The following is a 57,671-nucleotide window of genomic DNA, read 5'->3' on the forward strand; positions in this document are numbered from 1 at the left end:
TACTTTGCTCAGGGCTTGCTCTTTAAATTCTTCACTATAACGGGTTTGCATTTTTACCTCTATAAAATTTTAGAGGCGACAACTAGCCTGACACAGGGGGTTGTCACTTAACACCCTCGGATATCTCACACCTAACGCTAGGTGATCCGCGTAGGGTACGCTGTGCGTACCATGGTAACCCCGCGATGTTCATGTGCCAACCGAACCGTCAGGGCACGACTTTGGTACGCGCAGCGTACCCTACAACTTGGGAAAGAGCGGGATGCGAGTTGGTCGTTTTTTCCTCGTTCCCATCGCTCCAGCGTGGGAATGCATACCGATCTTGCCTTGGCAGCTAAGGTATGGGTTTCCACGGATGAACGCGGAAATCAAAAAACTTTGTGGGAGCGATTCCCAAATCGCCCCTCACCCTATTCAATATTTTGCCTGTTGAAACATGCCGCGCGGTGCGTTGTCGAACAGCGCATTGCATTCGGCTTCCAACAGCCCGCCGACGACACGGCTTTTTCGAAACGGTGTTTTTGCGGCGACTTCTTCGGCGCGGATTTCGATCTGCCACCACCCCCGGCTTTGCAAATACGGAATCGACGTGCCGTAATAAACGGTACCAATTCCCGCCCATTCGATTGCGCTTTGGCACATCGGACACGGCTCGGCCGTCGTGTAAAGATCGAATTCGCTCCAGTCGCCCGCAGGATACGCCTCGGCACAGCGGTTAATCGCATCGATTTCGCCATGCCAAGTCGGATTCAGCGCCGACCGGTTATGGCCTTCGGCGAGAATCTCGCCGGTCGCACGCCGAACAATCACCGCCCCGAAAGGAAACTCGGGAACCAGCAAAGCCAGTTCGATCGCTCGGCGCATATAATCTTCATGAGTCATTTACATACCTCGTACACTTGCTATTCGTAGCGGTAAGCAACGCCTCCGGAACGTTTCGACCAGATTTCAAGTCAAGCTAAACATGCGGGACGGGTAGTATGTGTCACTATTCACTACTTCCTGCTTACTGTTCACCGTTCACTATTCTCCTCCCGATGCCCTGAATCCAACGGCGATTCCAGCTTGACGATATCTCTTTTCCATAGCCCGTTCGACGAGAAACAAGTCCAGCCCCATTTCAGCCAGTTCAATAATGCAACTGCAAGCCAGAGCGACCAGGCCAACATCAGCAGGCGGTAGACCATCAGCGGAACCGATACGACGGTTGCGGTCGGCAATAACTCGTCGCTTCTGTCCTGGTACCAATTCAGACGGTAGGCGCTCGATTGGTTACCGGTAATCTGCATGTCCGGCGAGCCTAGGAGCCCTTGTTCGACGGCCCAGAATAACAACATCAACGACAACAACGTCAAAAGCCCGAGACCGACTTGCGCGGCGTTGAAGGTCTTGGTCGATTGCGCGGGCCGTTCTTTGCGAAGCCCCAATGCGATCAGCCAGAGCACAACGATCAGTGCCGATAACACCGGTATTTGACTCAAGCCGATCAACAGCAACAGCCAGTGCCGGGTTTTCAGCGGCGTCAGCGTGACCTTGCCCAAGCCGAACGAGACGATCACGATCACGACCAGCACGCCCCAGATCAACACCGCCGGCCCGAAACGCGGCCCCATCGTCATCAGAACCCAACGGTCCTCACCTAATGTGAGATGTAGATTACTGTTGACGCTCGGCAAGGCCAGATCGACTTGCGGCGACTCGAGTACGCTCGACATCGGCACCGACTCCTGCCAGTTCAAGACGACTTGCTGTTTGCCCGGGTCGATCGGCAACACGACTTCGCGGTCTTTTTGACGAATCGGACGAGATTGACCGTTGATCGTGACTGCCTCCAATACGGCCTGTTCGGGGAGTCGGATCGTGTGCTGCACGGCGAGCGAGCTATCCAAAGCAAGCTCCAATTGCGCATTACGGCTGCGGCTTCCCGGAGTCAAATTCAAGCGGCTGCTCTCAATCGTCAGTGTTTGGCCTGGTGCAGGTTCGGGTCGGCTTACCGTCAACACGACCTGCTCACCGGGCCAAGGCCGCCATTCGGGCAACCAGTAGCCGCGCTTGTCTTGATGCATCATCGCGATGCCTGACGTTTCGATATGCCAAACCGGACTGACATCGGCGCGCCAGATTTCGATCCATTGATCGGTTGACGAGGCGGTCAATTCGATACGATCCGATTTTTTAAGCACCGACTCCCAGTGCATGACGTTTTGCGTTGCGCTCATATTGACCAAGGCGCTGCCCTTTTCGACACGCACTCCGCCGGTAATCACCGATTCTCCGTCAAGCAGCGGCACGGACAAGACGATTGAAGAGCCGGATGGCGAGACTCTGACGATACGGGTTTCGACTCGCCAATCCAAGCCCAATTGTAAAGTCCGTTCAATTCTGACGAACGGCGGCAAGATGCCCGGATCGAATGCGGCTTTTTCCGTTACGACTTCGGTTTGCGCTATTCGGGAAAACTGGAGTTGATCGTCGGTCAAGCCGTTTTCATGAACGCCAAAAACATGCCAATCGCTGACCGACAATTCGGCGCGCTTCGGTTTTAATGGTAACGGCACGGTAAATTTTGCTAGTGTCGGCGCCGCGCCTTTCATCACGACCCGGTGCAAGCCGGGGTCCAGTGCAAGCCATAAGCCGTTATTAAAGCTGTACAGCGCTTTTGCCGCTTCGCCGTCTATGCTGACCGTGTTCGGATACCAATGCTCGAAGTGTCCAGGCAACGGCACCGCGACGCTGTCCTGTGCGTGTACTTCCAAATCGATCGTCAATTCCTTGTCGGAAATCGTGAGTTGCATCAACGAAATGCCGGCGCAATTCGGTACGCAATCAGGCGCTTTCTGCAGTCGGTTTTTCAATTCGTCGAGCAAGACAGGGTCGGGGAACGCCGCTTGTACCGGTGAACTTGGCATTATTAAAAACGGCAGACCCAGTATGATCAACAAACTTGCTGTAGAACGATTGAATTTGAAGCGTTTCGGCAAGCGTTCGAGCATCGCGATCGCCAAGAGCGCAATCAAGCCGACTCTCAGAAAATTCAGCAGCATTGTCACGAACGGCGACAGATACCATAAGCTGATTTGCTGGTCAGGGGCTACCGAACCGTTCCAGCTCAAATTGATTTTTTGCCATTGCCATTGCGGCAAACCGGGGCCGGTTTGGATTTTTGCATTCGGATCGGTGCGTTCGGACAGCCGCTTTTGCTGTGCGGCCGAAGGCACGGCTTGCGCGACGATGCCGGCGGCACTTCGTGCCTTTTTACGCACCGCATCCAGCGACGGCGCTTCCATCATCATCAATTCATCCGCCGTTTCGGGCATTGCGCCGGCAACGGGACGCTCGTAACGAGGGCCTTGAATCGGTTGCCACGGCTTTTCCAATTGCGGATAGAGTCCGATGCGGACCTGATCGACCATGAACGGTATCGCAATCAACACCAATACGGCCCAGGCAGCATTGCGGTAAGCGCCGACTACGCTTCGGAACTTGCCTTCCGGCAAGACTTTCAATAAGGCCGCCGTCGCCAGGATATTGAGCCATACCCATTGCGGCGCTCCGGGTTCATGCCAGATCAATACCAAGGTCAGCAAAGTCAGCCCGCCATGATAGACATTCCAAAGCCGTAGTGCTGCGAGTGAGGCGATCAGCACTAAAAACAAATCGAGTAAAGTCCAATGCGACAACCATGAATCCGGCACATTATCGACACCGCCGGCGGCAAGTAAGCGCCAGCCGGGCGGCAGATTCAATTCTGCACGAACTTGATGAAAGGATTGCGCCCAGCCGACTGCGTTCAAGCTTCCTCGCGAGCCGGAGATTCGGCTATCGGCATCCAATCGAATCGCGCCTTTTCTGACTTCGACGCCTCGGCTTTGTCCGTCGGGCGCGCGCGTGATCAATTGATTCGTGCCGTCCAGGCTAACGCGCCCGAGTTCGATGCCGGGCAGTGCGTCGAGTCGCCATCCTTGCGATAGGGTTCCGGTGATTTTATCGTTAACGGTATATCCTTTGCCGTCGAAATCGAGCCATAGAGTTCGGGTCAAATTCAGGTTGTTCGGTTCGCCGTCCGGGTCTCCCCGGCGAATCGTTTTCAAAACCAGACTCTCACCTGGTTGAATCGCGTATGCAGGAAAGCGTTTCCAGTTTTCGGGTAAATTGGTTTGTGTCGGGTCGATCGCGGCGGGGCGTTCAACTTCGACGACACGTAACGACGGCCGCGCATCGAAGACCCAGAGTTCGGATTTCGGCCAGTCTTTCGACTGATCGGATAGCGGTTCGGAAAAAGGTATCGTGTTGAGAGCCTCGGTGCTGCGAGCCATGATTTCAAGCCGCCAACGTCCGGGTCGGACTTGTACCAATAACTGCCCGTCCGGTTCCAATCGGGCAGGCAGAGGACTATCGATGCGTAGCGGCAGAAAGCCTTCCAGCATCGGATAAGCCAGCTTCACTTCGCGCTGTTCGCCCGACACATTCAAATCCAATCTTGTCAGGACTTGCATCGGTATCTCGTCGATCAGTTGCCGGAATACCTGAAGCTCCAAGCTATTGCGTTTATCAGGTTTTACAGGGCGGTCGTCGGTTCGGGTAAGCCACAATTGGCCTTGTTTCAGGTTGGGTCGGTCGATGATTTGGCCGTTGATGCTTAGGGTGATGAGACCTGTGTCCTGCGGGACAGTCAAGTTTTCGGGCAATTTATCCCAAGCAAAAGCGCCTTCGATCGTGTAAGTGCCGGGTTCGAGAAAAACGCTTGGACGTCCCTTTTTTTCCGTAACCAATAGCGGCTTACCGTTAGCCGTTACATTGAGCGGCCATTGCTTGTCATGGCCGGGCAAATTGACCCAACTTTCCCGGTATGCTTGCCAAACTATCGTAAAGCGGCCCTCGGTGCGGCTTAGCGCTAAGTTTAATCGCGACGGCCAAGCGCAACGCTTTTGTTCGAAGCTGTTGAAGAGAAACGGACAGCCTCGCTCGGTATCGTCGTGTAGGACCCAGTCGACCCAGGGCTTGAGTGGTTCGGGAATGTGTACCGGTTTGAGCGGCTCGGCCCAACAGGGGAAGGCAAGCCATAATATAGGCAATAGTAAACACCGAACTCTGAGCATGATATGAACTCCTGTCGATAAGGGGCGAAGAAAGCAATTGCTAAAGTATGCGTTTTGTCTCGTAAGGTACGCACTCAATGCCATTAAGTTAAGGGAAACCCGTCATTCCGCCATGGACTGGCGGAATCCAGTGCCATGGATGGCAAGCTTTTGAGGCACAGTAGAGCCTGAAGCCAGCACTACCCATTCTGTGACGACTTAACTTAATGGTGGTGAGGATACGCACTGCGTAGCTTTTGCAAAGCTTTGATATTCGGAGCCGCAAAAAAGGTGCGCGTTGCGCTCCCTATCTCAACTCTTGCTGTAAGCGCGTATAAATGCCGCCGAAACTGCCGTTGCTCATCAATACGAAGTGTCCGCCGTAACGGGCTTCCAATTTGAGCTTGGCGATGATGTCGTCGAGAGTTTTACAGATTTCGATATTGCCGGCGTAATTTTTTAGACCGCTTAAGTCCCAGCCTAGGTTTTCAGGCTGGAATAGAATGGCTTGATCGGCTTCAACCAGCGATTTAGCTAGCGAATCGGTATGAATGCCCATGCGCATCGTATTCGAGCGAGGCTCGACGATCGCGATGATGCGTTCGGAACCGACTTGTTTGCGCAATCCTTCCAGGGTCGTCTTGATCGCGGTCGGATGATGGGCAAAGTCATCGTAAATCGTTATGCCGTCGATTTTGGCCAAGACTTCCATGCGTCGCTTGACATTCTTGAACCCGCCTAATGCCGCGATCGCATCCTTAGGGGTAATGCCGATATGACGTGCCGCCGCGATGGCTGAAAGCGCATTGCCGACATTGTGGTTGCCGGTCAGATTCCAAAGCACCTCGCCTTGCTCCGTTCCATCATAACTAACCTTAAATCGAGTACCGTCTGGATTGATCAATTCGGCATTCCAGGCCGACCGGCCTTCGATCGAAGTCTTTTCGACCGGCGTCCAACAACCCATCTCTAACACATCAGCTATATTCTCATCGGCTTTGGGGGCGATCACGAGGCCTTCGCCAGGCACGGTTCTGAGCAAATGGTGAAATTGTTTTTTGATCGCATTGAGGTCCGGAAAAATGTCGGCGTGATCGTATTCGAGATTGTTCAGGATCGCGGTTCTCGGCCGATAATGCACGAATTTCGAGCGCTTGTCGAAAAATGCGCAGTCGTATTCGTCGGCTTCGATCACGAAGAACGACGATTCGCCAAGCCGGGCCGATATGCCGAAGTTAAGAGGAATGCCGCCGATCAGAAAGCCCGGTTTGAAGCCTTGATATTCCAGTATCCAGCTCAACATACTGGTTGTCGTCGTTTTGCCGTGCGTGCCGGCGACGCCGAGCACCCAGCGCTCGGCCAAGACGTGTTCGGCGAGCCATTGCGGGCCGGAAACGTATTTCAAACCGCGATTCAAGACTGCTTCGACTTCCGGATTACCGCGAGACAGCGCATTGCCGATCACGACCAGGTCGGGTTTGCAATCGAGATTTTCCGGCCGGTAACCACTCATTAATTCGATGCCTTGCTGTTCGAGCTGAGTACTCATCGGCGGATAGACATTCTGATCGGAACCTGTGACTTTATAGCCCATCTCGCGCGCGATCAGCGCCAGTCCACCCATGAAGGTTCCGCAAATGCCCAGTATGTGTATATGCAAAGTCTTATCCTTTTACGAAAACAATATAATGTCCGGTACAATCATAGCCGTAGCGATTCTTTTTGCAAAACTCAATTTTCCGATTCAATGGGATCACTGGAGCGTTGACTTCACCCAGAATTCTCGTAACACTTCAAGAGCAGAAAAAATGACTTCCGAAGATATTTTATTTACCCCCGTAAAAATAGGCAGATATACGCTGAGAAACCGCATCATTATGGCGCCGCTGACCCGAAGCCGCGCGCAGCAACCCGGAGATATTCCCTGGCAGTTGAATGCGGACTATTACCGGCAGCGTGCCGGCGCCGGATTGATTATCTCGGAAGCCACGCATATTTCGCCCCAAGGTAAGGGCTATGCCTTCACTCCGGGTATTTATAGCCCCGCGCAGATCGACGGCTGGCGCAAAATAACCGATGCGGTGCATGACGAAGGCGGGTTGATTTTTTTGCAACTTTGGCATGTCGGCCGCGTTTCGCATCCCGACCTGCAGCCGGGCCATGCTTTGCCGGTCGCCCCTTCGGCTATCGGTATCGAAGGCATGGCATTTACCGAGACAGGTTTAAAACCCTTTGTGACGCCTAGAGCGTTGGAGTTGTCGGAAATACCGGGCATTATCGACCAATACCGCATCGCGGCCGAGAATGCGTTGATTGCCGGTTTCGACGGCGTTGAGATCCATGCCGCGAACGGTTATTTGCTGGATCAATTTCTGAGGGACGGTTCCAATCATCGAACCGATGCTTACGGCGGTAATATCGACAATAGAATGCGCCTATTGCTTGAAGTTACCGCAGTGGTCATCGATGCCGTCGGCGCCGATCGTACCGGTTTGCGTTTGTCGCCGACTAATGCCTTCAACAGCATGAGCGACAGCGATCCGCAAAAACACTTCAATTATGCGGCCGAGCAATTGAACCGCTTCGATTTGGCCTATTTGCATATCGTCGAACGCATGGTTCCGATCGAGGAAGATACCACCGAATTCGATTTTGCCGCTTTGCGACAGCATTTCAACGGGCCTTATATCGCGAACGGCGGCTATGACGCGGAAAGTTCACGAAACAGTATTGCCCGAAATTTATGCGACACGGTTGCTTTCGGCAAGCTTTACATCGCCAATCCTGACTTGACCGAACGTTTTCGCCTGAATGCGCCGCTCAATACGCCCGATCCCGATACCTTTTACGGCGGCGATGGAAAAGGCTACACTGACTACCCTGCCTTAGCTTCAGTCGACTAAGGCGACTTCATGCTCATCCAGTTCCGAGTAAGACCAAGATGATTTTTCGCTCTTATCCTCCTCGGAACCGTTTTTCTCACCGGATAAGGTGCTCAAATACTCCGAGCTCAAGTCCGGATAAAAACTTATGCATACTTCATCTAATTCTTTACCCAAAAATTGCGATATGCCGGTCGACTCGTTAACTATCATGTTTTTTGCTCTCATCTCAATTCAGCCCACATGATAAGTGCGGAGTTTTACATTTATGTGACAACGTTGAAACAAATAATCGGGTTTAGATGTATTTATGAAATAATATTACGACTTTTGTCATGAAAACGGACAGGGCTCCAAGTTTATTTGGATCATGCATTGATAGCCGAAGAAGCCTTATACCTCGCAACGGCCTCGTTATAATCGTAGATTAAAATTCGGCACCGGGGACCCGTTAAAGGCCGCTGTGGATACATCCATGCTGGCATAGAGCCTTTGCCGAGCACTCCGGAGCCTCCTTAGGCACTGCCGAAATTTGAAGTGAGAAAGGTATAGCTGAACATGGCAAATACACCGAGTTAATTCGCTTATTCTCAGCGAATCCCGTGATCCCCAATATGGTCGAACCATGAGAAAAAACCTTCCCGTTACACAAAACGAAATCATCTATCCCAGTACCGCTACGATTACTTCGGCAACCGATCCTAAAGGAAAGATCACTTATATTAACCAGGATTTCTTAAAAATAAGCGGTTTCAATGAGCAAGAATTGCTTGGACAGCCTCATAACATCGTTCGCCATCCGGAAATGCCGGAAGCCGCGTTTGCAGACTTATGGAATAGTATTCAGAAAGGCAAGCCGTGGATGGGTATCGTCAAGAATCGCTGTAAAAATGGCGATTATTATTGGGTCGACGCCTTTGTAACGCCTCGCTTCGACAAGGGAAAAGTCATCGGATTCGAATCGGTTCGGGTAAAGCCCGAGCCCGATACAGTTGAACAGGCAAAGAAAACTTACCCGAAACTAGCCTCGGGGAAAAGTATCAACAACTTGCTTAACCGCATGAAATTGGGATCTAAATTATTGATCGGATTCTCGTTGCTACAAACGCTAATTTTTGCCGGCCTATTTATCTTTGGTATTATCGAATTTACCCCTGCCACGACCACCTTGGTGATATCCCTGTTATTTTCGTTCGGCTTGATATCGGCGCTGTTACGCCCGCTAAACGATGCCGCATTAGAAGCGCGATCGGTTATCGATAATCCGGTCATGCAGCACATTTACACCAACGACGGCGCCGAACCCGGACAGCTGTTACTCGCTATTAAACTTCTTAAAGCTAAATCGAGGACTATCGTACGCCGTTTGATACAAGCGACCGAGACGCTTACGCAACAAGCCCAAGCCACCGAACGGGAAATCGAACAAGTCAGCGAAGCCATGAAACACCAATTGCAAGAAACCGAGCAAGTGGCGACGGCAATGCATCAAATGACCGCGACGATCAATGAAGTTGCGCAAAGCGCTAGCAATGCTGCCAAGGCTGCAACCGACGCCGACCAAATATCTCAGCAAACGATGCAACGGGTCGGAGAGACGGTCAAATTAATCGGCGCCTTGTCTTCCGAGGTCGACAGCGCCGAATCGGTCATTTTAAATCTTGCTCAATACAGTAAAGATATCGGCGGCGTATTAGAGGTCATTCAAGGCATCGCCGAACAAACCAACTTGCTGGCGCTCAATGCCGCAATCGAGGCCGCCCGAGCCGGAGATCAAGGCCGCGGTTTCGCTGTCGTTGCCGATGAAGTCAGAACTTTGGCCGGACGCACGCAAAAGTCGACAGAAGAAATCAATAAAATGATTGAGGTTTTACAACAAGGCGCAAAAAATGCCGTCGATGAAATGACCAAGGTACGAATCAAAGCAGCCGATGGCGTCGAACACGGAGAAAATTCGGCCAGATTATTGACCGAAACCACGCAATCGGTCAGCACGATTAGCGATATGATTTTACAAATCGCCAGTGCAGCCGAGGAGCAACACATCGTTTCAGAAGAAATCGCTCGAAACATCGAAGCCATCGATCGCTTGTCGAAAGAGACATCCGATCACGCAACGATAGCCAGTCAAGCCGGGCGCAATCTTTCGAAACTCAGTAAGGATCTCGATCTAATGGTCGAGCAGTTCGATGACAGTCAACGCTGAAAAAGAGGGGGAAGAAAAGAGCTCGTCGAATACAAATAAAAATTTGCAAACCTGAAATCAGAGGTGCCGATATCTAAGCCGTCACTTTTCTAATTATACCCAACGTAGATCAAAATTCGACACCGGGGCGCCTGTCAAAGGCCCAGCACCTAAATTATCCAAGACAATTAACCTGGCCAATGGGCTATGGAATTTAGGAGCTGGGAGAATACATCCACGCAGGCTCTATGCTGGTCCCTCACCTAGTGTTAGGAGAGGGATCGAGCATCCCGATGCCTCCTTAGCCGCTGTCGAAATTTGAAGTACGAAAGGTATATTTCATTCACCGAAAGCGCATTAGGATTTCTTTTTTTTTAGTCAGGTATCACACCAATTCAAACGCCAAGCCTTGCATTTGGATATTTTTCCTAAGGCGTGCCCAAGCTGTACCAATCAACCCTAGCAGAAGCAATGAAACGACTTCAGGTTCCGGAACGCTGGGCGGATCGACGATGATCGAATCGTTCGCGCACATTTGAGTCCAATGGACATTGAAGCTTTCGCCTCCCCAGCCAGCCGCTCTCAATAGATCAAGCCCAAGTGCAACTTCATAAAAATAATGTTTATCGCTTGCCCATTCGCCATAACCGGTTTTAGGCCCGCTGATTGCCATAACAGACTGGCCAAGCAATATTCCATCGATAATCGAAGTCGGGTGATCCGACTTTTTATAACCAGGCAAGGTGTCATCTTCCCATAAACCGTAAGCCCACTCGGTTACTCCATAGACGCCTCCCGCGATGCCGAAAGTATCCCATGATGGTTTGACGTTGATGCCCAACTCATAAACTCCGTTGAGGCCGAAGTCTAAAGCAAAGTCGCCGGCGCCGAAACTGTTAGCTGACGGGTTTTGAGCGGTTTCGGGATTGTGTCCGGTTGCAAGAGCAATAAAGAGGTGTGTATCGGTTAAGTGAGCGTATAGGGCCTCTGCATCGTATGCTTGTCCTCCGTAACCGGCACCAAGACGTACACCTAGGCCGCCGGTTTGGTCTTGAATCGTGTAATGCACACCAGTGTTAGGAAGCCAATCGCTGGCCTGCTCTGTTTGTTGAATTCCCCAGTCCGATAAATCGCCGTCGACAGTAATGTTGATCATGTCGGCCTGAGCATTGAATTGGCAAGATGCAAGAATAAGCAAGGCTGCTTTTGTGTTCAATTTCATAAGGATTCTCCAGATAAATTAATTCGTTAAATCCTCTGGAGCATATTTGATGCCAATTTGTAAAAAGGTTGATATTGGGGCTTAATCGGCGACACTGAAGCGCCAACACTGACAATTTTGTCATTCCGACTGCCAGGTTAGTCAACTCTTATATGGCAATCTAATGTGCTTTGATCCTTGCTTCTGCTAAAAAAGGTTGTTTTTTTCTGTGGTTACCTATCAATTCTTATCATCGCCTCGACAAAGGTATTCTCAATGACGCTTCGATCAATGCAATTGTGGTCGCGAGTGAATTTGGACGGTATTTCCGGAGAACATTTCGATTAGGTGCTGATTCCAAAAAATTGTCATTTATTTTTTACCATGAAGAGCATGGAGGACTTGAAGAGACAGCGTTTTCAATTTAAGTGAGTTACTAACCATTAACTTAAAAATAGCAGTTGAGAGTCTCAAACTACCGTTCGCCCTGAGCCAGTCGAAGGGTGAACGGTAGTTTGAGGCTTCACCAAGCCGGTGAAAGTGTTGAAGACCGTTCATGCCAACTGCTCCTTATTAGGATTAACAGCCTATGTCATCATTATTGCTGCTAGAGCGCAGGCTTTTCCTGCACTCCAGTCACGCCATCGTTTTGATATTTTTTAGTCATTATCTTCATGCCCCTCATGGTAATAAAAAAACAATCTATAAACATTGTGCTGCATCAGCACACTCTCGACTAAAGCACGGGTTCTTTTCTAATAAGTACTGGAATTTAAAGAGTGAAATGTATAATGCACGGTTTAATACTTCAGAACTAATTACTGCATCATGCCTCATTACCAACCGCTTCCGCCGGAAGCCTTGAAATTAACCATCAATCCGGAAGACCTGGATATCCCCCTGGCAACAGCAAGCGAACAAACCTCAATTTTAGGTCAAGCCCGTGCCCGAGCAGCATTGGAATTCGGCGTCGCGATGCAAAATCCCGGCTACAACATTTATGTTATGGGCGAACCGGGCACCGGGCGCCTGTCAATGATTACCCAACAGCTTGAACAATCGGCTCCAAATCAACCGACGCCGCCAAGTTATGCTTATGTCGATAATTTCGATAATTCGCGCGAACCGGTCTCGATTGAATTGCCTGCAGGATACGGGCAGAAATTCTGCGCCGATATCGATGAATTGATTGACAATTTGCTGGCTACTTTTCCTGCCGTTTTTGAAAGTCCGACCTATCAGCAAAAAAAGGCCGCGATTGAACGCGCCTTTAATCAACGCTACAACATGGCGATTAATCAAGTCGAGAAAAAAGCGGAATCCTTGAATGTCGCGCTCTACCGCGAGAGTGAAACGATCACTTTCGTGCCCGTTAAGGACGACAAGTTATTGGAAGACGAGCAATTCATACAATTGCCGCAAGCCGAGCGCGAAGCGTTTCACCGTCATACCGAGGAGCTCGAAAACTATCTAGGAGATGTCTTGCTGGAGCTGCCGCAATGGCGGCGTTCACTGGTCGAACAACTCAAGCAATTGGACGATGCGACGATTAATCAAGCCATCGAACCGCTCTTCGAGGCGTTGATCGAAGACTATCAAAACGTCGACGATGCCATCACTTATTTGGATGAAATCAAAAAAAACCTGAGCCAAACCATCGTCGACGTATTGGCTGCTAATCCGGGACTTGATAGCCGCGATCAGATCAGTAAGCGCCTATTGCTGAAAGAGCAGTACGCTCCTAACGTCTTGGTCGATTATAAAACCGAATGCGGCGCGCCGGTCGTTTACGAGCCGCATCCGATTTATCCGAATTTATTCGGGCGCATCGAATATATCAGCGATCAAGGCACCCTGGTCACCAACTACCGACGAATCTGCCCGGGCGCGCTACATCACGCAAATGGCGGTTATTTGATACTCGACGCCGAAAAATTGCTCACTTATCCTTTTGTCTGGGAAGGTTTAAAGCGCGCGCTGAAGTCCGGTCGTATCGAAATCGAGTCGCCGTATTCGGAGCTCGGCATCAATACAATGACGCTAAAGCCGGAAGTTATCCCGCTCAATATCAAAGTGGTTTTGGTCGGCTCGCGGGATATTTATTACTTATTGCATGAACTGGACGACGAATTTAACGAAATGTTCAGAGTGCTGGCCGATTTCGATCACCGCATTTTGCTGAATCCGGATTCGATGCAAAATTTTGCGCAACTGATGATGAGACATGCGCGCGACACTGGTTCCAAAACATTGACTTCGGCCGCGATTGCCCGCCTCATCGAGCATAGCTGCAGGCTTTCCGAAAACCAGCACCGTTTATCGGCGCACATTAACGATTCCCTCGAAATCATCGGCGAAGCTAACCTCTTGTGCGCGCGTAGAGCCGCAGAATACATCGACCAAGCCCATATCGAACAGGCCCTTTTCGCGCGTGAACAACGCAACGGTAGGTTGTCCGAGGAAATTCTTGAGGAAATGCTCGACGGTACGATTTTGATCGATACTGATGGCACCGCAATCGGCAAGGCAAACGGCTTGACTGTTCTGGAAATCGGCGGCAGCGGTTTCGGCGCGCCGGCGCGGATCACCGCGACGGTTTACCCCGGCTCCCGAGGCATCGTCGATATCGAACGCGAAGCCGAACTCGGTCAAGCCCTTCATTCGAAAGGCGTGATGATATTGACCGGCTATCTCGGGCATTGTTACGCACAACAATTTCCGTTTGCCATTTCCGCCAGTATCGCAGTCGAACAATCCTACGGTTATATCGATGGCGATAGCGCATCCCTGGCCGAATTATGTTGTTTGATATCGGCGCTGACACGAACGCCAATCAAGCAAGGTTTTGCCGTGACCGGATCGATAAATCAATACGGCGAAGTCCAAGCCATCGGCGGTGTCAATGAAAAAATCGAAGGCTTTTTTAGGCTATGCAAAGCGCGCGGCTTAACCGGTCAGCAAGGCGTGATTATTCCTGTGGCGAATAAACGTAATCTCATGCTGATGAAGGATGTTATCGATGCGGTTGAAGCGGGACAATTTGCCGTCTATGCGGTCTCGACCGTCGATGAAGCACTGGAACTATTAACCGGCCAAGAAGCCGGTGCCATGGATTCGGAAGGCAACTATCCGGAAAACAGTATTAACTTCAAGGCCATTTCGAGACTTAAGGAAATCTCCGATATGGCGCATGAGGAAGATAAAGAAGAGGGGCCGGAATAGTAAATTAGGAGGGTTCGATTGCACTCGTTAACCGCGCCCTCCACTCCTTCCGATAATTATACTCATCATAGATGAAAATTCGGCCTCGGGGTGCCCGTCAAAGGACGCCGTAAACCCAGCACCTAAATTCCATAGGTCTTTGGCAATGATTCAAAATCATGGCTTATTTAGGTGCTGGGTAAATACGTCCGTGTAGGCTCTATGCCAGCTCCATGCTGGAAAAGCCTTTGCGAGCGACATGGATGGCGTGAATGTCGATTCTGCAGGAGCAAAAATCGACCTAGCACCCCGAGGTCTCTTCCGGCACTGCCGAAATTTGAAGTGCGAAAGGTATAGACGCTTTTTCTATTAGACAATCGTATTCCTACGTACAACGGCAAAGCCAATTAAAGCCAAACTCATCAGAAAAATAGAAGGCGGCAAAGGAACCGGCGCGGCAACTGCCGATAGTTTAAATTGGCCGTCCCACGCAGAGGGACCGGTTAATTTCATTTCTAATGAAGAAACCTGATCGAACAGCGACGCATCGCTGAAAGAGGAAAAATCGAAAAGATATTCGCCGACGCCATCAATATTGAAAGCGGAATTCGAGGTTCCATTTACTATCATTTCGACGGTTATCATTTTGTCGTCTAGCTTCACAACATCTAATTTCAGGGCATTGGCAAATTGGTTGAAATCAACCGTACCGAAATTATCCCACAGAATCGATGCCGTACCAGCGGAGCCAAGGCTGTTTGTAATACCTAAAATACTCCCGGACCCGATGACTTGAATAACCACAAAATTAACTGCACCGACTCCGGCTTCCGCACTCAAGGTTCTCCTGATTCCGGTTAATTCGCTGGAAGTATCGGAAAGGAAAGTCGTTGAGGCTGTTATTCCCGGACTCCCTAAATCCATAACTTGTTGAGAATCGGAGAAGTTATCGATTATGGATACCGCTTGGACGGTTAATGGTAAAATCGAAAGCGTAAAAAATACCATCAAACTTGGAAAAATTAACCGCTTCGTATTCATCATTTCACCTTAATTAAGTTCAAGGGGGTTAAAATTTGGATACTACAATTCAGTTCTGTTTTTTTTTACTAAACCAAAAACAATCAATGCAAAGCTCAACAAAATAAACAAATCTGGCTCAGGCACCGTTGAAGGATTTTGTGCGCCGACTAATTTAACCTGTCCGTCCCATGCTGCAGGGCCTCTTAAATTCAAGCGTATCGATGTGACTTCATTAAAAACACTCGGAACGCTGAAATCGTTAAAGTTAACGTAATTATTACCGGGCCCGGCAAAGTTTTGAAGCGGTGAAGAAGATATCCCGTTTACCACAAAGTCGATATCTACATCATGATCGATGGCCAGAATATCTAATAGAAAAGCGTTGATACCTAGAGAAATAAAATCAACAGAATCGAACCCATCCCATAATACGGAAGCGATTCCGTCCGACGTTACACTATTGGTAATTTGTAATAGTCCGCCAACGGCTTGAACCGCCTGAAATGTATTTGAACCAGCACCCGATTGTGAAAATAGCGTTCTTTCGGCATTGCTTAAATGGGTTGATCCCGGGGTATTAAGCTGTAAAGGTCCGCTGTTTATTGAGTCACCATTAAAAGACCAAGCGTCTTGATCTTGGTTAAAATTATCAATGACAAATAAAGCGGCTTGAGTTTGGAGCGGCAAAGCTATCAAAAGTATGGCAAAGACTGAATGTTGCAAAGTTAATTTTGCGTTCATTGTTGATCCTATAATTCAAGTAAGTTTCAAATAAGTAACTGCTGTTTAGGCAAAAGCATTTTTCAAGCCAACTCTCTTAAGCCCCTATTTTTGCTTACTGCGTCAATGAATAAAACCACGCCAATGCCTTCTGAGTGCCGAACCGCCTCATACGGTAACCAACAATTCTTTTTCGATTAAATCCGAAATCCTTTTATTAATGAACGAATCAGTTAGAATGCTTTCCGGACCTGACAACAATGTCATGTTGACTGCCAGGGCTGACACGTCACTGAACCGAAATACCGACAAGTGGCGCTGAAAGTTGGTTTTCGGATATAACTTGCTGATTGGAACTATGCAAACAAACTCGTTCACGTTGAATTCGCTGCTTGAAACCCACGACCTTCCTTTTATTATTGTTAATGCAGCTCAACAAGTCGTCGCCGTTAATCGCGCTTGGGAAAATCATTTCGGGCAGGCCAGAGAAAGTATTTTGGGTAATGCATGCTGCAATAATCCGGTCGATTGTCGGCATCGACGTTTTTTTCAAACGCTTGAACCATATGCCGGTTTATTCAACGAAACCGTGGACGAACGCGAGTATTTATTGAAAGTTCGGGGCTATCCTTTGCTCGATACCGACGGCACGCTTTATCTAGGTGAGTCGGTACTTACCGCCGGCGCGTCGGAATCCTTGGATAAAAACCCGAAGATGGTTGGCACGTCTTCTGCTTTCATAAATCTGAAAACTAAATTGCAAAAGGCCGCTCAATCTAATGTACCGGTTATGTTAAACGGCGAAACCGGAACAGGCAAAGAGCTAGCCGCCGAATTTATTCATCGGAAATCGCAAAATGCCGAGGGAGAATTTGTCATCGTCGATTGCACGGTACTCGGAGAAGACTTGTTCGAAAGCGAACTGTTCGGCCATGAAAAGGGCTCCTTTACCGGGGCGGCATCCGCCAAAAAAGGATTGTTCGAGCTGGCGGACAAAGGTACTTTGTTTCTCGATGAGGTCGGCGAATTGCCGGTCTCTTTGCAACCTAAGTTATTAAGAGCATTAGAAAGCGGCCAATTTAGGCGGGTAGGCGGTACCTCATCGTTGACATCGACGGTTCGAGTCGTGACGGCCACGCACAGAAACCTTGGAGAAATGGTGAGAAACGGACTGTTCCGGGAAGATTTGTTTTACCGGTTGTCGGTTTTTCCGTTGGAAATACCTGCTTTAAGAGACCGGATAGAGGATATGCCGGCACTGGTGGGATATTTTCTTAAGTCGTTCGGGCAGCGCGACCACTGTGTTTATAGTATGACCAAAGCAGCTATGCAAAAATTAATGCAGCACAAATGGCCCGGCAATATACGCGAGCTGAAAAATTGTTTACAGCTGGCTACGTGCCTTTGCACTAACCACAATATCGATGTACTGGACATTTCCATCATGCGGCGTCAAGGCGCTACGTTAAAACCCGGTATGATAGAAAGACGCGGCCAAGGAGCGGTAATTAAGGACACCGGGGCATCAAACATAAACCCTTTGGATATGATCGAGGCCGAATTTATTCGGTCCTTAATCAAAAAATATCAAGGCAACCGTAAGCTGATTGCTTCCGAAATGAATATCAGCGAAAGAACCTTATACCGCAAATTAAATCGCCTCAATATCAATTAATATAGAGTTGACAATGGAATCATCACTGAGTAGTTGGACTATCAACACTATCGATCCAGGCTTGGATAATTTTTCGCATCCGGTCGACTTGCGTGAAGAAATCAATCGCATCAAGGTTCTTCCACCCTTGCCGGGTATAGCTCGGCAAATTATTGAATTGGCGTCGGATCCGTTAGCGGATGCAAAAAAATTGGCGGCGATCATCGAAATGGACCCGATTCTGAGTTCACAGGTGATTCGCTGGGCCGGTTCGGCCCTTTACGGCTACCGTGGCAAGATCGTATCGATACAAGAGTCGATAACGCGTGTATTAGGCTATGATTTTGTGATGAATTTGGCTCTGGGCCTTAGCGCGTTATCGCCGCTTAAAGCACCGAAAATCGGTAAGGTCGGCACTCGAATGTTGTGGATTCAAGCCATTGCCGGTTCCCGCTTGACATTGACACTCGGCGAAATGATGCCGGTCGAAGAAAGACCGGACCGTCAAACGTTGTTTTTAGCCTCGTTGCTGCACAACATCGGCTTTCCATTGCTCGGACACGAGTTTCCGGAAGAGTTTGCTTATTTATCGAGAATCATCGATGCGAATGCCACACTAAGCGTTTACAACATCGAGCGGTTTGCCTTCGGCGTCGACCATACTTTGCTAGGTACTTGGCTCATGCGCAGTTGGTCGATGCCGAAACCGATTGTCGATGTCGTTTATCATCACCATAACCCTCATTACCGCGGCGACAATTACCGGCTTAATTTATTGGTGTATTTAAGCGATTGTTTATTGGGAACCTTAGGTATCGGTGACGGGCAAAATCAAAATTACGGCGAAGAGGAATTCGCCGTATTGAATTTGAATTCGGATGCGGTTCATCAAAAACTCGCCGAACTCAGCGCTTCGCTTGACGATATTGCCGCAATGGCCGACCAATTGACTAGCTAATGAGGATGCAAAAATTTTGGCGAATACATCATTAAAAAATTTATTCACCATGAAGGACATGAAGGCAATGAAGAAAAAGACTATAAATGCAATAGACTAATTGTTCATGTCACTTCATGCGTTTCATGGTTATTTCGTAAGATTGAATACTTTCACAGTCTTTAATTCATGGGGCTGGTTTATACAACTCGCCCCGAACGTATTGCTCACTTACACTCAGGCGGCTCCGGGGCTTTCGGCGTTTCCCCGAACACGCTCCAACTCTTACTTTCTCTAACGTCGAAACGGTAAGGGGCTTCGCGGGCTTGAAGGTAAGCGGGCGTATATAAACCTTCTTGTATACTGAATTCGTCAAACACGGCTTCGCAAAGCATTGTCAGCATTAACTCGTCGGCTTGCAATTCGGTGAGTTTCGACTGCGTTTCGATTTTCGCGCAAACTATCCCGTCCGCGATAGTTTCGTTTTGGCCGGCAACCCGGTCTCGGCCGGGCTCGCCTCGGTAAATAATTCCCGACTCGGTTTCATCGAAGCTCAGTCGGCGGGTGCTGCATTCGGTCATCAAGATGACCGGACCGGCTTTTGCGGCGCCGATCAACCGGTCGGTTTTCGACCAATACAGTAGGGCTTTACGCGGATCGCCGTCGGAATTCAATGCATCCAGTTCTGCGGTATACATTGAAACCGTACAGCCGTTGAGCAGGACTAATAGATAAATCGAAGTTAACAAATTTTTCATGGTTTTGTCCCGCTTAGTTAGTGACTAAATCGAACAAGCCATCGCCGACCATCGGGTTTTCCCAATACGCCACATGTGCCATGAGCCAGGCTTTACCGGTATCGACCGGCCGATCGCGGATGACCCAGCCTAGGTCCGGCGATTCGGTACGGTATTTTTCGGCGATCTCGAATCCGTTTAAGGTTTGACCGAACAATTTTCCGGATACGACCGGATCGGTTCGATCCCAATAGTTGAGCCAGCGGAACATCTTGGTTCCCTCGCCAAGAGATTGGATTTTCTGACGCTTTTTCTTGAACATCGACAAACCTATCGGCGAACCGAGCGTGATTAAACCTTGTACCGGCCAGGTTCGGCGCGAATTTCTGTCGAAATAGTGTTTATCCTTGATCAACTCGTTGATCACATCAAAGGCATAGATCGAACCTAAACTGTGAGCGACTACATAACAAGGACAGCCTTCGGTAAAAATTTCGAGAATCTTATTCTTGAAGCCTTGCCTGATTTGCGCGGCGGTGCTGGTGTCGAGCCTCGCGGTGACGACATCGCCGATGAGATCGAGGGCACTGCCGGCCAAAACTTCGCCTATCGGATTGGCGGCAATGAGTTTGATTAATTTCTGATATTTGCTTTGCGCTTGATTGTTTAAATTTTCATAACGATAAAGATCAGTCTTGAATTGGAGCGGCATATTGCCTAGACGACTCTTTAGTAGCTGTTCGATGAGTTGATCTTGAATTAAATCGTTATCGTCGCCGGTCTGAACGCCATGAATGATCAAAACGATCCGCGGTTTTTTCGGGTCTACGGCCATGGAAGCTCTCCTTTAAAGTGTTGCGATACAGCGTTTTTCCACGGTATCGGTAAAAAATAAAAACCGATTTTTTTGTTTTAACCGGATTTCGAGTCGACCGGAATGCTTAGTTGCCTGCAACACGGACTCGGAACCGGTAACAAAGCTATCGCGAAATTGTTGTTCCACGATTAGGCTGCCGTTTTGTATTTCGACCCTGGTAAAAGTATCGGGAGCGGCATCGAAATAAATGCCGTCGCCCAATGTGCCAACTGCGGTATATTCTCCGCTAATCGTAAAATATTCCCGGCCCGGAATTGTGAAATCAATTTTTATGCGACATGTTCGACCAAATTCGGCCGGCGTATCGACATAAGTCCCATCAAAGCCCTGCGATTTCCCGTTTAATTGAAAAAAGTCACGTAAAGCAGTATAGGCCTTTTGTTTCAAGTTCTCGTTAGAATAAGCCGTCATCGTCAACACCGCTAAGACAAAAATAGACATTCGTTTGACCATTTCAACAACCTGGAAAATGAGCGATATGACATCAAGATATTAAAAAATAGTTCGCTAAAGCAATTTTCGCAAGCTTTGGGATAACGACCGCTAAGTTTTGAAAAAGCTTGTTCAGTGGTCAATAATGGTTTCAGATTGTACAATACTAATCCTTAGTATTTTAGTTGGTTATTAATTCAACACTTCTTTACCCGGAGCATTCATGGCACAAATTACCCAAGCAGACATCGAAAATCGATTGAAAACGATTATCGATCCCAATGTTGAAACCGATTTAATTTCGGCTAAATCGGTTAAATCGATCCACATTGACGGCGCTGATGTCTCGATTAAACTGGAATTAGGCTACCCGGCCAAAAAACATCTCGACGAGTTTAAGTTAGCGGTTTTGGAGCATTTGAAGACACTGGAAGGCATCGGTACTGTGACGATCGATATTGCTATCAATATTTTGTCTCATGCGGTTCAGCAAGGATTGAAGCCGCTGCCGGGCATCAAAAACATCATCGCGGTCGCCTCCGGTAAAGGCGGCGTTGGTAAATCGACAACGGCAGTTAATTTGGCCTTGGCCTTGGCGGCCGAAGGCGCAAAGGTCGGTATTTTGGATGCCGATATCTATGGTCCGAGCATTCCGATGATGCTTGGACAATCCGGCTTTCCGGAAAGCGAAGACGGCAAAACCATGCTGCCGAAGATGTCGTTCGGTTTACAAACCAATTCGATCGGCTATCTGGTCGACACCAGTCAGCCGATGATCTGGCGCGGCCCTATGGTAACCGGCGCGTTACAGCAACTGCTCAAGGAAACGCGTTGGACCGATCTCGATTATTTAATAGTGGATCTTCCGCCCGGCACAGGCGACATTCAATTGACACTATCGCAGCAAATCCCGGTCAGCGGCGCGGTCATCGTTACGACACCGCAAGATATCGCCCTACTCGATGCGCAGCGAGGCTTAGCGATGTTCGAAAAAGTCAACGTACCGGTGTTGGGCATCGTCGAAAATATGAGCATGCATATTTGCAGCCAATGCGGTCATGAAGAAGCGATTTTCGGTAGCGGTGGCGGCGCGGCGATGGCCGAAAAAAACCAAGTGCCGTTGTTGGGTGCATTACCGTTAGATAAAGACATCAGGCTAAACGCCGACTCGGGCCGCCCGACGGTCGTCGCCGACCCTGACGGTCGCTCGGCTGAGATATACCGTGAAATCGCGCGAAAAATGGCCGCAAAACTGGCCTTGAAAGCAAAAGACTTCAGCAGTAAATTTCCAAATATTGTGATTCAGAATACCTAAATTTGTGCGGACGGACTTTGTAAACGAGATATTGAAAAAGGCTAAGGGACGGGCATGAAATTAAGTTAGGCAGTTTAAACATGAAGTTCATGAAGTATTTTATTTTATAAGATTACCTAGACATTCTCGCTACCTCTTGGATGAAAGAAAATTCTATACAAACGAATGACAAGCCCAGCTTTATACATTTTTCGGTTTTTAGGTCATGGGTACTTCATTTGTTAAGGCTTGGCAAGTTATTGAATTAACTTCTTATTCTTCATGTTCTTCATGGCGAAATGCTTTTTCTAGGATAACTTATAAAATGCACGTTCCTTAAATCCTTATTGTTTTATAATGGCCTGCTTGTATGGTAATACAGCCGGATTTCAATTAATTAGGACAAAAGTTCAATGAGCATCAAATCGGATAAGTGGATACGCCGGATGGCGGAACAACAAGGCATGATCGAACCGTTCGCCGCAACGCAGGTTAGGGAGACGGAAAAAGGCCGAGTGATTTCGTATGGCACTTCGAGTTACGGATACGATGTGCGTTGCTCGGACGAATTTAAAATTTTCACGAATATTAATTCGGCAATCGTCGATCCAAAGGATTTTAGTGAAGCGAGTTTCGTTGACGTTAAATCCGATGTCTGCATCATTCCACCGAATTCGTTTGCGTTGGCGCGCACTGTCGAATTCTTTCGCATTCCGCGCGATGTGCTGACGATCTGCCTTGGCAAATCGACTTATGCGCGCTGCGGTATTATCGTCAACGTCACGCCGCTTGAGCCGGAATGGGAAGGTCATGTAACCTTGGAGTTTTCAAATACCACACCGTTGCCGGCCAAAATCTACGCAAATGAAGGTGTCGCGCAAATGCTGTTTTTAGGCGGAGACGAAGTCTGCGAAACATCTTATGCGGACCGAGGCGGTAAATATCAAGGCCAAGTCGGCGTGACATTACCGAAAGCCTAGCGGCGCTGGACATTCGGCTTAAGCATGGGCTGTCCTGATTAGCAAGATGCTTCAACTTACCGAAGCCAAGTGTCCGAGCAGGGGCCAGTCGTAGTCGCAAAAACTAAAATATGCTGTTACCCAAGCTCCAGCTTGGGTAACCTGTTCAGGAAGCTCTAGCTTCCCGAAAATCAAGAAAGATTGAACGAGCGAGTCGGGGTTGATTGAGAATGTGCGGTGGTTGTGTCGGTCCCAGGAAGCTCTTGCCCTGAGCCCTTCGGCTGCGCTCAGGAGAGCCTTGTCGAAGGGGGAGCTTCCGAGGTGTCTTTCCCTAGCTGGAGCTCTCATCGTTATACACAAGTATCGGTAAACTTGCTAAACAGAGGTTATCGTATACTTGGAAACGGTGCTGCTTGATAAATCTGCGGATTTTGAACATCAGTGGCTTTCCCTCACCTAACGCTAGGTGAGGGAAAGTAGAGAACGTTGGGCGACAAAAAATGGTATCGAGGGCTCATTAGCTAAGATTGCAAAACGGTAATTTTTGACTTATGTATAACGATGAGGGCTGGAGCTTGGGAAAAAGCGTGATGTGGGTTGGCCGTTTTTAGCTTGACGCGCATGGCTTGTTAACCCCGTCCTGCTAGGGATATGCTGATCTTTGGGCTTTAGCTGAACAAACTTGCTAATCAGGTGGGGTGTTGGGTAAGCCGTCTAAAAAACTATTTTAGCTAATTTTTGTGTTCATGCTTTTTAATCTCAAAATATCTTAGAAACTGTTGGTGGCCATAGGCTAGAAAACGCCAGGTGTAGGGTGAGCATCGCGCACCTGGGTAGGGAGGAGCTGTCGTCGGGTTAGGTAATGTGCGGTATAAAAGGAGTAGACAAAGCACATTCCGAAGGTATGCTCTTAAAATGCATATTCAACCCAGGAGGAACTTATGGGACCTTACTATCGCAGCTCATCGCAAGGTGTAGGCGCTTTTTTTGATTTGTTTTATCAGCATCCCATTTTGATGCTGGCTTTAACCGCCGGCATAGTTGGCGTGGGCATTTTTATTTATCGCAAAAGAAATCGAGATAAGATGACTCGCTTGTGAATTGTTGCTCTTTATCCGCAACTCATCCGCGTCTCCTCTCCCGCCAGTCAGCCTATCTGTATTCATTCGGCATTTTGTAACAGATGCGGAATTATCAGCGGGCGATCCGTTTGCTTCGGGTGAACGGCTATCGTTACCGGGTAGCCGAAAATTTCCATGATCAAATCGGCATCTAAAACTCGATCCGGACTATCGAACGCCATCAAGCGGCCCGAATGCAGAACCGCAATACGGTCGGCATAGAGTGCAGCCAAATTCAAATCGTGCAGGATCGTCAGAACGCCTGCCTCAAAACGGTCGGCGAATCGTCTGGCGATCGCTAACACGCTATGCTGATGCGCAAGATCGAGTGCCGAGGTCGGCTCGTCGAGCAATAAATAGCGTGGCAGATCACCGACCGGTTCCCATATCTGCGTCAAAACTCTCGCCAATTGTACGCGCTGACGCTCGCCGCCCGATAACGTAGTATAAATTCTATCGACGAACCCTTCGGTATCGGTCAATGCCATTGCTTGCCGAACGATAGCATCGTCGTGCGCAGGATCGCCATTACGCCGATGCGGGCAGCGCCCCATCGCTACGACCTCGAGTACCGTGAACGGAAACGATAGCGTCGAGTTTTGCGGCAGCACGCCGCGCACGCGGGCCAATTCGGCTATAGGCCAGTCGTCGAGTTCTGTACCGTTCATCGTAATGAAACCGTGCTGCGGTATCAAATCGCCGCACATTGTGTTCAGCAATGTCGACTTGCCTGCGCCGTTCGGCCCGACAACCGCGAGTACTTCGCCGGGCTTAACGCACAATGTAATATCGTCCAACAAACGCTTGCCGCCGATGTCGACAACTATCTTACGCGCCTCCAGCATTCAACCTCCTAGCATCCGTTGCCGATACAGTAACCACAAAAAGAACGGACTGCCCAAAACACCGGTGACGATTCCGATCGGTATTTCGGCAGGCACGGCCAAGCTGCGCGCCAAGCCGTCCGATGCCAACAACAGACTTGCGCCGAGCAGAGCAGAGCCCGGCAATATGATGCGATGGTCCGGACCGAGCCTAAGCCTCAGCAAATGCGGTACGACCAGCCCTATGAAACCGATGATACCGCCCAATGCGACGCAACAGCCCACACCGAGTGCAACCAGAACGATCACCGCGGTTTTGACGGTTTCGACCGAAAATCCGAGATGGCCGGCTTCCGCCTCGCCGAGTAATAGCGCATTCAAAGCGCTTGAAAAATACGGGAGCAGCAACAAGTTCAGCAGGAAAAACGGCAAGCCGGCGACGACTTGACTCCAGTTAGCGCCGCCGAGACTGCCCATGCTCCAAAATGTCAAGGTACGCAATTGCTGATCGTCGGCGATCGAAGTCAACAAACCCGTTAAGGAACCTGCCAATGCGTTGACGGCGACTCCGGCCAGCAGCAGCGAAGCGATATCGAGACGGCCGCCGGAACCGGCAAAACGGTAAACCAGCCAAGTCACCGCGAATCCGCCCGAAAAAGCCGCTGCAGGCAGATAATAATAACCGAGTATTTGCGCCACGTTTCGCAGCAGGCTGGTTTCGAGCACGATCGCAGCGACCGCTGCCAATGCCGCGCCGCTCGATACGCCGATCAATGCCGGGTCGGCAAGCGGGTTACGGAACAAGCCCTGCATTGCCGCTCCCGAGACGGCCAGCGTCGCGCCAATCAACACGCCGAGTGCGATACGCGGACCGCGTATCGATTCCAATACGGCGCGATGGCCGTCATCGAACGACCAGGGCAGTTGCAGACCGAAAACCTCGCTCAGAATGGCGAGTACTTGCCCCGGTGAAATCGAATAGGCGCCGATCCCGAGCGATACAATGACCATTACAAACAGCACCAGCGTCAAACCGGCCAGAACTGCGTAACGTTTCGTTTCGCCAGGCATTGCAAACGCCGCTTTCATCATTCGGACGCCACGGTATCGACGGTGCGCAGCCGCGTCGCCAAATCCAACGCGGCTTGACCGGATCTCGGGCCGAATCCCAACAAATACAGGGCATCCATCGTTACCGCTTTCCCTAGCTTGCCGGCCGGTGTAGCACCGAAACCGGGCATGTCGAACAAGCGGTCGATGCCGCCGATCGCATTCGCTGCCATATCGGTCAACACGATCACATCCGGCGCTGCCCCGATCAACGCTTCGCTACTTGCCGGCTTAAAGCCTTCGAAACCTTTCATAGCATTGTCGCCGCCGGCGATGCGGATCATCGCATCGGCAGGCGTTCCCTCACCCGAGACGATCGGTGCGCCGCGCGATATGGCCAGCAAAAACAATACTTTCGGACGTTGCGCAATCCCGGACGTGAACCGCTCGAGTCGATCGAAGTCTTCTTGTACCTGTTTCGCCAAGCGCTCGCCCTGTTCGGACGCATTCAGCCATTCGGCGACTGTTCGAATTTTGGACACCACGCCATCCGCCGAATTGTCTTCGTTAACGGTTTTGATTTCCACACCGGCTTGCCGGATCTGTTCGATAACGGTTTGCGGTCCCGAACTTTGCGTCGTCAACAATAGAGTCGGCATCAGCGACAAAATGCCTTCTGCCGAAAGGTTTCGCATATAGCCTACCTGCGGTAATGCTTTTGCCGCTTCAGGCCATTGACTGGTTGTGTCGACCCCGGCCAACAAGCGTTCCTCACCCAGTGCGTATACGATTTCTGTCAACGCGCCGCCGACCGCAACGATGCGTGGCTCTTTTGCTGAAGCGCCTGCAGTTACGAACATGGCGCAACAAATGACGGTGCGGACGAACTTGAATAGTGTGTTTTTATGCATGCTGCTTTTCCGTTCGCGCAATCAATGCGCGGGCATCGATTCCGGCTTGCTGCGCACGCTGCCACGATGCCCGGTATCGTTGACGTGACGGAATTCGTCCAAGGCTTCGCCTTCGATCGTGAAAGCGCGGGCAAAGCCTTGTACAAACGAGCCTTTCGTCGGATGAATACGAAACAAGTGAAAATCCTGCAATTTTTTCAACATATCGATGAATTGCCCGAATTTCTGTTGAAACGCATCCATGACAAAATGAAATTGTTCGCTATTCCTCGCGATTTCTTCGGCCTGTCCTTGAAACGTAGCCCGTTGCCGCGCGAATAAATGCGATGCTTTATCTTCATCTTCGATGAACAGCAGGCTGACCTTGCCGTTCTCCGAAAGATTGCGGGTATGGGCCGCTAATTCGCTGATATAGATGTAATAGTCGTCTTCGTATTTCACATAGGCTGCGTAACTGGCTTCCGGTTTGCCGTCCAAACCTACGGTCGCCATCAACACCGAATCGAAAGAATCGGTCAGGCGGCGGCAGCTCTCCCGGACTTGCTCAAAATCTACTGTGGTATCGTTCATGTCGTTGTCTCGTTAGTTATTTCAAAAAAGAATTGCCCGTTATGTTGTTGCATTTACGGTGGTCGGCTTACCGGAATTTGGGTTGATAACCATTTCAAACATCCATCGTAAGGCATTCGCCCAAATCCGCATGTTCGAAGAGAATCATCGCGATATGACACCCGGCGGCATCGCAAAGCTCCAGTGTATTGACTGAAGTATTCCCGGCCCGCCGTTCGACCAGACGAAGCTCCGCCAACGCGTCTTCCTTCAAATGCAAGTTGAAACCGTCGTCGAGCACGTTGAACCAGGTACCGGTGATCATCAATTTCTCGATCGGGCCCGTATGGACCTGCACCGCACCGGCATTGCCGACCAAAACGGTCAAGCCGGCGCCGCTTTCCGACGCTTTTTCCATGAAACGCCGAAAAGACGAGGGCTGCAATCGTCCGGTTTGCAGCGGCTCGGTGCTTTGATAAGGCACGGCACCGCAGGCGATCAAGTGCTCATGCCATGCCTGTCCCAGCCGTTCGTTGCCGGCCACGACGGCTACTGAATCAATATTTCGTAACGGAGGTTCAACATGTTGCCGTTGCGATTGATCTTCGGACCGATATCGTTCGATCAAGGTCCGGTAGGCCGGTATACATCTGTTTTCGGTCATATAAATCTTATGCACGGCAGTACCGTCGCGGTCGAAAAATTGCAGACTGTCGCGTGCTCCCTGACGAGTTTGTTCGGTCACCGCGAATGCCGAATGCCAATGGCGAAAATCCAGAAACAGGTCGATGTTTTCACCCTGAATCCGTCCGCCGGTATCGGTTAGCCGGATATTTAGGTAAAAACCGGTTTTTTCATGCACGGCATTATCGTTGCGTGTCAACGCCATTACAGGGCCCAATGAATCAACTTCATCCAGCAGTACCGGCCAACCTGCCTCAAGACGAGTCACGTTTTCCCCGCAACCGGTTGCCAACAACTCAGCCTCGCTGACTTCCAAAACGGAAGCTGCCTCCCTAATTCGCAATTGCGGCCTGTTCTCCCGCAGTTCGTCCCAGCGGCGTTTTAAGGCCTCGGGAGAAACCGAGCTCGTTCGACTATCGTTTGCTTGGCACATGATCATTCCTCTTGCGAATTTTCGTAACCGGCCGCCTGAGTTTGCGTACAGCGGTCTATCCATGCAATGCAGCGCCAAACTCCTGCCAGGCGTATGAAACCGCAGCGCTGTTCAGGCGTTCCGTCGAAGTCGGGATGGCCGATCAGTGCGTCGATCAGTTCGACCACCGCCTGCGATATGAACCATACCCGTTGCGTGAGATATAGCCGCATGTACAACCGAATTTCCTTCTCGATTTCGGAGGGACCGGGGCTAACCGGTTGCGTCTGTATTCGATACATTTAATCCTCCCGGCGCATCGGCGCTTTTAGATTAAAATATGGTCCGAGCCGGACCGAATTGTCCGGCTCGGGGTTAGTCACATTTAGCCGACACTTGCAGTCGAGTATTGCTTACGCCGCCAACCGGCCAAGCCCAATATGGCTGATCCCATCAACCACACGGCACCTGGAACGGGAACCGCGGCAATGTCGACGGCTACTTGCGCGAGACTCTGATGAGCATCGCTGCCGAACGAGAAGTTATAGGTCAACAATTCGGCCGGCAAATCCCAGTACGCTAAAAATTGGACAAGATCAACCGGACCGAACGAGCTTGGATAATCGGCTTGAAAATAAGTCTGTTCGGTAAACGTCGGTGCCAAACCGTTCAAATTGATTGCGCTATAGTTCATTTCGGTTCCCCAGCTTTCGAACTGTAGGATGGCACGAACAGGTCCCTCCCCGACACTGCCCGCGACTATCGCGTTATAGTTTTGCGGAACGGCAAAGCTATACAAATTGCCGGTACCTGCCGCAAAAGTTCCGGCACTCCATCCGAGATAGGTATTGCCGATATTGGCGCTGCCGACGTCCGGAGCCGCGGTGCGGTCGGTTGCAGTGCCATAGGATGCATCGAAGAAGGTATCCCATTCGGCGTAGAGCGTACCGGCATCGCCGCGCGTCCATCCGCCCCAAGATGCCTCATGCGGGGCATCGAAACCGAATCCCTGATCATAAGGATTCGGCCCATTGGTAAAATCCGCCGAAGCGATACCGGAAAAACTTAGCATCGCTGCGGCGAGCATAAAATGTGATCTTTTATTCATAGCTTGTCCTCTTGAATGTCAATTAAGCCCCTTTTCTTAGCCGCAAAGACAAAAGGATCGTTCGATGTTGTCGTTTCGATATGCCGCGTTTCGGTGCCAAACCGTCCATCCGCCGCTTTTCTTTAGGAGGAGAAGCAGAGGTGCGGCACGTTGAATTCAATTGTTATCGTTCTTCGGTTCGTCCGTTTCGATTTCCTCAGCTTCGCTTGAATTGCTTCGGGGTACTTTTGCTGCGAGCTCTGGGCGGTATTCGGCGATATAACGGTATTGCTTCCCGCAATACAGAATCACTTCTTTTTGCCCTCGTTTGAGAATGCGCATTTCGATACGCAAATCGGCATAACCGTTATGCGCGAACAATTCGTCGAACAATCCCGATAACTTGTGTTTGATGTCTTTGTAACTTGTGTGCATCGCCGTATCTCAGAATGCTATTTTTAGCGTCGCGCCGACGTTGCGCCCCGGTCGCGAATAACGCTTCCAGAAATCGGCGTTCGCGTAGGCTCCGAAGGTTGCATGCGGGTCGCCGGCCCGCGTATTGACGTCTTCCCAGTCGATGTAGGTTTTGTCGAACAAATTGAAAACACCGACGTTAACCGAAACATGGTCGTTGAAACGGTAGTAACCGTTAAAGTCGACGACGCCGTATCCTCGGGGCAGGAATTGCGTATCGTCCGGCGCTGTCTTCGGACGCTTGGCGTCGACCAATGTTAATATCAATTCAGAACCCCAGATTCCCGAAGGTTCTTCGTAGCGCAGACCGATCACGCCTTTGGCCGGACTGATGCCGCGTAAGGACACGTCGTTTACGGAACCGGTTTCGAGATTGACGCCCTCTGCATACGATCCGCTGACCATTAAACTCGCTCCTTCCAAAGTTTCGTGAAACCAATCCAAGTAAAGTTGGCTTTTGAATTCGACGCCCTGAATCCGGATATCGTCCGGGTTATTGATTTGCTGAAATGTCAATCTTGGCGTATCACCGTAGGCCAAACAGAATCCGGTCTCGGCCGAAGGAATGCAAACCGTGTCCAAAAATAAAAACTTCTTGTAATCGTTGCGAAAAAAAGTCAGATCGAACGTTCCGGCCGCACCTTTGCCGCGCAAACCGACCTCAAAACCGGTGCTGGTTTCGGGTGTCAGATTGAAGTTCGGGATCGTTTGATAACCGAATTGATCGTTGACGAAACCGGAGTTGCTTTCGCCAAAATTCGGGCCGCGGAACCCTTCTGCATATTGCCCGTGAATCGTTAATTCATCGGTGAGATGGAATAACGCGCCCAACTTAGGCAGAATCTTGTACTCGTCGAGTTCAGTCGGCTGCACCTCCGACGTCGCATCGTATAGTCGGTCTTTTTGCGGCTTTAAAGAGTAGAATTCGATACGTACACCGGGAATCAACTCTACGCGCCGATCAAAAAACGTGATGCTGTCTTGAAGATAAGCACCCGCCTTCGTCACTAAACTTTCAGGAAAATCGCGGACAGGAAACGTGTCGGGCGGGACGGTTTTCGAAACGGTGCCCGGTTGAATGAATGGCGGATTACCGCTGGTATAGGTTATTGTGCCGTCCCGCTTCTGCGTAATCGTATTCATGCTGATTTCACCGCCGTATTGCAACGCATGATCGAAAATACCGGTCGAGAAAAGCTTGTCGAAGCGAATTTCCCCACCGAAATCGTCGTTATCGAAGCTGAAAATACGGTGGATTAAATGGCGTTTATTCAGCGGGTTGTCGCGATCTTGCCAAGTTTCTTGTGTCGCCGCAGTCTTTTGCCGGTATACGCGCCAGAATGCGCTATCGAATAAAGCAAAGTCGAGATGGTCGAGCTTATGATCCAACGAGATCCGCCAGCGCGTTTGTCTGTCTTCGGTGATCAGGCTGAATATTTTCGTGTTCGGAGGAAAACCGATGCCCAATGGATCTCTGGCATGATAAGCGTCGAGCTCGGACTCGCTGTGCATCCATTCGCCGGTCAAACGCAGCACGTTGTCATCGTCGAAGCGGTAGAGCAGCTTGCCGAGTCCGTTGTAGACTTCGTTGTCTTGCGGGCTCGGCGCGGTCCTTCTCGGGTTCAACTCCTTGTTGTCGCCTTTCGTGTCGGTTTCTCGGCTTTCGGAGTGCGTTAGCAGCAGCAAGCTTTCAAAACCAAATGATGCGCCTGCCAATGTAGCAGTTTTCAGAAAACTTTGATCGGTCGTGTTGTACCCGAGTTTGGCGTCGGCATAATAATCGTTGCCGAATGTGTCGAGATAATCACGCGGATCTTTAGTGACAAAGCCGACCGTGCCGCCCAGCGCATCTCCGCCGTATTGGGCAGACCCTGCCCCGCGGATGATTTCGACCGATTTCAGCGCATCCATGTCGACCATGTTTCGCGTCGCCGAGGCGAACGAGCCGATCGAAAAAGCGTCCGGCAAGCGGACGCCGTCGACTTGCATCAATACGCGGTTGCCGCCGAGACCGCGAATCGTAAAACCGGTCGCGCCGAAACGCTGCGGATCGTTACCGACGTTGACGCCCGGTTCGTAACGAATCAAATCTTTGATGCTACGGACCATGCGCCGCTCGATAGTCTCGGCGTCGATTACCGAAGCGGTGCCAGGCTCTTCATCCAACGGACGAGCGCTTGAAGTGCCTTCGACAATCATCGTATCGAGCTCCACCGTATCTTTCATCGCGGCCTTCTCATCGGCAATCGCCGTCGCATTCGCCAACAGTACGCAAAAGCAAGCGCATGCGGTTTTCGAATATTTGCAGTTTAGCGGCGCAGGACAAAGAAGCCGAATAAACGAAAAGGCGTTTAACATGTTGGCGGGTGAATTTTTTGGGTTTCATCCTGAACAAACTCAGTGTAATTGAGTGTGCTTAGGGTTTTGTTGCCGCTGTTCCAGCAACGTATGCGTTACTTGTTGCCAATGACTGAGTAATTGCCGGTACATTTGTTGGCCCGTGGGCAGTTGTTCCAGCTCGGATTCGGTGATCAGTCTGTTGAGCTGGTTGACGATCATGTGCGCCAATTTCGGACAATGATGACCGTTGCTGAATTGGGTGATTAGCATTAACGTGCTCGCATGAAGATGTGTAATTTCATGCAGAGCCGATGTTTCCGTTTGATTTTCCAACATGACATCCTCATTCGAGTAAGCATTAAAAAAATTGGCGCACGCAGTGTGCGATTAAGAGAGCGAAGCATCGTGCGCCAAACGATAGTCAGGAGAGGTCAAATATCTATCGTAGTGCTAATGATAATGATTCTTATTTATATGTCAACAAAAAATATTTCTCTTCATTTGTTGCTCGATTAGAATCGTTAAGCGAACTGGGATTTTAAAACTTGAGAAAGACAGGATCAGAACTCTGTTCTGTACATTTCGACATGGATTAATCAAACCAAAATGTTCGGGGCGGGTTATTTACCCGTCCCGGCCAAGGCAATACATTTGTTAAAGCTAAATTAGAATCGCGAAGCGAGCACGGGTTAAAATGCTTTTGTGTTTTCAGTAGGTAACGACTTGATTTTCGCACGAGGCCCACTGGACCGGTCGGCACAGAGCTTTTCCGGCCTTTTTTGATGATTAACCGGAGACAACAATGAACGAAGATACTTTGAATATGGAAGTCAGGAAATTTTTGAAACAAGTCGGCGTCACTTCACAGCGGGAGATTGAACACGCGATTGCTAAAGCGGTTGAAGCAGGGAACCTAAAAGGCACTGAAACGCTACAGGTAAAAATGACTTTGGAGCTGCCGGGAGTTCAGCTGACGCATACGATCGAAGATCAAATCAAGCTGGAATAAACATAAATTCCACAATTTGGCCATGAAGCACATGAAGGTTATGTAGAAAAAACTATAAAATCAAAAATCTAATTCTTCATGTTACTTCATGACCTTCATGGTGACACGCTTTTTCTAGGATAAGCGATAGCTCGCGTCACTCCCGGCGTAACGTGCTAAATGGCAAACGCAACAAGCTCGCGAATCCGAGTTCTTCGGGATTTCTGAACGGCGCTAGGCCGATCGGCATGTCGGTTTGTGCTTGCTTGGGTTCGGCGCGGTAGGTGCCGCATAGGCGATCCCAGCAAGAAATCGAAAAGCCGTAATTACTGTCGGTTTCGACCTGTATCGTTGAATGATGAATGCGGTGCATGTCCGGCGTGACGATGAACCAACGGAGTATTTTATCGACTCGTTCCGGGATATCGACATTGCCGTGATTGAACGTGGCCGCACCGTTCAGGATAATTTCGAAGGCGATCACTGCCAGCGGGTCCGCACCGAGCAATAAGATCCACGCGATTTTATAAAACATTGAAAAAACGATTTCCAACGGATGAAAGCGAACCGCCGTTGTCGCATCGAAGGCCATATCGGTGTGATGAATCAGGTGCAAACGCCATAGCAACGGCCATTTGTGCGAGAGCACATGCTGTCCGTAAATCGCAAAATCGAGCGCGATCAAGGTAAACGCAACCGCCGGCCAGCCTTGAATATCAAGCGCATTCAAAATTCCCCAAGACTGCTCTTGCGCATAAACCGCGCTCAGATAGGCCGCTCCCCCGACCGTCAATCGCATCAGCAGCATGTTGAACAGCGCCAAGCCGATATTGATCGGCCAGCGTCGTTTGCGGTCGGGCGATTGCTTGCGCCTTGGTCGCAGCGCTTCCCAACTGATCATGATCAAAAAAACGCCTAGCGCAATAGATAAGCGGATTACGGTTTCCATAATTTTCCTGTTCGATAGAGATAAGCCAATGTCTCCGGATGACTGCCCAAAAAATAACGTAGCCTTAGACTCCACATCAATAGAATCGTTCGGTATAGGCCATAGTTTTCCCAGCGTCTGCCGGAACTGACGACACGATCGATTAGACAAGCGGGTTTACCCCATTTTTTCAAAGATTTGCTTAGCGCGATATCTTCCATCAAGGCGATATCGGGAAAGCCCCCCACGGCATCGAAGGCTTTGCGACTCACGAAAATCGCCTGATCTCCGGTCGCGATACCCGTCCATCGCGAACGTAGATTCATTAGTGCGGCGATCACCTTCAACATGACATGACTACCACTCAGACGAATATCGAAACGCCCCCAATATGCGCCTTCGTTCAAGGCATGATTAATCGAGTTCAATGCTTGTTCGGGCAAGACCGTATCGGCATGCAAAAAGATCAAAATTTCGCCATACGCATACTTTGCCCCTCGGTTCATTTGTTTGGCGCGGCCGGCCGGGCCGGCTAATACACGGTCGGCCAGACCCTCGGCCAGCGCCTCGGTTCGATCGCTACTGCCGCCGTCCGATACGATAATTTCCGCATGTTCGCGCGTAAGTGTATTGGACTTGAAAGCCTGTTGCAGTTTACCAAGGCATTCAACGATCAAGGTTTGTTCGTTGAGTGTCGGGATTATGATCGAAAAGCGCATGCTTTATTTATCATTGCGCCGGTGGAAGCGATTCCGTTTCCAAAGCCGGATGGATTCGGTTGATTTCAGTTACTGAAAGACCGGGGCGTAACGGCGAATAACGCCCGTATTCGACTAAATCGGCAGGTGCTATCGTTCCGACGATGTTTTCAAGTTCGGATAACTTCAAACCTTGTCTTATTAGATACACGATATAGGTATGGCGAATGGCATCGGCATTGAAATCTTCGGGATGTGTCATGCCGGCATCGATTGCAGCAACGCTTATAATCGCGGAAAGATCGTCGATCGCTAGCGGGCTATCGGTATACCAGGCCGGAAACCGATGTTGCTCGTTAAAATAACTCAATAGGCCGTCGAGCGGAATGTTTCTCGGTACGGGACCGCTCAACCGAATCTCTCCTGCCTCGGCATCGAAGTTGTCCGGAGTCAATGCCGCGGCCTCCTTCAATGTAACACCAAGCAATAATAAAACAATCAGCTGCCTGCCCATCGTATTCGAAGCATTGAGCAACCCGCGCAAATCGGCATCCGACAATTCCCGCGGCATTGGCGCATTCAATCGCTGATGATTGCGGATTTGCGCCAGCCTTTCGGGCGAGATTTGCGGTAGGTCCAAACGTCCGACGCCAAAACCTAGATTCGGATAAGTTGATAAGCCAGATAAATCGAAGTCCGCTTGCTTTTTGCGGGGCGGATGTAAAAACTCGGCCAGCCAAACGCCGAACAGTCCGAGCATGACTGAACCGATAACGATAATCACTGTATCTCGGTTGTAATTCGGGCTGATGGGATCGCGGGCAAGAAAGGCTCGGTCAATCACGGTAACCTGAGGGTATTTTTCAACCGGACGCGTTTCGATTTGCACCAGCCGTTCTTGCGTTTCTCGATAAATTTTTTCGAGTCCATCGAGATCGGCTTTCAGGCTTTCATGTTGCGCGAAGCGTGAGCTGAACTCCGACGCCATGCGTTTGTGATCCTCGAGCTGTTGACGAATCCGATCGAGCGTCATTTTTGCGGCTTGGTATTCTTGCATCGCATCGGTATGCACGATTCTTGTGCCGTATTGTTGCTTGGCTGCGATTTCCTTTTCGAGTTTTTTGATTTCCTCGGGAATGAATCGCATCGACGGTTGCCGAGCCAAGTATTCCCGGGTATAGCGTTTGTCGAATTCGGCCAGCTTTTCCCTGAGCTGTTGCAAGCGTTGCTCCAATTGATCCAGGCTGCGTTGATCCTGAGTCGGCACGACGGCTTGACCTTCCTCAATGGCCTTTTCGACGGCTTCGAGTCGGGCCTTGGCTTTAACTTCGGCCTCATTGGCGTTATTCAATGCCGCAGTTAGCCCGGTTAATTTGGCCAATACCGTATTTTCTTGGCGCTCGGTTGAAGCGATGTCATGTTCGTTCCTAAATTCGATCAGCGCGTTCCGAGCTTGTTCGATTTTAATTTCCAATTCATCCAACTCATCCTTGACGATTTGTATTGTCTTACCTTTGCTGCTTTCGATTTCCGCCGCTCTGGCATCCAAATATACGTCTATCCAAGTATTGATCAAAGCCGATAAAATCTCCGGCATTTCGCCCTCGGCCTGCATTTCGACCAATTGCGTGTCGGGCAACGATTGGACTTGCAAGATTTCCTTGACGTCTTCTAAAGTGAGATTGGCTTGCGGATGTGTTATCTCGAGTCTCTTGAGCGTTTCATCCAATAGTTCGCGGCCCAGCAAAATTTGCCGTTGTATCGCGACATGCTGGATATCGGCGGTTTCCGAGGCCTGATCGATCGCGGTCATTGCCGAAGTCAGTAAGGTTGCCGTGCTGCGGTATATTGCAGGGCGGCTGTAGTTGTAAGCCAAGCCGATGAACAATGCACTCAGGAATACACCGAGAAAGATTGGCAAACGGGAGATAAACCAGCGTTGAGGCGGCGAGCCAGGCGGGTAATGACCTGCATCATTGATGACTTCAATATGCGGCGGATAATCGTTCATCGTTTAAAGCCCGGTTATTATGATTGATCTCAATGATCACAGATTACACGAAGTTTGCATTTTTAAACGATTTTGGCTGACGCAACCGTTCGTTTCGCCGGCTGCAAACCTCAGCCTGCCAAGATATCAAATATTTTCGTGTGTTTCGAGGACAAAATGCTTTTTATTGGATCAATGCCTACGACTGTACCGGATCGAACAATGCGGTCAAATCCTCCGCAGTCAAATTAAAACCTTGCTCGTTGTTTTCCTGATAAACCCCGGACGCCAATGCACGCTTTTTTTCCTGTAAGGCAAGAATTTTCTCTTCGACCGTATTTTCGGTAATCAGTTTATAAACGAATACCGGCTTGTCTTGACCGATTCGATAAGCCCGGTCCGCGGCTTGACTTTCCACAGCAGGATTCCACCACGGATCGTAAATGATCACGGTATCGGCCTCGGTAAGATTTAAGCCGACACCGCCCGCCTTGAGACTAATCAGAAATACGTCGACTGTGCCGCCGGTAAATAAATTAATCGCTTCGTCACGGTTTTTAGTCTGGCCGGTCAATTTACTATAAGCAATTTTCCGGGTTTTCAATTCCGCTTCGATGAGTGCGATCATCTTCGTGAATTGCGAGAATACCAAAATTCTACGGCCTTCCTCGAGTAACTCGGGCAGCAACTCCATCAATAAATCGAGTTTAGCCGACTGTTTGACTTTTTGCGCCTCTTTCAAGTTTAACGTTCTCGGATCGCAGCAGGTTTGGCGCAGTTTCAGCAAGGCGTCCAATATCGTAATGTGGCTGCGCGCCAGTCCTTTTTGCGCAATCGCATCGCGAACTTTCTTCTCCATGGTCAATCTTATACTCTCGTATAAGGCAGCCTGTTTGGAGTCTAGCGGCACCGAGCGGATCATTTCGGTTTTCGGTGGTAACTCTTTGGCAACCTCTTGCTTGGTCCGACGCAGCAAAAAAGGTTCGAGTCGGCGCGACAAGCGCTTGCGTTGCTCATAGTCGCCGTGGGTTTCGATCGGCGTACGATAGATGCGCTTGAAAAAAGCGCTGTCGCCGAGAAAGCCAGGCATCAAGAAATCGAATTGCGCCCATAATTCGCCCAAGTGATTTTCCAGCGGCGTGCCGGTTAAACATAATCGATGATTCGCATTGATTCTTCTGACGATGGCCGATGCCTTGGCCTTGGGGTTCTTGATGATTTGCGCTTCATCGAGTATCAAATAATGATAATCGGGTTCGATCAACGCTTCCTCATCACGAGGCAACAAAGGATAGGTCGTCAGCACGATATCGAAATCGTTGATTTTATGAAAATGTTGTTTTCGGTCGACGCCTTGTAGTATCAAGACACTCAAATTCGGTGTAAAGCGCTCGGCCTCGCGTCGCCAATTGCCCATCAGGCTGGTTGGGGCGATGATTAGACAAGGAGCAGTCAAGCGCCCCTGCTCTTTTTCCAGTTGGATATGCGCTAGCGTTTGAATGGTTTTACCGAGCCCCATATCGTCGGCCAAAATTCCCGCGAATTGATATTCGCGCATAAATTGCAGCCAATTGAGCCCTAGTTGTTGATAGTCGCGCAATTGCGCATTCAAGCCTTCGGGCGGCGCAACGTTGGCGATACCTTTGAAATCCCGTAACTTCTTAGCGACTTCGCGAAGCGCCTTACCGCCTTTTAGGCTGAAAAGGCCGTAACTGTGCGTTTCCAAATCGGCTAATGCGACCGAATTAAAACGTGATAAGGTCAATACGCCCTGGTCACTGTAAGTACCGGCATCGAATAACTCGAACAAGATATCCAAGAACGGCTTGATACGCTCCGACGGAATGTTTAAGTATTGATGCTCACCCATCGGAATGCTAAGAATTTCGGGTAATTGGTCCCCTTTAAAATTTTCCAAGACCGGCATGATCAATGGCAAAAGCGGTAACGATTGACCGTCCACGTTGATGTTAAAACGCATTTCAAACCAATCGTTACCGCTTTCGTCGATTTCAGCATTCCAAGTATCGGCCTCCTGGAATTTCATCAAAAAGCTATCGTTAATTTCAATCAACCAACCGGCTTGTTCCAGTTCGGGAACGCTGTTTTGCACGAATGTGCCCCATCGAACCGCCCCATTCGCGTCCGAGGGTTCCGTCTGCGCCGTCATGACGAATTCCGTGTTGCCGGGCCAATCCATCGATCGGAAGCCTTGGTCGGTTAAGCGTTGAATCGCCTCGGATTCGGCAGCCTGATCGCGTGCGATACGCAATAAGCCTTGTTCGGTTTTAATCACTTCCCAAACAAGGCGCTCCGATTCGGCTGAAGCATTATCCGTTTTCGAATAAAAACTGTTCGCCTTGTTTCTTTCGAGTGGATGCGCCGCAAAAATATGCCCGGAATAATCGAAACTGACCGACATTGCATGGACATAATTCGACGTCGTAAATTGCGTGCCGAACAATGTCAGTTTCGGGCGGGGCTTTTGACCCCGCAGTTCAACGATTTCAATCCTGCGCGGCGGCGGTAAAGGTAATTCGGGATGCTGAAGCGTTAAACGCTCGCTAAACTCTTCGGCGGCTTCGGCGGGAATACGCGGAATCGTCAGAATTTTTTGCAATTGTTGAAAATCGATTCCATGTACATTCAAAGGCCCGATTAAACCGTTTGCCGGCTCCAGATACAGCGGCGGTTCGGTCAAGATTAAAATAGCGTCATGTTCGATGGTCAATACCAACTGAAAATCGCCATTATCCTGCATGAGCCATTCGAAATTTAAATCGCGTAATTCGCCGTTCGTTATCGCCGGTTCATCCAATGACTGATAAAACAAACGTCCGGTTTTAACGGCTTGTGTTATAACCAAATAACCAGTCGCGCCGTTAATGATCGGTACGCCTTCATAAGTACTGGGTAAAGCGGTGATTAAACGAATGAGTTCTTCGTCGCCTTCTTGAAAATAAGTGTTTGAAGCATATCCATAGCGCAGATTATTGACTGTAGTTTTACGGCCCTTGGATAGACCGCCGGTTTTCTTTTCACGGGTAATCGTCAAATCGAGATTGAACTCCCCTTTTTTCGAGGCCGGCAGCAGGGTATAGGCAAGAAAATCTTGATAAGGCGATTTGGCGGATGTTTGTTTGTTAAGTGTTTCGAGCCAACCCAGCCAACTTGATGTATGGCTAGCGGTTTTAATAGGCATGTCGGTCATGTCATTGCGGTATTTAAGGCAAACCGCCGCGACATGCTTACAGTTAAAATGCATCGGACAGGAGCAATAGCCGAAGATTTCAACATTATTGAATTTGTCGTTCCAGGTGACTTTTATATTTTGTTGATAATGGTTGTTACCGCTCCCTTTGACCGAGGACGTCAATTGGACATGCCGGTCACCCTCTTCGACAATGTTCATTTTCGATACCATGCCGCTTTGGTAATAGCTGAGCCCGCGCGTATAAGCGGAGTCGCCGCATTCGTAACGGATATCGGAACTTAAAATCTTCTTTTGATCGGTCATTGCTACGTCTGAATAAAGTCGGCAAACCGGTCATTATATACTTTGCGCAAAACAATGCCGATGCGCGGTTTTATTTTTGACGTTATAACGAAATGAATTTTTTCGTAAGCATTCAGACCCCGTTGCCAAATTACAGCAATATTGTCCTCCCCTTAGAAAAAGGGGGATTGAGGGGGGTTATTTAAACAATCTCCCCTGGCTCTCTTTTTCAAATAGGGGGCTGAATACTTACAATTAATCCCGAGAGAAATAAATATCGCCGTAATAAGCCTCGGCGCTCCCGCTGGCATTATCGGTATCGGTCATCAATGCCACGGCATCAATGTAGCGAATAGCTTCGCCGAATTGCGCTTCCAAATCGCGCTGTATGTTACGTTTTTCCTGATACCAAGTAGCGGTTTGATCGTCAGCCGAACGCAAAGCGATCATCATCGCATTACGACCGGCAAAAGCATTCGGCCAGACCATGCCTTTCGGTGAATTCCCGGCCCAAACATAATTGATCGCCCGCGTTCGCCAGAATGCCCAGCCGCCGCTAACCACCACATAGATACGGGCCGCATAATCGTCGCCGGTCTTACTTTGTTCGTCGATCTTTCCCAAACGATTTTCTATGCGCCATCGCCAATTCAAATAAGGCGTTTTTTGAAGATCGATACGCTGCTCTTTAAATAAGCCGGACGCCGTTTGTTCGCTCTTCGCTCTTAATACGCGAACATCATCTAACAACTCGATTGTATAAAGCGTAGTGCCTTTAAACGATTTAGGTTTCCAGCCGGCAAGGCTGCCGGAGGAGAATTCACCGACCACTAGCCGGCTTGTATCGGCAGAAACCGAGCCAAGCCCCGAGAGTGTAGCGATTAACAAGCAACGGATAAAAAACGAACTCAGAAATGATGAATGCAAAACGTGTTCCTCAAGTAAAAGTATTGATTTCAAACGTATCTCGAAACCAGGCAATGGCAAAACGGAAGAACATTCCAAGTAGGCGCCAATTTAAGGAAAAACGCGTCATTACATCAGGGATTGGCGGAATCAAGGACTACGGATGGCTATGCGTATCTTCAGATCCCATCTAATCTGGATATCGGCAATCCTTAGCGAGATAACGAATAAAGCCGCAAATGCACTATAGAATAGGCATTAAGTTGGCGTTTATGAAAACATTCTACATTGGGAAGTCGCAACATATCGTCGTTTTATGAATTTGCCCGTAAGCGTATCTTAATAAGAAAAATCCGTTTCGCTAGAAACAAAACGCAAGTAAAAAAATACTGGCGAATGCCGTCCCGCATAAGGTACAATGCGCAGCTCTACGACATCCTTAAATGCCTGGGTGGCGAAATTGGTAGACGCAAGGGACTTAAAATCCCTCGGTGGCAACACCGTGCCGGTTCGATTCCGGCCCCAGGCACCAAGCGATGGTCTCGAACCTGTTTTTCATAAAGCCCGCAAGCTTTTAGCTTAGCGGGCTTTTTTGTGCCTTATTGCATACCGTCAATTTTGGCGGTACTTTTGACGCTATCAAATTTCATTGTCAGAGAAATACCGTCAAAATAAAAGAGGAAGGAGAACCGCTCATGGCTTTAGTCTCACTACGACAACTGCTGGATTATGCCGCCGAACACGGCTTCGGCATTCCCGCATTCAACGTCAGCAATATGGAGCAGGTCCAGGCCATCATGCAGGCGGCCGAAGCCTGCGACAGTCCCGTTATCATGCAAGGTTCGGCAGGCGCCAACCGTTATGCCGGCGAAGTGTTCTTGCGCCATTTGATCCTTGCGGCCGTCGAACAATACCCGCACATTCCGGTTGTCATGCACCGGGATCATGCGCCGTCCCCGGACATCTGCGCCCAGGCGATCCAATCGGGCTTCAGCTCGGTGATGATGGACGGCTCCTTGCTGGAAGATATGAAAACGCCGGCCTCTTTCGACTATAACGTCGACGTGACGCGCACCGTCGTCAAGATGGCACATGCCTGCGGCGTGTCGGTGGAAGGTGAAATCGGCTGCTTGGGTTCGTTGGAAAACCAAACCGGTCAGGCAATGCATCGCTTATTGACCGACCCCGACGAAGCGGTCGAATTCGTCGAACAAACGCAAGTCGATGCATTGGCGGTAGCTATCGGCACCAGTCATGGCGCCTATAAATTCAGCAAACCGCCGACCGGCGAGGTTCTGGTCATCAGCCGTTTGCGCGAACTGCAACAGCGCTTACCGAATACCCACTTCGTCATGCACGGTTCGAGCTCGGTGCCGCAAGATTGGCTGAGAGTCATCAACGAGTACGGCGGCAACATCCCGCAAACCTATGGCGTGCCGGTCAATGAAATCGTCGAAGGCATAAAATACGGCGTTCGTAAGGTCAATATCGACACCGATCTGCGCATGGCCTCAACAGGCGCGATTCGCCGCTATATCGCCGATCCGACTAACGCGTCGGAGCTGGATTCTCGCAAGATATATCAGTCGGCCAGGGATGCAATGCAAGCGCTTTGCCAATCACGCTACGAAGCGTTCGGCTCGGCCGGACACGCGGGTAAAATCAAAGTCGTGCCATTGCGCGATATGGCGAAGCGCTATCAAGGGTAAGAACACTTTGAGCGATAGAAGCCAATTTATCGTTGCTTCAGCCATAGAGAAAACATAGCAATATTATCTGGAAAAAAGGGGTAACCTGTAGAAAAGGGGCGAGTTGAATTATTAATTCAACCTGACCCCTTTTTTATGATAAGGGTAACTTGACGGTCAAGTTGACCCGCTGGTTATGCTTTGGCTTTTCTAACATTTCGCTTTTCTTGCCACGATTCTAAAACAAAAGTTGCTAAAGTATGCGCTCCATGAACAGCAAGACGCGCATGTCTTGGTTTAAGCTCATATACTTTTTTTCCCGCACCATGAGCAGAACTAGCATGTGTTCGTAATGCCCCGATACCATTAACAGTTGCAAAAATTCCAGAAATAATTTCTTGTAAATCTCGCTCCTCAATTTTGCTAGGATTAAGACCTAAATCATCACGTACAACTTTCCATGTTGGTTGTAAATCTTGTTTATTTGGTAGAGTTAAATTTTCTTCCTCTATATATGTTTTAAATATGGATTCCAGTATATTACAAGCTGCTGAAACCGCTTCTCGAGGCGATGTCTCAACATTCTTAATGGCTCTATTAAACTCCTGATCGATTGAACTATGATCCAACTTACAAATAATATCTTTCAAACTACGTGAAGCACTACCTGATATATGAGTAACTTTTGCACCAGCAATATATTGTAAATTAGCTCTCGCTAAAGCAAGGCTTATACGATCGATTCTTTTTTGTTGCTGCTCATTAAGTGATGGTTCCTCATCAGACCAAAAATCTTTTTCAGGAAGAGGTGGTTCCATATAATTTTCTATAAGAAAACCCAACACTTCCAAGCTATCACAACTTTCATCTGAATTAACTCTACGTAACCAAGATTGTGCTTTAGTTAATTTGCTTCCTTCGGGTGGTTCTCCAGGCGCATTTGCATACATGAAAAGATTATCCATAGATGCATGAGTTTCCCATTGTGATATTTCATCACTTAACACTGAAATTAAATGAGCTGGAAGTCTAAAGTTTTTCAATAAATTTATCCTGTAATTGCATAACGTTTCGCTTGAGCTGCGGCTTTCCCTGGAGTGCAGCGGAAGGGTAAGCCGTCAGACTCGATGTTGTAGTTGGGCGGTTATCTTCTATGTCATCTGCGCTCTGCGCCTTTTCCTTGGCTCATACGTTGACCGGGGTAAGGCCACGCCGACTGGACAGAAGGTGGACGTCTTTTTGGGTGGTCTTGCGGCTGAGTCGCTGCAAAACGCTTTGTTGTGTCTCAGGTGTCCAGAATATCTGAAGTCGCTCGCGTGCCCGAGTTACGGCTGTGTAAAAAATGCTGTGTGTAATGTCGTCTTCATTCGCATTGGTAATGACAATTTTAACGGAGTCATACTCCAGGCCCTGTGCCTTGTGTATCGATACAGCATAAGCCACCTGAAACGGAACGGTGGTATTCAGTGAATCATCGTCTTCATCACTGGTGCCGCCACGATCATACACGGTGAAGCGCACAGTCGAGTCACCTATCCATTCGAGTTCAGAATTGTCGACATCAAACTCGCTAAGCGGACGATCAAGCTTCACATCGAACCTGATCCAGCCTCGATCATGTTCAATGTCGACAATCCAGCCCTTCAGATTGTTAAAGATCACAGGCCGAAAGCGCTCGCTATCGTGAAACAGAACCGGATCACCAATCTTATACGTAGACTCGCGCCAGATAGTCGCTGCATTAGGATTGCTGCTCTGCAGGAATCGGTTGACATTATTGATGCCGTAGAGCCCATCGTAATTCAGACACAGGATAATCTCATCCTCGCCTTGGGCCTCGAATAGTGTTTTGTCGAGCACAGCCGAATAGCTATTGCGGGACATAATCTCAGTGAGGTCGTCTTCAATGGCTCGGACCTTATTCCAGAAGCTCAGGAGTGATTCATTCGTGCTCCTAAAAGGAGTCTTAAGTTCAAACACTGATATAGTCGGGATAAATGAGCGAATGACTCCAAACCAGTTGCCGAACTGGATCGACTCAATCTGGTAGATGTCGCCAACAAGCACGAGCAGCTTGCAGGGAGTTTTCTCCAAAACCTTAATCAGGTCAGCATTGCTGACGGTACTACATTCATCGATGATGAGGAGATCATATTCCTGAGCGGAGGCTCTTCTGCCAACCTGGCTACTGATCGTCCGAAATTCGGAATTCTGCGCCGTAACCTTGCGTTTGAGGTTATCAATCGCTGGATTGGTATGCGCAAGAAAGAGCTTCGTTTTGTCGTTAAAGTAGTTCGCGATGTGGTTTACCATCGTTGACTTGCCAGTGCCAGCCGCTCCATAGATCAGGGCAACGCGCGACTGGCTGAACAACTGTTTAAGCGCATCCACTTTCGTCGGGTCATCTATGCTACGAGATGTTTCATCGAGCCATTGCTCGACAGCATGGGTATAGCCGGCGATCCCGGACGATGCGAATTCCTGAAGTTTTTCGACGATGGACACCGTGTCGTTCTCATACCCGCAGATAAAGACATGCCCCTTGTCGAGCACAAGCCGTCGCTCCGTATGCTTGTAGTAGAGCTTACTATTGTAAGTGGCAACCAACCTGCTGACGTCCCCGAACTCCTCGAGATCCCCTGTGGGCGTGTAGAGAGCTCCATGGCGTTCAACGTTATTCTTCACACACCGGGCTAGCAATTCGTGGTTCCGGTCGATCACGTCAAGGCTCTCCACAAGGTCCCAGTAACGAGGATTGTGCCCAGGCAGCGATGTGCAAAACGGCATGGTATCGAAGGGGATGCACCCAAAAGCAAGCTGCATATCAGAGAGGAGATAACAGTTGTCCCGACTATACTGCGCTTTGATAATGTTGTTGTTCATTCGAAGCATGAGATAGCGCAAAACGTTTTGACCTGGTGAACCCCCCTTCACGATGCGACGAACTTCATCCAGTACAGGAAAGAGCCTCGGCTTGGTCATGCCAGCGATGCCTGCCGCTCTAAGCGTTGCATACTGATGGTCAGACATTTCAAACAGATCAAGCAGATTGGCCGAATTCACCGTCAACCATCCCATCAGGTGGCGGTACTCCGTAGAGCTGGTATTTGTTTTTAGTTCAATTCCCAAAAGATGTGCGAAGTTATCAAACTCACACGGACGAATTGAGACCTCCCACTCACGAATAATCGTGATTGGCATGGTCTGACCGAGCACATAGATGGAGTCCCGCCGGAGGGCCAACATGGCAGAATACTTATCTGTCATATCAATGTTGGTGAAAGCTATGATGCGATCAAACTTACTGACCTTATTGATGGCGCGGTAGAAGGTCACCTCGTAGTAAATTCGCCCGCCTACAAAAAAAGGGCGTGTTTTGTGGATGTAGTACCGTTCCCTGCTGTCCGTACTGTTGTTTGGTGGAGTTAAGCGGATAGCCTCAATTCTTGCCGCGATTTTCTCATGGTACTCCCGCAGAGATGGATCGAGATCGACCGGAAATTCCTCAAGGTTTGTAAGCACTTCAATTCCACAACACTCATGAAGTAAACTGCGTATTCGGTGGAGATACTCGTAGTATTTGAGCATCAAACGCTCGGAAGCATCTCCATCCACAGTGTAGTGAGAAACACTTTTCTGAAGCAGTTTGTGGAACCTGCTCAGAAAGTTGAATCTTGCGTTGCTTCTGACGAAATCAAGTCCCGGCCCTACAGCATCGTAGCGAAACGATGCATCTTCCGATCCTGCGTGCAACCGAACAATAACTCCCTCTACGAGGTTCCGGAGCTGAGAGAGGACGTTCTGCGAGAGTAATGCTCGCTGATCGGAAAGTGATTCGATATTTTGACAGATCACCTCATTAGCGCTCCGGATCTGTTCGGTGGTCGTAGTCATTATCTGTCAAGCTCCACACAATAAAGGAAAAGTTATGCGTGTCCATTTTCGCTCAGTGCCATCTTGCTGCTACCCTTTTCAGTCGAAAAATGAACATTCACTCATTCCGCGATCTGCTCAAGCCCAACGTTTCGCATAATTTGCCGGTTTTACACAGAGCAGAGTGAAACGGCGCGGCTTGTAAAACCGGTCAAAATTGATGCGCTTGTTATACATTTTTTGCCTGCAATAACAATAAGGCCACTATAACGTATTGCAGTCATATACAGTCGTTTCTACAGAAGACTTTCCTTTCGAGTCCGCTGGTCTAAAAGCGCTAACTATTATTCTTGAGTCATTCTCTGGGTGCAGGATAATTGTGCCGAAACCAGAGGTATAAATGTAATTGTTCAATTTCTGGAAATCGATTTGTTCTTTGCCCTGTAAAATTGAAATATTATTAGGTAACTTTTTAATGATAAGGGTATTTTGCGAGGTTTGTCTTACCCGTCCAGTATTTGTGTTTGTAGAACTAATTTGCATGGTTGTATCTGGCAAACACAGTAATTGTTCCGCATTCGCAAGACAGCTGCCGGTCAGCGCCAAAAGAAAAGGAATAACATGGATTGTCTTCATACGCCGCACCTGTTTGGGACTGTTTTTTTATGTATAACGTAGAAGTGAGCGGACTGCGCGGCTTTTCGCGCAGGTCCGCTCGGCTGCCGGGTTGGGCATCAGGCGCATGATGTTTCACCACGTTCAAGATGCTCAACGTAACACATGAGATTGCCGGCAATTTTTTCGAAAACGCGCGGCAGATACTCCGAGAACTCTTCCATGCTTGGATTATCGTGCAACGGGCCTCCATGATAATTTCGCATGTGCGATAGAACATCCTGCCGCTCCGCTTCTGTCAATCGCTGAAAAGGGTTTTGAGCATGATGATTATGAAAATCCGACAGGTGGACAAAAGCACAACCAAACCGATAGACCGACTGTGTCCAGCCTTGTAACTGCTGGGAAAGATCAACCATCTCCCGGTCAGTTACATCTCGGAATTTTCCCTTGGGCGTGGGCACCTTCCATTTTTCTCCCCGTAGGGTTGATCGGATCAACCGGGAGCGTTCTGCCAAATCAGCCATTTGCAGCAGATAAATCACCCGAATCATAGAGTCTAATTCTTGCCGGAGAATTGAGAACGCCGGACTCAATACACCATGAGGAGCCAAGAAGCAGTTCATAGCTCGACGATTCTCTTCCGAACGATTGCGGATCATTGTGCAGAAAGTTTGTGTATCAGTATCTATATGATGATGCCCAACTATTGATTATCAAGCAAATCTGCCCGATAAGTTGATATTGGCGATCTTTTCAGGCACTTTAGCCCTGATAACACCCAAACCATGCATATTTGCCTTAATAACTTGATATTAGCCATAAATTCAGGCAAATTTTCCTATATAACAAATTCGCCTCACTATAGCCGCTAACAATTTTATGTCAAGTTCAAAATCGCCGACTTTGTTAGACGATGTTCGCCGCGTCATGCGACCCAAACATTATTCCCCAAAAAAAGGGGTCTAAAAAAGGGGTCAGGTTGAATTATTTTTTTCGTCGATACGCCGTTTTCCGGTCAACGGCAGACGATAATAGGCGAATAGGCGGTAAGCGTATTCCATCAGAGACAAGAGTCCAGGAAGCGTTTCGACCAAGACAGCCAACCGGCGATAATAGGGCAAACGCTTCCACAGAACCAAGAATGCATGCGCCCCGGTTTGCAACTGTCTGTTTTCGTCGATGACATGGATACGGTCCATCGCTTGTTTATAACTGATTCCGACGCTATCGAGAGCTGCCTGGTCGCGGACTATATCAACCCATTCAATCGCGCCGTCTCGATCGAGTCTTTTCATCGCCTTAACTTCGGCTTTGCATAAAGGGCAGTCGCCATCATGGAAACATCTGACTTTCGTTGAGAATTGTGGTGTCGTCATTATTTGTCCCGAAAAATCGCCAAACCTTGCTTCATATATACCACGACAGCCAATAAATCAAAGCAAATTATATCGATCGGAAGCTGGATTAATGTCCTCAACGGACGGAAACTATTCCCTTTTCATCGAAAAACCGTCTAAGAATAAAAGGTATGGGATGTGTCTATCGAGGACCGCCGTGAACCCCTCCATGGAGCTTGACGGTAGCGCTCGAACGCCAAGGATGGCGTGAATGCAGATTTTGCATGGAGCAAAAATCTGCCCTGCTGCCGACATCCTCGCTAGCCACTCCCCATACCTTCATAAAGTTAGTCATTTTTTGAGTATAAAGGGAGTAGCTTTAATGATAATTGCTGAGTAAAATACTTGGTTATTAGTGTCCGACTTAAAACTGAATCTGTTCAATCAGGGCCAAACGTTGATAGATTTTTGTCGGTAGACATGGGACTTTTCAATAGTTAAAAACTATTCAGCCCTACTGTATAAGGAAAATATTTATGCGTGATACCTTCCCCGAACAAACTCAAACGCCGCTAGACGAGGAACGTTATCGGTTGTTCCGACAGTTTTCATCCCTGCTGACGTCGGAACAAAAGGCCTGGGTAGCCGGTTATCTGACCGCGCAATTGTCATCGGCGGTAAGCACCACCTCCCATGAGGCAACAGTCGACGAAATCACCATTCTGGTCGGTTCGCAAACCGGCAACTGCGAGGAGCTGGCCGAACAAGTCCATGACCTAGCCGCCGAGCGCGGTCTGCGAGCCGTGATCAAGGACATGGGCGATTATAAGGCGCCACAACTGAAGACCGAAAAATATCTGCTGGTGATCGTCAGCACCTATGGCGAAGGCGATCCTCCCGATAATGCCCGAGATCTCTATGACTTTTTGTTCAGCAAACGGGCGCCGTCATTAAAACACACCCAATTCGCCGTGCTGGCGTTGGGCGATACCAGTTATGAATTTTTCTGCAAGACCGGCGCCGATTTCGATCTTCGCCTGGAAGAACTCGGCGCGACGCGGCTGTTCGAGCGGGTCGATTGCGATGTCGATTACGAGACGGCTGCGGAAGACTGGATGACTTCGGTGCTGAGCTTACTAAGCCAGCGCACGCTGAGTGTCTCTGAGGAAACGGGCCTGCCCCCGGCCACGGCTAATACCGCCGCCCTATCCCCATATTCACGCAAAAATCCATTCCCGGCCGTATTGTTGGATGAGATCGTATTGAACGGGCGCGGCTCGAACAAGGAAACCCACCACTATGAATTGTCCCTGGAGGGTTCCGGTTTAAGCTATGAACCCGGCGATGCCTTAGGTATCTATCCTGGCAATGCACCGGAGCTAGTCGAAGAACTGCTCGAAATCCTGCATTTTAACGGGGATGACGCAGTCAGCAGCGACGGCAAAGACCGTTCATTGTATGAAGCCCTACTTTGCGACTATGAAATCACGACCTTGACCCGGCCGATGCTGCAGAAATATGCCGCTCTAAACGGCAACCCCAAGCTGGAAGGTCTGTTTGACGAGGCGCATAAGCAAGACCTGGCCGACTATTTATATGGCCGCGAAATCATCGATTTGATCACCGATTTTCCCTGCGCCGATTTAAATCCGCAAGATTTCATCGATAGTCTGCGCAAATTGCCGCCGCGCCTCTATTCGATCGCCTCCAGCCTGAAACAACATCCCGATGAAGTGCATCTGACCGTTGCAACGGTCCGCTATCAAAGTCACGGCCGCCGCCGTCATGGCGTCTGCTCGACCTTCCTGGCCGACCGTATCGGCTCGGAAACGACAATACCGGTCTATGTCGATCACAACAAAAATTTCAAGCTGCCGAGCGACCCCAGCGCGCCGATCGTCATGATCGGTCCGGGCACCGGTATCGCGCCGTTCCGCGCCTTCGTCGAGGAACGCGAGGCGGTCGGCGCCAACGGCAAGAATTGGCTGTTTTTCGGCGATCAGCATTTCATGACCGATTTCCTCTATCAAAGCGAATGGCTGCGTTATCTAAAAAGCGGCTTGCTGACGCGGATGAACGTCGCCTTTTCCCGCGACCAGGCCGAGAAAGTCTATGTGCAACAGCGCATGCAGGAACACAGCCGCGATTTATACGCCTGGCTGCAGGAAGGCGCTTATCTTTATGTCTGCGGCGACGAAAAACACATGGCTCGCGACGTGCACGAGACCCTGCTGGGTCTGGTCGAGCGTGAAGGCGGCATGAACCGCGATGCGGCGGAACACTATGTGAAAACCTTACAGAAAGAAAAACGCTATCAGCGTGACATTTATTAACGAGGATACAAACATGACCGACGTGTCTGAGGAAGAATTGAACAAACGGGTCGAAGTGGAACGCATCAAGGATGCCAGCAATTATTTGCGCGGCAGCCTGGTGGAAAGCCTGAATAACCCGTTGACCGGCGCGCTGACCGATAGCGACACCCAACTATCCAAGTTTCACGGCATTTATCAGCAGGACGACCGCGACCTGCGCGACGAGCGACGCAAGCAAAAGCTGGAACCGCATTATCAATTCATGGTTCGAGTCAGGGTCGCCGGCGGCATTTGCACGCCGGCGCAGTGGCTGGAGATGGACCGCATCGCCACTACCTGGTGCAACGGCAGCATACGACTGACCACGCGCCAGGCGCTGCAGTTCCACGGCATCCTTAAACGCGACCTGAAACGTAGTATCGCCGAAATCAACGCCTCGCTGCTCGACACCATCGCCGCCTGCGGCGACGTCAACCGCAATGTCATGTGCAGCCCGGTGCCGGAACAATCCCGGCTGCACGGGGAAGCCTACGAATATGCCCGCCGCATCAACGATCACCTGACTCCGAGAACGACCGCCTATCATGAAATATGGTTGGACGAAAAGCTGATCGATTCCAGTCGCCAGGACGAGGAACCGATCTACGGCAAACATTATCTGCCGCGTAAATTCAAGACCGCAATCGCGGTGCCACCCGCCAACGATGTCGATATCTTCGCCAACGATCTAGGCTTCATTGCAATTGCCGAGAACGACCGTCTGATCGGTTTCAATGTCACGGTCGGCGGCGGCATGAGCCTGACCCACGGAGAGCCGAACACCTATCCGCGTTTGGCCGACGTGATCGGCTACTGCCCCAAGCACAAGACACTGCAAGTCGCCGAAGAAATCGTCAAGATCCAGCGCGATTTCGGCGATAGAACCAACCGCAAGCATGCGCGTCTGAAATACACCATCGACGACCGCGGCGTCGACTGGTTCAAATTCGAATTGAATCGTCGCCTGGGCTGGCAACTGGAAGCGCCGAGAGAATACACTTTCGAATATTCGGGCGACCGCTACGGTTGGATCAAGGGCATCAACGACACCTGGGATTACACCGTGTTCATCCAGAACGGCCGTATCGCCGACGAAGATGCGCCCATCATGACCGGGCTGCGCGAAATCGCCAAGGTCCATGACGGCGACTTTCGGATTTCACCGAACCAGAACCTGATCATTGGCAAGGTCAGCGATCACAACAAACCGGTAATCGAATCGCTGCTGCGCCAATACGGTTTTATGGAGCCAGGACAGCAAAGCGCGTTACGCTTGAATGCGATGGCCTGTGTCGCCTTTCCGACCTGCAGCCTGGCGATGGCCGAAAGCGAACGCTATCTGCCGGCTTTCTTGGACAAACTGGAGCCGCTACTGCAACAGTTTGGCCTGGAGAACGACCCCATTTTACTGCGCATGACCGGTTGCCCAAACGGCTGCGCCCGTCCTTTTCTCGGTGAAATAGGCCTGGTCGGCAAGGCGCCGGGCAAATACAATCTGTATTTAGGCGCCGGGTTCGAAGGTCAACGACTGAATAAACTGTATCGGGAAAATATCAATGAGGAGCAGATTCTGGCTGAATTAACACCGTTACTGCGGCATTATGCCGACGACCGCCAAGCCGGCGAACGTTTCGGCGACTTCGTGATCAGAACCGGCTATGTCGAAGCAATGATAGCGGGGCGCGATTTTCAACGTTGAATAAAGCCCCTTCAAACTTGGCCACTGTAAAGACCCTTTTTACATGAGACATACCATTCGATAGCCGGAAGGATAGCAACCCTTGCGTGTATTCTTCAACGAGGCGGGATACATATCCCGCACCAACGATTAATGCCTCCTTACTCCGTTGTGGGAGCGATCCCAAGATCGCGATTATCGAGGTCGAGAAGTTCGAATAACCAGTTGAAGGCGTCGAAGTCAAAACGCCAAAGCTTCGATCAAAGCCATCGGCTGCCAAGCATCAATGGCTTCGACGATCGCGACGAAGGCGTCGGTCCCACAATAAATGCCGATCCGGCAAACGCATCGTAACTGGACGCGCGCAAGATATATCAGGCGGGCCAGAGATGCGATGCAAGAACAAAAAGGGGTCAGGTTTAATTATTAATTAAACCTGACCCCTTTTTATGATAGTGCGAGAACCAAATATCAATGGCTTGCAACATTTTTTACAAAAAAATGCTGGTTTTTGAATAGAGGTCTGAACGGTTACACTTTGTGAGTTTTAGGCAGAGGGAGACTGAATAATTGCAGCGAAGTCAAAGGGATGAGCTGTACCGTACATATATTCATTCCACAGACAGGAAGCAGCGCCCGAACCGACCAGAAGTATTGCCGGTTGGGCAAGACATGAACTGGCAAATGAACCTGGTAAAATCATTTGATCCACGAAAACCAAAAGTAGGCGCCTCTAGGCGACACAAAAAGCACGAAAATATTCAAAGAGATACTCGATTGCAGATCGTCACCCAAAGGGTGAATGGCTAAATCAACATAACATATTGATTTCTCACATGTCTCTCGTGATTTTCGTGGACTAACTGCCGTTTTTAGGATGAATGGGATCTTGCGGGTGGATTTCGATAGTTATGTGGTTGTGCACACAGACCGCGTGGAGTCGGCAGTTGAATGTGCCTGTCCTCCGGCATGCGCTAGCTAAGTCCACCAGTCAGGACAGATTTTTCAATCCGCCCGTGAGACTTAACCAGCGCATGTTTCTTTGACCTTGACCCTTTTTTGGTCATTTTCCAGCACACGCGTTTTAAGATACTCCAGCAGTGCGCCGATTTGTCAAAAGACTTTGAAAGAACCTACTTGACTCGAAGCTCGATTGATGAGCTTCGTTATTAGAACATCTTATCGTGCTATATCTTTTGTATCTGATTTAATTATGACCCACCGCCGAAACTTGGACCATCACTTTTTCCCATATGCGCCATCGCATCTTCAACCAGTTTAACGGCTTCATCAAGCTTACCGGAATTTGCACGCTTCAGTGATTTTCTCATTCTAGTAAGAACCCGTTGCCGACTTGCGGACATGGGATGGGTTTCAGTCGCATTATACGTTTCAGTTGCCTCTTTGATGAAAGTATCTACGTCACCTTGCTTACCGGCGTCTACCGCTTTTTGCGCCATCGGGATGAGAGGTGTCAAGTCTTCGTTCATTGGACCGCCTGCGGAATACCCCATTTGTGAGAAACACACTAGTATTAACGTGGCCAATAAAGTAATCATTTTTTTCATAATATTTTCCTGATAAAAGGCATTGTCGCGCCAAAACCTTTTGTTAACGACCCCAAAATCGAGAATCGCTAAAAACTCACGCGAATCTTCATGCTACAGTAATTGTAGAGATTATTGTAGTAATTACCTACTTATTTACTCAACTAATATTTTTCGCTTACATGCCAATATCTCTGTAAGCCATGTCTTACGCAGGTTTGCCTGAAAAAGGGGTCTGAAAAAGGGGTCAGGTTTAATTAATAATTAAACCTGACCCCTTTTTAGTTCGACCAGGACCTGAGCAAATCAAAACGTTCGCGGAGACAGGCTCGATGATTATCAAGCCTTACATTTGACATCCGCCTTTCCTTTTTCCCTTTGTACCTGAACAGGAAGCAAAGGAAATTTACATTTGATGAGGAGTATATCGGCATTTTCTTGGGGATGATAAAGTTTTAGAATTCTTGGATTCAACCAGGTATGCTATTTCAAACCAATGGGGCAAAAGAAATATTGAAAAATTTATTGATCAAACCAAGAAGCCGGGTTATTTAATAGAAGAAACAAGCTAACAATCACATGCAGTTGGATAGTAAAAAGTGCCACTCATTTTTCGCTCTGCTTTTTACCGCCAGTGATGTGAGGCATGAGGCATTGGGCTTCATCTAAGCCTGCACGTCGATGTCATATAGCCAAGTTGGAGATTTTCAAGTATGTCATATCGTTTGAGAACCGGCGAATCGGTTCAGGACGGTATCCGCCGCGTCATATCCGAACAGATCGAAAAATCGCTCGGCGAAGTGGCAGATACGAACCTGGATCGGGCTGATACGATTCATCAAGTGCGCAAGCGCTGTAAGAAGATACGCGCGGCGTTGCGACTTATTCGGGGCGCTCTCGGCGAGGCTTACTCCAAGGAGAACGCTTGGTACCGCGATGTTGCCCGCCGTATCTCGGATGTACGCGACACGGAGGCAATGATTGAAACCTGCGGCGCGCTCGCTGAGCATTTCGATGCCCAAGTTGATAGAGAGATCATACGGCCTATCCGCCTGCGGCTGGAGACGCGTAAGAACACGCTGATGGAGGATACGGGCCGGATCGATAAGCTTCTGCAAGATTTTGAGTCCGCTATGGTGGTAGGTCACAAGCGTGTGGCAACTTTGAGTATCGAAAGCGATGGCTATGGGGCAGCACTCGAGGGTATGCGTAGAACGTACTCCCGGGCATGCGCTGCCATGGATGCAGCCTGCGACAATCCTACACCTGATACTTTTCACGAGTGGCGCAAGCGAGTGAAGTACCACTGGTATCACATGCGCCTCCTGCGTGACACCTGGCCTACCGTCGTGCGAGCACGGCGGGATGAGGCGGAGAAGTTAGGTGAATTGCTAGGCAATCACCATGATCTTTGTATTTTACGTGCATGGGTCCTGAATGATCCCGCATCCTCTGAAAAGGAAGAAGTTCTTACGAACTTCATCAAGCTTGTCGAGGAGAGGACCGCGCAGATCGAGCGCGAAAGTAAGCCGCTGGGGCGTAGGTTGTTTGCGGAGAAACCAAAGCACCTGGCTCGCCGTTTCGCCATCTACTTCAGTGTTTGGTCCGAGGAAGACTGATTTCACATGCGCCAAAAAAGGGGTCAGGTTGAATTATTAATTGAACCTGACCCTATTGTGTTCTATTGTGTTTTGGTCAAAACGTTCGATTACAGGACTAAAGTGCGTTTTGCTTTTATCTTGTATTAATGAGCTTGGTTTGCAATACGTTAACGCTATCCCATACCGCTTCGGTAAATTTCATGTCCATTTGCGGCATTCCGTCTTTGATCCATTGCACGATAATTTTGGCGACATTCGGGTAGGTGATATGTACTGCATGCGGATTGTGCAGCCAATTTTCGATGACGGCGACATCCATATCGAACATCGTATGACCATAGCCGAGTTGTTCGAGCGCGGCGGCGTTAGAGATTTGCTCCATTTGCGCGTGCAGTGGTTTGGCGAGAATTTTTTTGCCTAGTTGCAGCGATTCGCTGGCCAGCTCGAAACCGGCATTACTGATGATGCCGGCGCTGTCGTATAAGTCTCTTTGAAATCCGTCACGCGATAGCGGCTTGCACAGAATATGAGGATATCTCGATTCGACCGGTTGCGGCGCATAAATATGAAATTCGAAATTTTCGAACGGGCACAAGTACTTGATGACTTCGTTTTGATCCTCGAACGGCAAATAGACGATGATTTTATTGTTGACGATCGACTTCGGAAATTCCGGCGTTTCGATGATCGGCGGCAGGATCGGTTGGCCGAAATGGTGCCAATGCAAGCCGATGCCTTGGTCGGCTGGAGCGAAATATTTCATCACTTGGTCGGCGATCGGATCCGAGCCGGTTTTAGGAATTTTATGGTTAAACGCATACTGATGGCCGATACCGAGTACCGGTATTTTTTGCCTTTTGGCGGCCCAGGCCGTCACCGGCTCGAAGTCGCTGATGACCAAATCGTAACCCTTTAGATCCAGCGTATTGATATCTCGTAAGAAACGAATCGGCCGGGCCTGTAATGCGGTTTTGAGGTAATTGACTTGGCCTTTTTCGGTGTTGAAGGTCAGTCCTTCTTTAAGCTGATATCCGTTGAACACGTCCATGTCGAAATATTTGTCGGCGGGACGGCCGCTGAATTGAAATGTGACATCGAAACCCTGGGCGTAAAGTTCTTTCGCCATGACTCTGGCACGGGTAATGTGTCCGTTACCGGTGCCCTGTACTCCATAAAATATCTTCATAGTGATAATAAGTAATCCAAGCTGAAAATTGCCGTGCCGACGCCTATTGCGGCCCCCATCAAGGTATCGGTCGGGAAATGCACGCCCAGTACCACGCGTGAGAAAGCGACCGATGCCGCCCATAGATAAAGCGGAATCAATAAGACCGGTA

General features: G+C 49.4%; 46 protein-coding genes and 1 tRNA gene (1 of these 47 running past the window's edge). 14 read left to right on the forward strand and 33 right to left on the reverse strand.

Annotated features, from left to right (window positions below; translation table 11 throughout):
• Window positions 1-414: 414 nt before the first annotated feature.
• The 3 genes from ACRJJO_RS12775 to mpl all read right to left on the reverse strand — a co-directional run bounded on the left by ACRJJO_RS12775 (window position 415) and on the right by mpl (window position 6,738).
• On the reverse strand, window positions 415-882 hold the full coding sequence (locus ACRJJO_RS12775) for a nucleoside deaminase (RefSeq protein ID WP_431066106.1): 468 nt from the start codon (window positions 880-882) through the stop codon (window positions 415-417).
• Between the two features lie 131 nt (window positions 883-1,013).
• A complete protein-coding gene (locus ACRJJO_RS12780) occupies window positions 1,014-5,099 on the reverse strand; it encodes a hypothetical protein (RefSeq protein WP_431066107.1) in 4,086 nt (1,361 codons plus the stop codon).
• A 286-nt stretch (window positions 5,100-5,385) separates the two neighbouring features.
• Entirely contained in the window at window positions 5,386-6,738 is a 1,353-nt protein-coding gene (gene mpl / locus ACRJJO_RS12785) for a UDP-N-acetylmuramate:L-alanyl-gamma-D-glutamyl-meso-diaminopimelate ligase (RefSeq protein ID WP_431066108.1), read from the reverse strand.
• Between the two features lie 148 nt (window positions 6,739-6,886).
• Between mpl and ACRJJO_RS12790 the strand changes: the two genes are divergently transcribed.
• Window positions 6,887-7,981: an alkene reductase gene (locus ACRJJO_RS12790; protein ID WP_431066160.1), complete on the forward strand. Its 1,095-nt coding sequence runs from the start codon at window positions 6,887-6,889 to the stop codon at window positions 7,979-7,981.
• Here the strand turns inward: ACRJJO_RS12790 and ACRJJO_RS12795 are convergent.
• Entirely contained in the window at window positions 7,970-8,173 is a 204-nt protein-coding gene (locus tag ACRJJO_RS12795; RefSeq protein ID WP_431066109.1) for a hypothetical protein, read from the reverse strand. The two genes, ACRJJO_RS12790 and ACRJJO_RS12795, sit on opposite strands and share 12 nt — an antisense overlap.
• Window positions 8,174-8,585: 412 nt before the next feature.
• On the opposite strand from ACRJJO_RS12795, the gene ACRJJO_RS12800 reads away from it, so the two are divergent.
• On the forward strand, window positions 8,586-10,166 hold the full coding sequence (locus tag ACRJJO_RS12800; protein WP_431066110.1) for a methyl-accepting chemotaxis protein: 1,581 nt from the start codon (window positions 8,586-8,588) through the stop codon (window positions 10,164-10,166).
• Window positions 10,167-10,530: 364 nt separating this feature from the next.
• On the opposite strand, the gene ACRJJO_RS12805 is transcribed toward ACRJJO_RS12800, so the two are convergent.
• Window positions 10,531-11,367 (reverse strand): PEP-CTERM sorting domain-containing protein, encoded by an 837-nt coding sequence (locus ACRJJO_RS12805; RefSeq protein ID WP_431066111.1) that lies wholly within the window; start codon window positions 11,365-11,367, stop codon window positions 10,531-10,533.
• An 807-nt stretch (window positions 11,368-12,174) separates the two neighbouring features.
• Here ACRJJO_RS12805 and ACRJJO_RS12810 point away from each other — a divergent pair.
• Window positions 12,175-14,568: a Lon protease family protein gene (locus tag ACRJJO_RS12810; RefSeq protein WP_431066112.1), complete on the forward strand. Its 2,394-nt coding sequence runs from the start codon at window positions 12,175-12,177 to the stop codon at window positions 14,566-14,568.
• A gap of 348 nt (window positions 14,569-14,916) precedes the next feature.
• Here ACRJJO_RS12810 and ACRJJO_RS12815 read toward each other — a convergent pair whose 3' ends face one another.
• Together ACRJJO_RS12815 and ACRJJO_RS12820 are read right to left on the reverse strand one after the other, a co-directional pair.
• Window positions 14,917-15,588, reverse strand: a complete 672-nt coding sequence (locus ACRJJO_RS12815; protein WP_431066113.1) for a hypothetical protein — start codon at window positions 15,586-15,588, stop codon at window positions 14,917-14,919.
• Between the two features lie 42 nt (window positions 15,589-15,630).
• The gene (locus ACRJJO_RS12820) at window positions 15,631-16,311 is read right to left on the reverse strand and encodes a hypothetical protein (protein WP_431066114.1); all 681 of its coding nucleotides are present in this window, start codon (window positions 16,309-16,311) and stop codon (window positions 15,631-15,633) included.
• Window positions 16,312-16,648: 337 nt separating this feature from the next.
• Between ACRJJO_RS12820 and ACRJJO_RS12825 the strand changes: the two genes are divergently transcribed.
• Both ACRJJO_RS12825 and ACRJJO_RS12830 read left to right on the forward strand, forming a co-directional pair.
• The gene (locus ACRJJO_RS12825; protein WP_431066115.1) at window positions 16,649-17,965 is read left to right on the forward strand and encodes a sigma-54 interaction domain-containing protein; all 1,317 of its coding nucleotides are present in this window, start codon (window positions 16,649-16,651) and stop codon (window positions 17,963-17,965) included.
• A gap of 13 nt (window positions 17,966-17,978) precedes the next feature.
• Complete coding sequence (locus ACRJJO_RS12830) at window positions 17,979-18,902, forward strand: HDOD domain-containing protein (protein ID WP_431066116.1); 924 nt, start codon at window positions 17,979-17,981, stop codon at window positions 18,900-18,902.
• A 206-nt stretch (window positions 18,903-19,108) separates the two neighbouring features.
• Here ACRJJO_RS12830 and ACRJJO_RS12835 read toward each other — a convergent pair whose 3' ends face one another.
• From ACRJJO_RS12835 to ACRJJO_RS12845, 3 genes are read right to left on the reverse strand one after another with little or no spacing between them, the layout of a single operon-like run.
• On the reverse strand, window positions 19,109-19,639 hold the full coding sequence (locus ACRJJO_RS12835; protein ID WP_431066117.1) for a hypothetical protein: 531 nt from the start codon (window positions 19,637-19,639) through the stop codon (window positions 19,109-19,111).
• Window positions 19,640-19,652: 13 nt separating this feature from the next.
• Window positions 19,653-20,453: a hypothetical protein gene (locus ACRJJO_RS12840; RefSeq protein ID WP_431066118.1), complete on the reverse strand. Its 801-nt coding sequence runs from the start codon at window positions 20,451-20,453 to the stop codon at window positions 19,653-19,655.
• 12 nt (window positions 20,454-20,465) lie between these two features.
• Complete coding sequence (locus ACRJJO_RS12845) at window positions 20,466-20,936, reverse strand: hypothetical protein (protein WP_431066119.1); 471 nt, start codon at window positions 20,934-20,936, stop codon at window positions 20,466-20,468.
• A 214-nt stretch (window positions 20,937-21,150) separates the two neighbouring features.
• Between ACRJJO_RS12845 and apbC the strand changes: the two genes are divergently transcribed.
• The 3 genes from apbC (at window position 21,151) to ACRJJO_RS12860 (ending at window position 24,280) form a co-directional block, all read left to right on the forward strand.
• A complete protein-coding gene (gene apbC / locus ACRJJO_RS12850; RefSeq protein ID WP_431066120.1) occupies window positions 21,151-22,242 on the forward strand; it encodes an iron-sulfur cluster carrier protein ApbC in 1,092 nt (363 codons plus the stop codon).
• Window positions 22,243-22,634: 392 nt separating this feature from the next.
• On the forward strand, window positions 22,635-23,201 hold the full coding sequence (gene dcd, locus ACRJJO_RS12855) for a dCTP deaminase (protein WP_431066121.1): 567 nt from the start codon (window positions 22,635-22,637) through the stop codon (window positions 23,199-23,201).
• Window positions 23,202-24,121: 920 nt separating this feature from the next.
• Window positions 24,122-24,280, forward strand: coding sequence for a hypothetical protein (locus ACRJJO_RS12860; protein WP_431066122.1), 159 nt, complete (start codon window positions 24,122-24,124; stop codon window positions 24,278-24,280).
• A 62-nt stretch (window positions 24,281-24,342) separates the two neighbouring features.
• Here the strand turns inward: ACRJJO_RS12860 and ACRJJO_RS12865 are convergent, their stop codons facing one another.
• The 10 genes from ACRJJO_RS12865 to ACRJJO_RS12910 form a co-directional block, all read right to left on the reverse strand.
• The gene (locus ACRJJO_RS12865; protein ID WP_431066123.1) at window positions 24,343-25,146 is read right to left on the reverse strand and encodes a heme ABC transporter ATP-binding protein; all 804 of its coding nucleotides are present in this window, start codon (window positions 25,144-25,146) and stop codon (window positions 24,343-24,345) included.
• Complete coding sequence (locus ACRJJO_RS12870; RefSeq protein WP_431066124.1) at window positions 25,147-26,217, reverse strand: FecCD family ABC transporter permease; 1,071 nt, start codon at window positions 26,215-26,217, stop codon at window positions 25,147-25,149. It abuts the gene before it with no gap.
• Window positions 26,214-27,086 carry a heme/hemin ABC transporter substrate-binding protein gene (locus ACRJJO_RS12875; RefSeq protein ID WP_431066125.1) on the reverse strand — a complete coding sequence of 291 codons (873 nt, stop codon included), beginning with the start codon at window positions 27,084-27,086 and terminating at the stop codon, window positions 26,214-26,216. Before ACRJJO_RS12875 ends, ACRJJO_RS12870 begins: the two co-directional genes overlap by 4 nt.
• A 21-nt stretch (window positions 27,087-27,107) precedes the next feature.
• On the reverse strand, window positions 27,108-27,656 hold the full coding sequence (locus tag ACRJJO_RS12880; protein WP_431066126.1) for a HugZ family protein: 549 nt from the start codon (window positions 27,654-27,656) through the stop codon (window positions 27,108-27,110).
• 94 nt (window positions 27,657-27,750) lie between these two features.
• On the reverse strand, window positions 27,751-28,752 hold the full coding sequence (locus tag ACRJJO_RS12885) for a ChuX/HutX family heme-like substrate-binding protein (protein WP_431066127.1): 1,002 nt from the start codon (window positions 28,750-28,752) through the stop codon (window positions 27,751-27,753).
• Between the two features lie 2 nt (window positions 28,753-28,754).
• Entirely contained in the window at window positions 28,755-29,033 is a 279-nt protein-coding gene (locus tag ACRJJO_RS12890; protein ID WP_431066128.1) for a hypothetical protein, read from the reverse strand.
• Window positions 29,034-29,116: 83 nt separating this feature from the next.
• Window positions 29,117-29,839 carry a PEP-CTERM sorting domain-containing protein gene (locus tag ACRJJO_RS12895; RefSeq protein ID WP_431066129.1) on the reverse strand — a complete coding sequence of 241 codons (723 nt, stop codon included), beginning with the start codon at window positions 29,837-29,839 and terminating at the stop codon, window positions 29,117-29,119.
• A 156-nt stretch (window positions 29,840-29,995) separates the two neighbouring features.
• Window positions 29,996-30,253: a hypothetical protein gene (locus ACRJJO_RS12900; RefSeq protein ID WP_431066130.1), complete on the reverse strand. Its 258-nt coding sequence runs from the start codon at window positions 30,251-30,253 to the stop codon at window positions 29,996-29,998.
• Between the two features lie 9 nt (window positions 30,254-30,262).
• A complete protein-coding gene (locus ACRJJO_RS12905) occupies window positions 30,263-32,650 on the reverse strand; it encodes a TonB-dependent hemoglobin/transferrin/lactoferrin family receptor (RefSeq protein WP_431066131.1) in 2,388 nt (795 codons plus the stop codon).
• Between the two features lie 39 nt (window positions 32,651-32,689).
• Window positions 32,690-32,968, reverse strand: coding sequence for a hypothetical protein (locus ACRJJO_RS12910; protein WP_431066132.1), 279 nt, complete (start codon window positions 32,966-32,968; stop codon window positions 32,690-32,692).
• Between the two features lie 466 nt (window positions 32,969-33,434).
• Between ACRJJO_RS12910 and ACRJJO_RS12915 the strand changes: the two genes are divergently transcribed.
• Window positions 33,435-33,641: a DUF6494 family protein gene (locus ACRJJO_RS12915; RefSeq protein WP_125217754.1), complete on the forward strand. Its 207-nt coding sequence runs from the start codon at window positions 33,435-33,437 to the stop codon at window positions 33,639-33,641.
• A 136-nt stretch (window positions 33,642-33,777) separates the two neighbouring features.
• Here the strand turns inward: ACRJJO_RS12915 and ACRJJO_RS12920 are convergent, their stop codons facing one another.
• The 5 genes from ACRJJO_RS12920 to ACRJJO_RS12940 all read right to left on the reverse strand — a co-directional run bounded on the left by ACRJJO_RS12920 (window position 33,778) and on the right by ACRJJO_RS12940 (window position 41,659).
• Window positions 33,778-34,569, reverse strand: a complete 792-nt coding sequence (locus tag ACRJJO_RS12920; protein WP_431066133.1) for a sterol desaturase family protein — start codon at window positions 34,567-34,569, stop codon at window positions 33,778-33,780.
• Window positions 34,557-35,267, reverse strand: a complete 711-nt coding sequence (locus tag ACRJJO_RS12925) for a TIGR04283 family arsenosugar biosynthesis glycosyltransferase (protein WP_431066134.1) — start codon at window positions 35,265-35,267, stop codon at window positions 34,557-34,559. Before ACRJJO_RS12925 ends, ACRJJO_RS12920 begins: the two co-directional genes overlap by 13 nt.
• A 10-nt stretch (window positions 35,268-35,277) precedes the next feature.
• Window positions 35,278-37,257, reverse strand: a complete 1,980-nt coding sequence (locus ACRJJO_RS12930) for a GumC family protein (protein WP_431066135.1) — start codon at window positions 37,255-37,257, stop codon at window positions 35,278-35,280.
• 178 nt (window positions 37,258-37,435) lie between these two features.
• Complete coding sequence (locus ACRJJO_RS12935) at window positions 37,436-40,753, reverse strand: SNF2-related protein (RefSeq protein ID WP_431066136.1); 3,318 nt, start codon at window positions 40,751-40,753, stop codon at window positions 37,436-37,438.
• 234 nt (window positions 40,754-40,987) lie between these two features.
• Window positions 40,988-41,659, reverse strand: coding sequence for a DUF3047 domain-containing protein (locus ACRJJO_RS12940; protein ID WP_431066137.1), 672 nt, complete (start codon window positions 41,657-41,659; stop codon window positions 40,988-40,990).
• Between the two features lie 424 nt (window positions 41,660-42,083).
• On the opposite strand from ACRJJO_RS12940, the gene ACRJJO_RS12945 reads away from it, so the two are divergent.
• Window positions 42,084-42,170, forward strand: a tRNA-Leu gene (locus tag ACRJJO_RS12945).
• Between the two features lie 163 nt (window positions 42,171-42,333).
• Window positions 42,334-43,347 carry a class II fructose-bisphosphate aldolase gene (gene fba, locus ACRJJO_RS12950; RefSeq protein WP_431066138.1) on the forward strand — a complete coding sequence of 338 codons (1,014 nt, stop codon included), beginning with the start codon at window positions 42,334-42,336 and terminating at the stop codon, window positions 43,345-43,347.
• A 173-nt stretch (window positions 43,348-43,520) separates the two neighbouring features.
• Here the strand turns inward: fba and ACRJJO_RS12955 are convergent, their stop codons facing one another.
• The 5 genes from ACRJJO_RS12955 to ACRJJO_RS12975 all read right to left on the reverse strand — a co-directional run bounded on the left by ACRJJO_RS12955 (window position 43,521) and on the right by ACRJJO_RS12975 (window position 49,193).
• A complete protein-coding gene (locus ACRJJO_RS12955; RefSeq protein ID WP_431066139.1) occupies window positions 43,521-44,369 on the reverse strand; it encodes an abortive infection family protein in 849 nt (282 codons plus the stop codon).
• A 142-nt stretch (window positions 44,370-44,511) separates the two neighbouring features.
• A complete protein-coding gene (locus tag ACRJJO_RS12960; protein ID WP_431066140.1) occupies window positions 44,512-47,220 on the reverse strand; it encodes an ATP-dependent DNA helicase in 2,709 nt (902 codons plus the stop codon).
• 243 nt (window positions 47,221-47,463) lie between these two features.
• Complete coding sequence (locus tag ACRJJO_RS12965) at window positions 47,464-47,835, reverse strand: hypothetical protein (RefSeq protein ID WP_431066141.1); 372 nt, start codon at window positions 47,833-47,835, stop codon at window positions 47,464-47,466.
• A gap of 98 nt (window positions 47,836-47,933) precedes the next feature.
• A complete protein-coding gene (locus ACRJJO_RS12970) occupies window positions 47,934-48,476 on the reverse strand; it encodes a hypothetical protein (protein ID WP_431066142.1) in 543 nt (180 codons plus the stop codon).
• A gap of 315 nt (window positions 48,477-48,791) precedes the next feature.
• Window positions 48,792-49,193 (reverse strand): thiol-disulfide oxidoreductase DCC family protein, encoded by a 402-nt coding sequence (locus ACRJJO_RS12975; protein WP_431066143.1) that lies wholly within the window; start codon window positions 49,191-49,193, stop codon window positions 48,792-48,794.
• A gap of 497 nt (window positions 49,194-49,690) precedes the next feature.
• On the opposite strand from ACRJJO_RS12975, the gene ACRJJO_RS12980 reads away from it, so the two are divergent.
• Together ACRJJO_RS12980 and cysI are read left to right on the forward strand one after the other, a co-directional pair.
• Window positions 49,691-51,487, forward strand: a complete 1,797-nt coding sequence (locus ACRJJO_RS12980) for an assimilatory sulfite reductase (NADPH) flavoprotein subunit (RefSeq protein ID WP_431066144.1) — start codon at window positions 49,691-49,693, stop codon at window positions 51,485-51,487.
• A 13-nt stretch (window positions 51,488-51,500) separates the two neighbouring features.
• On the forward strand, window positions 51,501-53,207 hold the full coding sequence (gene cysI / locus ACRJJO_RS12985; protein ID WP_431066145.1) for an assimilatory sulfite reductase (NADPH) hemoprotein subunit: 1,707 nt from the start codon (window positions 51,501-51,503) through the stop codon (window positions 53,205-53,207).
• Between the two features lie 1,190 nt (window positions 53,208-54,397).
• On the opposite strand, the gene smbP is transcribed toward cysI, so the two are convergent.
• On the reverse strand, window positions 54,398-54,754 hold the full coding sequence (smbP, locus tag ACRJJO_RS12990; RefSeq protein WP_431066146.1) for a small metal-binding protein SmbP: 357 nt from the start codon (window positions 54,752-54,754) through the stop codon (window positions 54,398-54,400).
• 692 nt (window positions 54,755-55,446) lie between these two features.
• On the opposite strand from smbP, the gene ACRJJO_RS12995 reads away from it, so the two are divergent.
• Complete coding sequence (locus ACRJJO_RS12995; RefSeq protein ID WP_431066147.1) at window positions 55,447-56,352, forward strand: CHAD domain-containing protein; 906 nt, start codon at window positions 55,447-55,449, stop codon at window positions 56,350-56,352.
• A gap of 115 nt (window positions 56,353-56,467) precedes the next feature.
• Here the strand turns inward: ACRJJO_RS12995 and ACRJJO_RS13000 are convergent, their stop codons facing one another.
• Window positions 56,468-57,520, reverse strand: a complete 1,053-nt coding sequence (locus ACRJJO_RS13000; RefSeq protein WP_431066148.1) for an MJ1255/VC2487 family glycosyltransferase — start codon at window positions 57,518-57,520, stop codon at window positions 56,468-56,470.
• Window positions 57,517-57,671, reverse strand: the final stretch of a protein-coding gene (locus tag ACRJJO_RS13005; RefSeq protein WP_431066149.1) for a phosphatase PAP2 family protein. 373 nt of this gene lie beyond the right edge of the window; the window shows 155 of its 528 coding nt (coding positions 374-528); the start codon falls outside the window, past its right edge; it ends in the stop codon at window positions 57,517-57,519. Before ACRJJO_RS13005 ends, ACRJJO_RS13000 begins: the two co-directional genes overlap by 4 nt.

It is taken from the genome of Methylotuvimicrobium sp., from assembly GCF_050611805.1.
Lineage (GTDB): Bacteria > Pseudomonadota > Gammaproteobacteria > Methylococcales > Methylomonadaceae > Methylotuvimicrobium.

What these genes read in the sequence shown, in the direction of transcription:
- ACRJJO_RS12775 (WP_431066106.1), bottom strand. Translation starts at nt 882, where the DNA reads ATGACTCATGAAGATTATATGCGCCGAGCGATCGAACTGGCTTTGCTG.
- ACRJJO_RS12780 (WP_431066107.1), bottom strand. Translation starts at nt 5,099, where the DNA reads ATGCTCAGAGTTCGGTGTTTACTATTGCCTATATTATGGCTTGCCTTC.
- ACRJJO_RS12790 (WP_431066160.1), top strand. Translation starts at nt 6,887, where the DNA reads ATGACTTCCGAAGATATTTTATTTACCCCCGTAAAAATAGGCAGATAT.
- ACRJJO_RS12795 (WP_431066109.1), bottom strand. Translation starts at nt 8,173, where the DNA reads ATGATAGTTAACGAGTCGACCGGCATATCGCAATTTTTGGGTAAAGAA.
- ACRJJO_RS12800 (WP_431066110.1), top strand. Translation starts at nt 8,586, where the DNA reads ATGAGAAAAAACCTTCCCGTTACACAAAACGAAATCATCTATCCCAGT.
- ACRJJO_RS12805 (WP_431066111.1), bottom strand. Translation starts at nt 11,367, where the DNA reads ATGAAATTGAACACAAAAGCAGCCTTGCTTATTCTTGCATCTTGCCAA.
- ACRJJO_RS12810 (WP_431066112.1), top strand. Translation starts at nt 12,175, where the DNA reads ATGCCTCATTACCAACCGCTTCCGCCGGAAGCCTTGAAATTAACCATC.
- ACRJJO_RS12815 (WP_431066113.1), bottom strand. Translation starts at nt 15,588, where the DNA reads ATGAATACGAAGCGGTTAATTTTTCCAAGTTTGATGGTATTTTTTACG.
- ACRJJO_RS12820 (WP_431066114.1), bottom strand. Translation starts at nt 16,311, where the DNA reads ATGAACGCAAAATTAACTTTGCAACATTCAGTCTTTGCCATACTTTTG.
- ACRJJO_RS12825 (WP_431066115.1), top strand. Translation starts at nt 16,649, where the DNA reads ATGCAAACAAACTCGTTCACGTTGAATTCGCTGCTTGAAACCCACGAC.
- ACRJJO_RS12830 (WP_431066116.1), top strand. Translation starts at nt 17,979, where the DNA reads ATGGAATCATCACTGAGTAGTTGGACTATCAACACTATCGATCCAGGC.
- ACRJJO_RS12835 (WP_431066117.1), bottom strand. Translation starts at nt 19,639, where the DNA reads ATGAAAAATTTGTTAACTTCGATTTATCTATTAGTCCTGCTCAACGGC.
- ACRJJO_RS12840 (WP_431066118.1), bottom strand. Translation starts at nt 20,453, where the DNA reads ATGGCCGTAGACCCGAAAAAACCGCGGATCGTTTTGATCATTCATGGC.
- ACRJJO_RS12845 (WP_431066119.1), bottom strand. Translation starts at nt 20,936, where the DNA reads ATGTCTATTTTTGTCTTAGCGGTGTTGACGATGACGGCTTATTCTAAC.
- apbC (WP_431066120.1), top strand. Translation starts at nt 21,151, where the DNA reads ATGGCACAAATTACCCAAGCAGACATCGAAAATCGATTGAAAACGATT.
- dcd (WP_431066121.1), top strand. Translation starts at nt 22,635, where the DNA reads ATGAGCATCAAATCGGATAAGTGGATACGCCGGATGGCGGAACAACAA.
- ACRJJO_RS12860 (WP_431066122.1), top strand. Translation starts at nt 24,122, where the DNA reads ATGGGACCTTACTATCGCAGCTCATCGCAAGGTGTAGGCGCTTTTTTT.
- ACRJJO_RS12865 (WP_431066123.1), bottom strand. Translation starts at nt 25,146, where the DNA reads ATGCTGGAGGCGCGTAAGATAGTTGTCGACATCGGCGGCAAGCGTTTG.
- ACRJJO_RS12870 (WP_431066124.1), bottom strand. Translation starts at nt 26,217, where the DNA reads ATGATGAAAGCGGCGTTTGCAATGCCTGGCGAAACGAAACGTTACGCA.
- ACRJJO_RS12875 (WP_431066125.1), bottom strand. Translation starts at nt 27,086, where the DNA reads ATGCATAAAAACACACTATTCAAGTTCGTCCGCACCGTCATTTGTTGC.
- ACRJJO_RS12880 (WP_431066126.1), bottom strand. Translation starts at nt 27,656, where the DNA reads ATGAACGATACCACAGTAGATTTTGAGCAAGTCCGGGAGAGCTGCCGC.
- ACRJJO_RS12885 (WP_431066127.1), bottom strand. Translation starts at nt 28,752, where the DNA reads ATGTGCCAAGCAAACGATAGTCGAACGAGCTCGGTTTCTCCCGAGGCC.
- ACRJJO_RS12890 (WP_431066128.1), bottom strand. Translation starts at nt 29,033, where the DNA reads ATGTATCGAATACAGACGCAACCGGTTAGCCCCGGTCCCTCCGAAATC.
- ACRJJO_RS12895 (WP_431066129.1), bottom strand. Translation starts at nt 29,839, where the DNA reads ATGAATAAAAGATCACATTTTATGCTCGCCGCAGCGATGCTAAGTTTT.
- ACRJJO_RS12900 (WP_431066130.1), bottom strand. Translation starts at nt 30,253, where the DNA reads ATGCACACAAGTTACAAAGACATCAAACACAAGTTATCGGGATTGTTC.
- ACRJJO_RS12905 (WP_431066131.1), bottom strand. Translation starts at nt 32,650, where the DNA reads ATGTTAAACGCCTTTTCGTTTATTCGGCTTCTTTGTCCTGCGCCGCTA.
- ACRJJO_RS12910 (WP_431066132.1), bottom strand. Translation starts at nt 32,968, where the DNA reads ATGTTGGAAAATCAAACGGAAACATCGGCTCTGCATGAAATTACACAT.
- ACRJJO_RS12915 (WP_125217754.1), top strand. Translation starts at nt 33,435, where the DNA reads ATGAACGAAGATACTTTGAATATGGAAGTCAGGAAATTTTTGAAACAA.
- ACRJJO_RS12920 (WP_431066133.1), bottom strand. Translation starts at nt 34,569, where the DNA reads ATGGAAACCGTAATCCGCTTATCTATTGCGCTAGGCGTTTTTTTGATC.
- ACRJJO_RS12925 (WP_431066134.1), bottom strand. Translation starts at nt 35,267, where the DNA reads ATGCGCTTTTCGATCATAATCCCGACACTCAACGAACAAACCTTGATC.
- ACRJJO_RS12930 (WP_431066135.1), bottom strand. Translation starts at nt 37,257, where the DNA reads ATGAACGATTATCCGCCGCATATTGAAGTCATCAATGATGCAGGTCAT.
- ACRJJO_RS12935 (WP_431066136.1), bottom strand. Translation starts at nt 40,753, where the DNA reads ATGACCGATCAAAAGAAGATTTTAAGTTCCGATATCCGTTACGAATGC.
- fba (WP_431066138.1), top strand. Translation starts at nt 42,334, where the DNA reads ATGGCTTTAGTCTCACTACGACAACTGCTGGATTATGCCGCCGAACAC.
- ACRJJO_RS12960 (WP_431066140.1), bottom strand. Translation starts at nt 47,220, where the DNA reads ATGACTACGACCACCGAACAGATCCGGAGCGCTAATGAGGTGATCTGT.
- ACRJJO_RS12965 (WP_431066141.1), bottom strand. Translation starts at nt 47,835, where the DNA reads ATGAAGACAATCCATGTTATTCCTTTTCTTTTGGCGCTGACCGGCAGC.
- ACRJJO_RS12970 (WP_431066142.1), bottom strand. Translation starts at nt 48,476, where the DNA reads ATGATCCGCAATCGTTCGGAAGAGAATCGTCGAGCTATGAACTGCTTC.
- ACRJJO_RS12975 (WP_431066143.1), bottom strand. Translation starts at nt 49,193, where the DNA reads ATGACGACACCACAATTCTCAACGAAAGTCAGATGTTTCCATGATGGC.
- ACRJJO_RS12980 (WP_431066144.1), top strand. Translation starts at nt 49,691, where the DNA reads ATGCGTGATACCTTCCCCGAACAAACTCAAACGCCGCTAGACGAGGAA.
- cysI (WP_431066145.1), top strand. Translation starts at nt 51,501, where the DNA reads ATGACCGACGTGTCTGAGGAAGAATTGAACAAACGGGTCGAAGTGGAA.
- smbP (WP_431066146.1), bottom strand. Translation starts at nt 54,754, where the DNA reads ATGAAAAAAATGATTACTTTATTGGCCACGTTAATACTAGTGTGTTTC.
- ACRJJO_RS12995 (WP_431066147.1), top strand. Translation starts at nt 55,447, where the DNA reads ATGTCATATCGTTTGAGAACCGGCGAATCGGTTCAGGACGGTATCCGC.
- ACRJJO_RS13000 (WP_431066148.1), bottom strand. Translation starts at nt 57,520, where the DNA reads ATGAAGATATTTTATGGAGTACAGGGCACCGGTAACGGACACATTACC.